This window comes from Virgibacillus dakarensis, assembly GCF_900155625.1.
Classification (GTDB): domain Bacteria; phylum Bacillota; class Bacilli; order Bacillales; family Amphibacillaceae; genus Lentibacillus_C; species Lentibacillus_C populi.
Map to the genome: position 1 here is coordinate 57,672 of NZ_LT732554.1, position 56,882 is coordinate 114,553.

Genomic DNA, 56,882 nt, shown 5'->3' on the forward strand with positions numbered 1-56,882 from the left:
GAATTATTACATAAAACCGCCTATCGAGTAATGGAAAACAAAAAAACACAAGCCTCCTCCCTGTACCTGTGTTTTGCAAATCAGTCGAGTTCATCTTCATATTTATTATGGTTTGGTGTCACGCCATCATAATTGCCTTCGATATCTGCTGAAACAAATCCTTCCACATCCTCAACAGATCCGATGTTTTCATCACTGTTCGGAAATACATCCTCATAATGATCCTGATCATCATAAATGTCCGATGGGGTGTCGGAGTTACCATAGCGGCTTACATCCTGCCAAGCATCCTCAGCGTCGTATCCGGTTTCCACCTCATCACCTGGATCGTTTGGATTTATATTTGGACTAAAAACCTGTTCTTCGATTGGACGATTATGCTTGAATGTGTCATTCGCGGCATGGTCAATGCAAACGTCGGTTGTCGGAATTGCTTCCAGGCGTTCAAATGGGATATCCTTGCCACATTTGCTGCAAATTCCGTACGTACCATCTTCAATCGCGTGCAGTGCTTCATTTATTTCTTCCAGTTCCTCTTCTGCATGTTCATTTAAGGCTACATCTTTTCCTCGTTCAAAAAGTTCTGTCCCATGATCTGCCGGATGATTATCATAGTTCGACAACTCCCCAATCGATTCCTGAGCAAATTCAAAATTTAATCCAAAATGATCTTGTACCTGTTTAATTAGCTCATTCTGCCGTTCGATTAAGGCAGTTTTACATTTATTTAATTGCGCTTGTGTAATCATGTCAATTAGCCTCCAGTCAAAACCTTGTTCAAAATGGATTGCTAATTATACTATGTGTAGAAGCGGCAAGTTGATTCTTCATTTTCCTTCCCAAATCATGTCAATATGTGGTAGGATTAACATGTATTATTTCGATTCATTTTGGTATAATACTCATGAATTTATTGATTAATTTAAATCAAAACATTACTTGTTTTCATCGTTTTTAATCCTTGCTGTGATTTTTTTGTGATTTTTAATGCACCACCAATCGCACTCATTTCAGCCGATTTTGAACTAAAAAACAGCTCTATTGTGTAATGATAATAAAGTTGTTTAACTTCTTGTGCAATTACTGAATATAAACTTATGGAAGTAACAATAAAGTCGTTTAAAAAACAAATCTTTATGCCACAATCGCGCCCTTTTATTGAATACTTCCAAAAAAACTTTAGGTGTACGGTAATATGTAATTGGCACGATATACAGCCATATCAATCGATAATTTGAAATTCAGCTCCCAGTATCTTTGAGTCAATTTTTTTGACAATACGATATCTTCCTTCGGTCAAACGATAATCCAACAAATCCATTGGAACTTGATCTTTGTATATTTCTTCGGGTTTCAACAATTGGGCAATCATAATAAATCCGACATTCGATTTATAGGGGATAACATACCAATTGCCCTTTATATATTTTTCCACAAGGTATTCCATCCCAAATGTTACCGTTGTGGACCCCAGATTTTTAACTTTAAAGGGGATTGTTTCAACCGAATCAGGAAACTCTGATTGAGGCAGATACAACTTGACATACATGTTCTGTTCATGAACCTCATTTGACAATACTCCATATTCCGAGTCTTTTTTTAACTTCTGTTTTTGTTCATCCAATCCGCAACTGGACGCCAAGAAGAGAACTATGACAAGAGACAAACTAATTTTCACAAATTTATCCATAGTATCCCCCTTGACTTTGTTAGGAACTGGTTCACCAAACCATCTCCCTGATTTTTCACAACCAGTCGTCTCCATATAATTATGCCAAATTTCTGTCAACTATACAATATTTTATTCAAGAAAATGCCACATGCAAATGATAGGGCGCCACGTTATTCCGTTTTTGCGGCCATTAACGGAAGATTTGTCCTCAATTATCAATCTGGTTAAATTCGCCCTTTAATACACCCATTATAATTGAGTCGTGATATTCCCCATCATAAAAAAGTTCATCCCTGATTATTCCTTCTTGTTTAAAGCCAAGTTTTTCATAGGATTTAATGCCTCTTTTATTGAATGAGTAGACATCTAACCCGATCCTATGTAAATTTAATATTTCAAATCCATATTTTAAAAGCAAGGACATTGCTTCAGTACCATATCCATTTCCCCAAAATTCATGATCGAATATTGATATCCGCACAACAGAATTTCGATTTTGATGGTCGATATCCAACATGGCAATATCCCCAATAGGTTGATTACTTTCTTGCAAACATATGAAGAGGTCAATCCTGCTATTATCTGATGAAATATTCTCAAACCAATTTTGAACCCCTGATCGATTAAATACTGTCTGGGTTCCTGTTAATCTTCTTCCTTCCTTATCCCAAAGTGCTTTAGTATAGAAAAAATCTAAATCCTCATTCTCCATTGGCCTTAAATAAACCCTTTTGCCATCAAGGAATTTAATTGGCTCATATTGTCCTGTGCTCTGCATGTTTATCCCCTTTTCTTTGTTCAATTAAATGGCCCGTTAATGGAATAAGCGAATCAAAGTTTTTAAACAACTTTATTGTAACTTAAACGACTTTATTTGTAATTAAAGAACTATATTTGTTACTCAACATCTATCCCGGGGCTTTATTTAGCATTTAAATAAAGTTTGATCATTTCTCTGCTTGTGTTGTTCCACAAACGTTTGCACAGGATAGTTTACAAACTTGGCTTACGTGATTGTAAAAGCCATAAAAACTTCCCTTTTGTATATGTATATACTGCTGGCTTGGAAGTATTTTCTGTTGCTACTTCATCTTCCAACTGTATATGATTTACATTTACCTTTCTAATGACAAACATGTTACCTTCGTACTCACCTTGATGAAAGTTATCCAATGCAACAAAATTATAAATTAAGTGGAATGTTTCAGTATCCATTATTTCACTTTCAATAAAACTATCAAATATATCTGGTAAAATAAAATCATCATTACTCATCAATTCACCCACTTTACTTACTCAACAACTGCACCTCGATAGATGATTAAAAACGCACGTTGACTAATCATCTAAATGGTACTCATAAAACGGATTTATACATTTTAGGACAGATACAATTGCATTATTGTATCCCGACAATTTTTCTATTTCTTTTTTATCTTTAAATTCCTCTTTTTCAAATTGTCTAGAAAGGTCATCTGTTCTCCGTAGGTACTTACTCACAAATTCATTTCTTTGACATCTGCCAACAGTTCATTGTAAGCCAACAGTTCACCTTCATCAATCACAAAATCAACTCATTCCAAAAAAATTCTGTTATATTATTGTACAACACAAAATATATTACATAAAATGCCTCTTCGCTATTTAGTATGGAGTCTAAAAAAGCGGGATTGGATGCTTATGATATTGAAACTGGTAAAAAGATAGATACACTGGAAGTAAAAGGGTTAAGCAAAATATTGGGTAATACTGTCAATATATACGGGTATGATCTAATCAAATTAAACTAACAAAAAGACATTCAACGATACCATTGAATAAGGCTGTAAAAAGTTGAGCCCCAAAATGTTAGTTTTTTATTCTAACCTTTTGGGGAAATAACAAATAGAGCGGACGTATAACTAATAAATTAAGGCTAATTTAATTATTTTTTGATTTTCTTTTTTTTCTGGACAGTAAAAAGTTCTAATAGCTAAGAAGCTAGTGAATCGTCCTCAACATCACGTATTTCCTGCTTGGAATGAATTATTTGTGTTATGGATAGATGTGGATTTCGGGCAAACAGGTAAATAATAGAACGCTGCAAATAAGCCTTCACCGTAGCTTCGGAGACAACCGCTTTGGATGGTGTCCGCAAGTAGCGAAAGAATAAGCCTGGGACACGATGGGAGTAGCGTACCGAAATCAGTTGTAATAGCCCCATGGCGATACAGCTGCACATCATGTACCCTTCGATAGCTTTGATGGTCAGTCGGATATTTTCTTGATCTTTTGCTTCCGTAATCTTTTCTAACGGATGTGTTTCTCTCTTTTTTAAATAGCGATTCAGCTTTGGCATCGACTTACTCCAGAAATGATAACCGAATCCATCTATGACCTGCTTCATTTCCCGGAAAGTCGATTCGATTTTGAAGCGGTGTCCGTATAACTGGATGATATCTGTGGCTGTGAGGGATTTGTCCGTACTAACTAAGATGGATGACCGCTCTCCATATTGAACGAGAACAAAACGCAGTTCCTGATATAATCCCTGTCCCCACATCAAATCAAGACAGAGATATTGGACGGTTTCTTCCTTACCATAAATCGTGACCTCAGCAGATTGAAACTAATCTGCATGGGTGGAAAACAGCGTCATTAGTTTGATAGCTTTCCCTTTTTTTCGTGGGCGCCCCCGTCCCTTCTTTTTCGCAGGAGGATGCTCATACGCCACGGCACTCTTCTTGGCTTTGGTAACAAGGTGCATTTGGGTTTCTTCGGACTGATGAAGCTCGTTTAACCGCTTTAAGGCAGGAATAGACAAGAAATAGCGATCCAGCAGCAACAGGGTGTTGCCAAATGTTTTAGCCGTGGCAAATCCCTGGTCAATCATCTGCACCACATGGGATTCCTGCCGAGATGCGTCCTCCTTCTTATTCCAGCGGAAAATCGCCTTGACACCGTCCTGTAGGTTGATGAACAGGGGCAAACAAAACCATTTCTGCGATGTTCCCATCAAAATGCCGACAGCACCAAATAGATGCCCAAAAATATACGCCGCTTTGGAGTTGTTTTCGGATTCCTGATGAAGTTTTTTGACTGCAGGCATCCGCCGGGCTTCTTTGGACTGTTTCACACCATCACCTACAAGCACCACCTTCCCGTTATAGCGAATAAGGGGGGCGACATGTCTGACCACTTGAACCCACGCCAGACGGATGAATTCTAAAGACCATGCATCGGAACGAAAAAAGTGATTACATTTTTCATAGCAACGTGCAGGAAGCGAAAGGGCACGCATCACTGAAGTGGTGGCACCCAAGTGATCTGAACGCACCATCAAACCTAAAATAATGATAACAAACCAATGGAAGGAAGCCTCTCTGGAAAAGCAGGAACGAAATTTACGTAAGGTAGAATCGATATATTTTAACATGGGTATGGTCAATCGCCTGAAAATAGGGTAAACTATTTTATATAACCCTTTCAGCGATCTGATCTCCTTTCCGGTATGGGAACCTTAGGTTATCAGTATTATTCGACTGAAAGGGTTATTTTTCCTGCAAAAATATAGAACTTTTCACTGTCCAGTTTTTTTTATAAAGAAAACGATAAGGACTGTAATAATGAACGCAGGGATTGCATATACTTGCCCTACAAAGAGTTTCCATCCTATGTCATTGTATCCTTCCGAAACGGGTATCAGAACTGCAATTACACAAATAACAATATAAACTAGTAATGCTATAATAAATCCTTTCATATATCCCCATCCCTATTCAAGCGACAATAATATAAATATAAAAAACAATGCCCTATTTCCAAAAGAAAATACAATAATTGGTTAGTTAACAAGTATGGAAAGAAATGTGTCTTCTAAACTCGGTCTTACTTTCAAACCTTCCCTTTTGAAAAAGAGGCCTTGCAATTGCAAAAATAACTAAAGTGGACCCCATTGTCAAGACACAAATTTTATAAAAATAAGGTGAGACCATTATTTTATCTTTATCCCATCTTAATGACCGGAGATTTCTTGTGCCAGAGTCTATCAAGGGCGTTCTTTCCCTTGACACGCTCTAGTACAGGAAGATAATCGCTCAAGATGGGATAATGGGTATTTAAGGAAGGTAAATAGAAGCTGGTGTCTGGTAATCCAATGTTTGGTGTGGACGTTTATAGGGTCCACGAAATAAAAAACAATATCTTCTGTCAAATGAATAGGTTCTCTCTCTTTACATTGTAGTAGTAATCCTTCAGGAAATACATTTGTTTTCACCATTGCAGTGTTGAAATGAAATTTGTTTACCAATTCTGCTAATTATTTATTTTTAGTATGGCTAACTAGACTGGCTATATTTATCCATTTTGCTAAATAATCATCAAATAAACTCTCGAAAGCTCCTAAAAGCATAACTTTATTGTTAAGAGCATTAATCAACTCTCTCCCATCTTTTATGTCTCTTCTCTGTACTAAAAACCTGGATTTTAAAAATAATACGATAAGCATTACCAAAACATTGGCCGGGCAAAAAGAAAGTATGAAAAAATATAAACTAGGCTCGCCCAAAACAGAAAAATCGGAACGTGAGATTGAAATGGAACAACCAATTATGGATATGTTAAGGGAATCGGTGCGGAAGAACGATGAACACAAAATGCGATATCGTACAATAATAGACGATTTTCATGACGCTTATTTTGTATTCGCCAGGGAAAACGGATATCCCTACTTTAGGGGTGATGTAAACAAAAGAATTAAGAGGATTTTGCGAAAGGCGAAAATAGAAGGAAATGTATCCACACACATTTTTCGGCACACAGATATAAGCATGTTAACAGAAGCTGGTGTAGATCTTCCGACAATTATGCAACGGGTTGGTCACGGTGATTCAAAAACAACACTGGAGATTTATACTCATGTCACTAAAAAAATGCCTCCGAAAAAATTAGAGGCGAATTTGGTGATATGCTACAAAAAATAGCAAATGAAAAACAAATGTGACTTTCTTGTGACCTTTTTAATTAAAAATCGAAATTTGTCGCCTATAAATTTCTATCATATCAACGTTTATAGGCATCATCGCCCCAAATCATGTCAATATGCGGAATGTCATCCTCCAGATAAACTTCAGAAACCTGCTTGAATCCAAACGATGCATAAAATTTATGTAAATAGGTTTGTGCTTGAATTTTGATTGTCGTTTCCTGCCATTCCTCGCTGATAAAATCGATTGCTTTTTGCATTACCGCTTTAGCATAACCCTTTCCACGGTATTTTTGCGTAACCAATACTCTGCCAATGGATACTTCCGGAAATTTTATACCCTTTGGAAGGATACGAACATAAGCAGCAATTTCATTATTTATTTTTAAGAAGTAATGAATCGCCTTCTGATCACAATTATCCAATTCTTCGTATGGACAATTCTGTTCCACTACAAAAACATCAACTCTTGCTTTGATTATCTGATACAATTCGATTGCCGGAAATTCTTGAAAAGCCTTTTTATACCAATACACTGCTATCACACCTTATTTTTTTCCTAATATAACATAATGGAAAGGAAATTGGTGAGGGTTTGTCGAAAGTGTAACTTAAATCACACAAAAGGAGCATCGAAAATATGGACACAACAATTGGATTTATCGGTACCGGTGTAATGGGAAAGAGTATGGCAGAAAACTTAATGAATGCAGGATACACTCTTTCTGTTTACACCCGAACAAAAGAAAAGGCTAAACTTTTACTTGACAATGGTGCTGCGTGGAAAAATACAGTTGCTGAACTAGCAAAGGGAGCTGATGTTATTATTTCCATGGTCGGATACCCGCAGGATGTAGAAGCTGTTTATTTTGGTGAAAATGGGATTTTAGAAAATGCCAGAGAAGGCACTGTTGTTATCGATATGACGACATCAAAGCCTGCTTTGGCAAAGAAAATTTATCAAGCAGCTGCTGAAAAAAATATTCACGCACTGGACGCCCCGGTTTCCGGTGGTGATGTGGGCGCAAAAAATGGGACACTGGCAATTATGGCTGGTGGAGATCAGGAAATATTTGACCAGGTGCTACCTATATTTAACGTCATCGGCAGTGAAATCATTTTACAAGGCGAGGCCGGAGCAGGACAGCATACGAAGCTTTGCAATCAAATTACGATTGCCTCCAATATGATCGGTGTTTCTGAAGCAATTGTATATGCCAAAAAAGCAGGGCTTGATCCAACTCGTGTTCTGGACAGCATTACGACTGGGGCTGCCGGGAGCTGGTCACTTTCCAACCTGGCACCACGAATGATTCAAGGTGATTACGCCCCCGGGTTTTACGTCAAGCATTTTATTAAGGATATGACAATCGCACTTGAGTCCGCTGAAGAGATGGGTATGTCTACACCTGGCTTATCCCTCTCATTAAAGCTTTACAAAGAACTTGCCGAAAAAGGGGAGGCAGACAGCGGGACACAAGCCTTAATAAAGCTATTTTACAACTAAATTAGTGAACTGGCTTATCCCACTCGCTTGTCGATTACTTGCTGAATGATAAATGCTAAATCATCATTACCGAACAGCTGAAGTATCTGCAACACAGTCTGATCAGGAATTTCTGCTGACTCCGCTTTTGGAACTGTCAATGCAAGTGCTTCGACAATGCATGGTTTTCTCCTTGAGCGGGATAAGCCCTTTTGTACATTTCTTTTGGATCCAGATCATGATTGATACACCACTGGGCAAAAATAAGAATCATCATTTTTTCATCGTTTTGATAGTTTTCAATCACTTGTTGCTCCATGTCTTGTTTACCCATTATCCTCACCAGTCTTTCGCAGCATGAACACCCACATAAAGGACAATGCTTGTTTTAATTCTATAGGCAGTCCTTCATGATGCTTCCCTTTTACATCTTCCTTATAAACGCCAAAGCCATCGACATATTCCAAATTGTATTCAGATGCAAGCTGCAGAAACTCCCACGGCATCATTGTGTTGCAAATCGCATCTTTGCCATAAACACGCGGATAACTATTTGTGCGCGGACCGGCAGTTGGACCAAGAAGCCCGATGCAAAGTAATCCATCCATTTTTACTACCCTTTTCAATTCTGAAAGTGCCTTTGCCGGAATCTCCGTCCATTCGAGAATATTTATTGCCATAACACCATCAAAGTGTTGATCTTTAAAAGGCAAATTCATAACATTCCCCTGCAAGAAATTAATTTCATTAGCAGGAACACGTACCTTAGCACGTTGAATCATTTCACTGGAAAGATCCATACCTGTAACGTTATATCCCGACTGTAACAGCTTATATGAACCGTAACCGTCTCCACAGCCAATGTCCAATATGCTGCTCATTTCGTTAAGGTGTTTTTGGATAAACGGAATGATGTTTTTTCGGCTTCCGCTATCCCACATGCCGGTACTGTGTTTATTCCAAAAATGTGCTCGGTCATCCCATTGTGTTTCCGCTTCCTTTTCCCAATTAAATGCTGGCATCCCTATCTACCCTCCCAGTCGAACTTTCTTTTTATCATAGAGCAAAATTGGTGATAAGAAAACTGCTTTCAAGTAATTACATGTGGTATATACGCGAGGAAATGAAGGCTGAAGATTTTACGAATGTCGATTTCAGATCCAATTCATCTCATGTTTAACTTTCAAAAGAAAACACAAAAAAGAGCTTACCCTAAAAGATAAGCTCTTTTATTTATTATAGACGAACTACGTTAGCTGCTTGTGGTCCGCGATTACCTTCAACGATTTCAAATTCAACATCTTGACCTTCTTCAAGGGTTTTGAATCCTTCAGCTTGGATAGCTGAGAAATGTACGAATACATCGTCACCGTCTTCACGTTCGATGAAACCGAAGCCTTTTTCAGCGTTAAACCATTTTACTTTACCAGTCATTGAAATGACCTCCTTATCGAAATAGCTTGCAAAGTAATTGAATCATAAATACTTTTACACCGCTTTGATAAAGAGATCGTAAAGTATTATTCAAACTTCAATTTCCTTTTGCTACCTTTTACTTTACTATTTAAGGACAAAAAATGCAAGCATTTAGCGGGTTTTTCATCAAAATTAATTTTTTAGAATCGCTGTGCGGAAAGAAGATTTATATACCTGATCATATGTTATTAATTCCTTACTTCCAGTTGAAAATTTCGCCAAACATTGATAAAATGTTCTCTTGCAAGATTATAAAAGAATAGGCACTACCGACATTTCGTATCTTGCAAATATGAATGGATAGGTGGTAAACAAATGGAAAACAATGCGTATCAGGTTTTATTGTATTACAAATTTGTACCAATGGAGGATCCGGAAACATTTGCGGCAGAACATCTGCAATTTTGTAAAGACCTTGGTCTCAAGGGGCGGATTTTAGTAGCAAAAGAAGGAATCAACGGAACAGTATCTGGTACAGTTGAGCAAACAGAAGAATACATGAGCTTCATGCACCGTGACCCACGTTTTCGTGACATGACGTTCAAAATCGATAAACATGACGGACATGCATTCAAAAAAATGCACGTCAGACACCGTCAAGAACTTGTAACACTTCGTTTGGACGATGCAGTGAGCCCGATGGAAAAAACAGGTACATTTCTTTCGCCAAAAGAATTCTACGAAGCGATGCAATCCGATGATACAGTTATATTGGATACACGAAACGATTATGAATACGAACTTGGACATTTCCGGGGAGCCGTTAACCCTGATATCGAATCTTTCCGGGACTTGCCTGAATGGATTCGGAGAAATAAAGAGCAATTAAAGGGAAAAAAGGTTTTGACCTACTGTACTGGCGGCATTCGCTGCGAAAAATTTACTGGATGGCTCATGGATGAAGGTATTGAAGATGTGAATCAGCTTCACGGTGGCATCGTGACCTACGGGAAAGATCCTGACGTACAGGGTGAACTGTGGGACGGTCAATGCTACGTCTTTGATGAACGAATTTCGATTCCTATTAACCGTAAAGAACATGTTGTAGTTGGCGTTGATTACTTTGACGGCAAACCATGTGAGCGTTACGTCAACTGTGCAAATCCCGAATGTAATAAACAAATACTCTGCTCTGAGGAAAACGAGCATAAATATATGCGAGGATGTACACATGAATGCCGTGTAAGTCCGCAAAACTTATATGTGAAGGAACACAACTTATCAAAAGAAGAAGTTCAGGAAAGATTGGAACTACTTGAGAAAGAAAATTTAAAGCAAGAGGCATAACGTTAAAGGCGGCCGTAATCCGGCCGCCTTTTTCACCCTAAAAATAACATAATCAATCCAAATACGAAAAGGCGGGTAAGAAGATCAATTCTTCTTATCCGCCTTTTCCTTTTTAAGCAGTCTGCCTTTTATTCTTATCTCCTGCTTTACCTCCAAAAAACTGTATTGCAAAAATAGCTCCGAAGATTACCAATCCTACAAGTGAGAATTTTAAGTCTGGATAAACCAGCAGTAAACCGGCGCCAAACATGATTATTCGCTCCAGCCAATTAACGGAGCTGACAAAATAGCCGATCATCGAAGCACTGATACTTGCCATTCCAAGCATAGCTGTGATGACTGCAATCGATACGTTTAGAACATTCGCATCCCCTTGTAATAAAAGGATCGGCTGGGTGACAAACATATACGGAATGATAAATGCCGCAATCGCCAGTTTCACGGCAGTTACCCCAGCCTTCATTGGATTCGCCCCGGCTATTCCTGCACCAGCGTAGGCTGCCAAACATACCGGCGGGGTAATATCCGCTACAATTCCAAAGTAAAACACAAACATGTGAACTGCAATTACCGGTACATCAAATGCAAGTAATGCGGGTGCTGCCATTGTTGCTGTAACAACATAGTTTGCGGTAGTAGGCAATCCCATTCCTAAAATGATACAAGCTACCATGGTAAAGAACATGACAAGGAAGAATTGACCTTGGGCAAGCTCAATTATGCCGCCAGCAATTTTCGGGCCTAAGCCGGTTGTCGTTACGGTACCAGCAATAATACCCGCAGTAGCACAGGCTGCAATTACCGGAAGCGCAGTTCTCGCTCCCTCTTCCAGCAGCTTAATAATTTCCTTAAATGACATTCGTGTATCTTTCCGAAAAAAGCTGATCACAAATGCTGTGACGATTGCAAAGAGCGCAGCATATGTCGGTGTCTTCCCGGCTAAAAGAAAACCAATAATAATGACTAACGGCAAGAATAAATCCAATCGCTTTACCAGATTTTTCAACTTTGGCAATTGGTCTTTAGCAAGTCCCATTATCCCTTGTTTTCTAGCTTCAAAGTGTGTACCCATAAATACACCGGAAAAATAGAGTATCGCAGGAATAATCGCGATAATAATGATTTCATTGTAAGGTATCCCTGTATACGATGCCATAATAAATGCGGCTGCTCCCATAATCGGCGGCATGATCTGTCCACCGGTTGAAGCTGATGCTTCTGTAGCTGCGGCAAAGTGAGGCTTAAATCCAGAGTTTTTCATCATTGGAATAGTGAATGAACCAGAACCTACCGTATTCGCAACCGAACTTCCACTAACCATTCCTTGAAGTCCACTAGCTGCTACTGCGGCTTTCGCTGTACCTCCTGTGTACCTGCCCGTTAATCGTAATGCAATATCATTAAAAAATTGTCCAATATTTGTTTTAACCAGAATTACACCAAAGAATAAGAATAAATATATATAGGTGGATGAAATCTGAATTGGGGTACCAAATATGGAGCTTGAACTATAAAACATTTCCGTTGCAAGCGAAGGCCAATCATAACCAGCGTGTCCAATAACCGGGATATATTGGCCAAAAAGACCATATAGTAAAGCTACGATTGCTATGATAACAATTGGAAGTCCAACAACCCGTCTTGTTGCCTCTAACAATAGAATTACCCCTGCAGTTGCCACGATTTGATCAAATGCCGTAAAGCCAAAAATAATCGCATCTTTAACTAACCGTTCATAATTAAAGAGAATATAAAAGTTTACAAACAGAGCAGCTATGGCTAATAAAGCATCATACCACGGAACTCCCCTTCGTTTAGTCATAGATGTTTTTAACGGGTACAGCAAATAAACTAAACTTAACCCTGCTCCAAGATGGATTGCTCCTTGAATCAATGACACTTTAGCACCGTAAAATGCCGTATAGAGCTGGAAAATGGTCAATGCCCCACCGATGATTAACGTTACCCAGCCCCACGGTCCCAAATTAGTCCGAAAATTACTTTCTTTATCATACTTTGCCATCAATTCACGCTTATCGATTTCTTTTATATCTTGTGTCTCGCTCACTCGTATTCCCTCCATTCACTTCCCTTTTTGAGGTTAAAGAACCGGACAGGCTTTGTCCGGTTCTTAATTTATTCAATACCAGCTTCATCAAAATATTTTTGTGCCCCTGGATGAATTGGCAGGTTGCCCACTCCAGTTAAAATATTGTCTTTTGTAATTAACTTTGCCTGTGCGATCGACATGTCACCTGATTTTTCAACTAGTGTTTTCGTAATATCATAGGCCAGGTCCTCACTTATTTGTGATTTTGAGCCAACCAGTAGTGCCATCGCTGTTACAGTTTGTACGGGTTCGTCTAGCCATTCATATGTTCCAGGTTCAACTGTATAAGCTTCATATTCACTATTGTCGACTACCTCTTGTAATGCATCTCCTTCAATATTAAGGAGCTTTACTTCTTTTGTGGAGGCCTGCAGTTCATCGGTTGAAGAAGACGGAACACCTACAACCTCAATCGAAGCATCGATTGTACCGTTTTGCAGTTTGCCTTTTGCATCGCCAAAGCCTTCTTCATAGGCCTCATAGTCACCATCTTCAATACCATACGCCTTCAAGACTAGCTCGGCTGCTTCACGGGTTGCGCCGCCTGGAGGTCCGACTGCAATTTTCTTTCCTTTTAAATCAGCAATTGATTCGATACCGGTTGACTCCGTAGTAGCAACTTGTACCGCTTCAGGATAAAGTGAGGCAAGAACAACTACATCATCCATCTCTTTTCCCTCGAAATCACCTGTTTGATTAACAGCACTGATTAACGTAGTATTTTGCGCAATACCAAGCTGATAATCTCCCGCTTGAATCTTAGCAATGTTATCCACAGAGCCGCCAGCTTCTACTGAACTAACGTCGAAACCATCGACATCAATGTTATTCTTCCAAAGTGTTGCCATTTCGCCACCGAGTGGATAGTACACACCACCAACACTACCAGTTCCCAGTGTCAGATTGGTTTTAGCTTCTTTTTTGCTGCCACCATCAGAACTGGATCCACCAGAACCTTTGCCGCTCTCACCGCACGCAGTTAGGACCATGCCTACTGCGAGAACAATGATAAATAGGAATAGCGTTCTCTTTTTCAAAATGTTTCCCCCTTGTAAGTATTTTCTAAAGCCCATAACAATGCGCTTTAAAATAAAACAAGTTTTCAATCGAAACTGAAAACGTTTTATTATATATTTTACCCTTTTTTAGGCTGGTATTCAAGTTTTAAGAATATTCAATCTATAATGACAGCGCTTTAATTGACGCTTTTTCAGATAATTGTTATTCTCTTCTCAAAGGGGAGCTGATAACAATTAGTGTATATGATTATTCTGTCAAAACGATTACTGGTGAAGAAAAGTCGCTGGCGGATTATCGAGGAAATGTACTGCTGATCGTAAATACGGCAAGCGAATGCGGGTTCACTCCACAGTTCGCCGGCCTGCAAAAACTTTATGAAACGTATCGTGAACAGGGGCTGGAAATACTCGGTTTCCCGTGTAATCAATTTCACAACCAGGACCCGGGGAATGATGAAGAAATTTCTAACTTCTGTCAACAAAATTATGGCGTAACGTTCCAGATGTTCAGCAAAATTGATGTTAAAGGCGATGATGCCCACCCATTATTTACCTACCTGGTAAAGGAAGCACCTGGAATGGTGACGAAGCAAATCAAGTGGAACTTCACCAAATTTTTGGTTAACCGAGATGGTAAAGTCGTTGATCGTTTTGCACCACAAACCAAGCCGGAAAATGTGAAAAAGGATATTGAGAAAGTATTAAACGAATAACAGGTTGGATCGCCCAGCCTGTTTTGATCTCTCCCTACAATATCTTCGCCAGAAAGTCCTTTGCCCGGTCTGTCTTTGGCTGGCTAAAAAAGGTCCCCGGATCCCCTTCTTCCATCAGTTTTCCATCATCTAAGAATAGAATCCGATCTGCAACCTCCCTAGCAAAGTTCATTTCATGTGTCACGATAACCATTGTCATTCCTGTATCCACCAGATCCTTCATGACGTCCAGCACTTCTTTCACCATCTCCGGATCAAGGGCTGATGTCGGTTCATCAAATAACATGATTTCGGGCTCCATTGCCAGCGCTCTCGCTATCGCCACCCGCTGTTTTTGCCCGCCGGATAAACGACTTGGATAGGTGTTCATTTTATCTGAAAGACCCACCTTTGCGATTAACCCCTTGGCCTTTGCCTCTGCATCGATACTTTTCATTTTTTTCACTTTTTTTGGAGCGTACGTTACATTTTCCAATACGGTCATGTGCGGAAATAAATGAAAGTGCTGAAATACCATACCAATTTGCTTGCGAACCTCCAATTTATTCGTTTTACGGTCAGTAATCGCTTGATCATTTATCCATATTTCACCTGATGTCGGCTGCTCCAACAAATTCAGACACCGTAAAAAGGTTGATTTTCCGGAACCAGATGGGCCGATAACCGCAACAACTTCCCCTCGATTGATCGTAGTTGAGACATTTTTTAATACACTGTTTTTGCCAAAGTTTTTTGTAATACCTGCTGCCTTAATCACTATGACGTAGCCTCCGTTCTATTAATCTGCCAATTTGCGTTAAGATAAAAACCATGACCCAATAAATCAATCCGGCGAATAATAGTGGTTCAAAATTCCGGTACAGCTCTGACCCAACAATCTGCGCTCGTCGCATTAAGTCCATATAACTGATAACCGATACAATTGCGGATTCCTTTGTTAACGTAATAAATTCATTCATTAATGCCGGTAAAATATTTTTTAACGCTTGCGGCAATATGATATTTATCATCATTTGCTTATACGGGACACCTAAAGCTTCAGCCGCTTCGGTTTGTCCACGATCAACTGCCAAAATACCGGCACGAATAATTTCTGACACATAGGCTGCTGAATTTAACCCAAAGGCTAGTACCGCGGATAAAAATGCCGAAATATCGTATCCTGTTAATTGCGGAATGGCAAAATAAATAATCATTAATTGCAAAATAAGCGGCGTGCCCCGAAACATTGACGTATAGGCATCAGCAAAGCCTTTTAACAGGGGCAGCTTCGTTATTTTGCACAATGCCAATAATGTACCTAATATAAATCCGATAATTATGGATATACCTGCAAGTTTTAATGTAGCCCATATTCCTTCCAAAATAAAAGGAATATAAGGCACGAGCTGGCTAAAATCCAAGTTCATGCCTCACACCTCACCCTCTAGCTGTCTATTTCCTGATAGTCCGATAACCATTTTTCTTTTAATTCCTGCAGTTTCCCATTTTCCTCAAGCTTTTCCAATACTTTATTGACGTCATCAACTAAATCACTATCTTTTGGAAAAGCAATTCCCATGCCTGGTGAGCTTGTTGTCGGATCATCAAAACCAGCTAAACCTTGGGCTTCGATATATCCGACAGCTACCGTTTTATCCATATAGGCAACATCAATACGATTTGAATTTAATTCCTGGATCAAAATTTTCGAGTCATCCACTTTTTTAACCTCAAATCCATATTCCTCGCTTAATTTCTTAGCACCTTCCTCTTGAATGGTGCCAAGCTGAACACCAACCGTTTTCCCTTTTAAACTTGCTAAATCGTCTATTTTGTTATCTGGTTGGCTGATAAACATTTCACCGGAACGATTATATGCATTGGAAAAAGCAACATTTTTGCGTCTATCTTTCGTTGCGCTCATTCCCGCCATTACCATATCAACCCGGTCTGCCTGCAGGGAACCAATTAATCCCTCAAACTTCATGTCTTCAATTTTTAATTTGTATCCTAACTCATCAGCAATTAAATTGGCCAAGTCAATATCGAACCCTTCAAATTCACCATTCGGGTTACGAGATTCGAATGGCGGAAAGTCTGCTGATGTGGCCATTTTTAACACCTTTTTGTCTGAACCATCTTTTGCAGCTGCGTCTGTTTTCCCTTGTTCACTAGTTCCACAAGCGGCTAGCAAACTTATTAACAATACAAAAACAAGTAATTTACGAATGGATAATTTCATCGGTTTCTCTCCTTGTAATATAAATAATTTGGTATTTTTATGCATTTAATTGCATAAAAATTGGTTTTGTTTGAATTCATCTTTTACTTTTTGCAGCAGTTCCGAATTTGTCAGCAGGTCATAGCCTGTAGAAGCAAGTGCCAAAGTGCCTTTTGATAAAGCTGATTTCCCATCTCCTGTGATTGTTTTATCAGCGAACTCCTTCGTATGCGCGATCAATCCAGGTTCATTTAGTCCAATATACGGATGGATCGCCGGAACAACCTGACTTACATTGCCCATATCGATGGATCCGTAGTCTTGCTTAGCTGGATGTATGATCTCAACGCCGGCTTCCTCTAAATTCTTGGTAAAAATTTCCGACAGTGTATGATTGGTAATCATATTATCATAGCTTAATTCATAGTTTGTGATTTCAAGCTTGGCACCCGTCATTAGGGCTGCACCTTTTGCAATGTTTTTCACCTTTTCTACAACTTTATTTAAGTATGCTCGTTCTTTTGCGCGAATATAAAATTGAGCAACAGCTTTATCTGGTACAACATTCGCTGCCTGTCCGCCATTGGCAATGATTCCGTGAATACGGACATCCGATGGTAAATGTTCCCGAAGCGCGTTAATGCCATTGAATAATTGGATAACACTATCAAGGGCATTGATTCCTTTTTCCGGTGATGCAGCTGCATGTGCTGATTTTCCGGAATAGCTGTACTGGATCGCATCCATCGCCAGAGATTCTCCGCTCGCATAGGATTGATCAGCAGGATGTAAAATCATTGCCGTATCAATACCATCAAAGGTTCCCGACTCGCTCATTGGTACCTTTGCGCCATTTGTTTCCTCGGCTGGTGTGCCAAATACAGTAACACTTCCGCCCGTTTCGGAAAGCAGTTTGCTGAGGATGATACCTGCACCGGTACTCATTGTGCCTATCAAGTTATGACCGCAGCCATGACCTACTTCCGGCAGTGCATCGTATTCTGCCAAATATGCAATGGCGGGGCCGGGCTTGCTACTTTTATATTCCGCCTTGAATGCAGTAGGGCGGTTTACAATCCCTATTTCGATGTTAAATTGATGTTTTGCTAAATAATCTGTAAACAACTCCATCGATTGAAATTCCTGATCTCCCAGCTCTGGATTACGGTATAACTGATTACTCATCGCCCATAGTTCTTGTTCGATTACTTTAAGTTCCTCTTTTAATCTATTTTTCATGATGATCCCCCCATCTGATGTTAATGTATATTTATAAGTTAATATGTATATTTATAACATAATGTTTATGGGCATGCAATACTTTTTTTCGTCTCCGGTTGATGTTTTTGTGCTCCGGTTGATGTTTTTGTGCTCCGGTTGATGTTTTTGTGCTCCGGTTGATGTTTTTGTGCTCCGGTTGATGTTTTTGTGCTCCGGTTGATGTTTTTGTGCTCCGGTTGATGTTTTTGTGCTCCGGTTGATGTTTTTGTGCTCCGGTTGATGTTTTTGTGCTCCGGTTGATGTTTTTGTGCTCCGGTTGATGTTTTTGTGCTCCGGTTGATGTAAAAAACCGAGCGGCTTGGCAGCGCTCGGTTACACTAAATTAATATGCTTTTGCCCAATAAACAAGTTCTTTGGCTTCTTTGCCGCAGCAGACGCATGTATCGGCAACGGTTTCTTGTTCAAATGGAATACAGCGTGATGTTGCTGTTGTTTCTTCCTTAATTTTTTCTTCACAGGCTGTATCGCCACACCACATTGCTTTAATAAAACCAGGTGTTTGTTCAAGCGTTTGTTTAAATTCCTCCATGTTCGTTGCGACCGACGTTTTCTCAGTACGGTGTGCTAATGCTTTATCATATAATCCTTGCTGAATTTCCTCCAGCAGTACGGATAACCGGCTTTCTACTTCATGTAAAGCAACGAATTCTTTTTCACCGGTATCCCGGCGAACGAGAACAACCTGATCCTTTTCGATATCCTTTGGTCCCATTTCAATTCGAACAGGAATTCCTTTCATCTCGGATTCATTAAATTTCCACCCCGGCGTTTTATCACTTGCATCAATAGCAACTCGTGCTATATTTTTCAGCTGATCCAGCAAATCGTATGCTTTATCCAATACCCCCTCTTTATGCTGGGCGATTGGTACGATCAAAGCTTGTGTCGGCGCAATCCGTGGCGGGATTACTAATCCGCGGTTATCCCCATGAACCATGATTAATGCACCCATAATCCGTGTAGATAAGCCCCATGATGTTTGATGGACAGGCTGCTGCTTCCCTTCTTTATCCAAATAACGAATATCAAATGCCTCGGCAAAGCCAGTTCCCAAATAGTGGGATGTTCCGGATTGTAATGCTTTTCCATCGTGCATAAGGCTTTCAATTGTTAAGGTATAATCAGCTCCAGCAAACTTCTCTTTTTCCGTTTTCCGCCCGCTGATTACTGGAATAGCCAAATAGTTTTCGCAGACATCCGTATAGATACCGAGCATCCTCGCCGTTTCTTCCTGTGCATCTTCCATTGTTGCATGGCATGTATGACCTTCTTGCCATAAAAATTCCGACGTACGCAGGAACGGCCGGGTTGTTTTCTCCCAGCGGACAACATTGCTCCATTGATTGTAAAGCATTGGCAGATCCCGGTAGGAGTGAATATTTTTCGCATAATAGTCGCCAAACAATACCTCTGAGGTTGGGCGTACACAAATACGCTCTGCTAATTCTTCCTCCCCACCATGTGTTACCCAAGCAACTTCCGGAGCAAACCCTTCAATATGATCCTTTTCCTTTTGCAGCATGCTTTCTGGAATAAATAATGGAAAATAAACGTTCGAATGTCCTGTTTCTTTAAACTTCCGGTCCAGTTCATCACGGATATTTTCCCAAATAGCAAAACCATATGGCTTGATAATCATCGTTCCTCTGACTGTTCCGTAATCAACAAGCTCAGCCTGTTTAACCACATCGGTATACCACTGGGCGAAATCATCCTCCATCGCCGTTACCTTTTCAACAAATTGCTTATTTTTACCCAATCCTAACACCTCTTTAAAAATTTTATATACAAAAAACCTCGCATCCCAAATAAGGGACCGAGGTTTGGTGGTACCACCCTTGTTGCAATCAAAAGCACTTCTCCGACCTCTGACATCCGGTATCTTGCCTCTGTCTTGCCACTTTACTTGATAACGGTTATGAACCGCGCGCATCTATTTGGGATAAACCATCAGAATTACGAACTTAAAGGCAGGTTCCAATCGTGTCTTTGGGAATTCACACCACCCATTCCCTCTCTTGCAAAAGACGCTCCGATCGTACTAATCCTTGTCAATGTTTCATCTATGTATTTTTAAATATATATCGATCGAAAAATAAAGTCAAGCCTTTCTGCTCAAAGGTTTTTCGTACCTGGAAAACTTGTCATCCCCTGCACCAATATATCCGACAAAAGTGAACCCTGCTCGTTGATAATAGTCGTTTAAAACCGAATTCGCCGCCACACAGTCCAACCGTAAATAGCCATCATCGATTAATAGGTAGTCATCAATCCAGCGCAAAAGCCGTTTACCGATTTGCTGATTGCGGCAGCCCCGGTCCACCGCGAGCCTGTGCAAATAGTAGCCCTTATCATCTCGCTTGCCCCACATTTCCATGTCCCAGTCATTTTGCTTTGGAGAGAGATTGAAGGTTGCTACAATATTTGCTTGGACATCTTCTACAACATAGGTCGTTCCAGCCAAAATATCCTGTTTAATTTCCTCATCTTCACCTCCACTGCCTAGATAACCCCATTGCGGAATTTCCTTTGCTTTTAACCAATTTGCCGCATCTTTCAATAGTTGCAGTACATTCGCAGTATCCTTTTCACTTGCCAATCTCACGGAAAAGTCATCAAAGCAATTTTGTGTAAAAAATCTTCCCATTGCCAATCCCCTCTCTACTATTTGAAATTAATTTTACCGTAGTTTAATTACATTGGACAACAAGGAAAATCAGACTCTGGTATGAGTTAAATTCATACTAGCAGACGTTAATCAAAACCACCCTGCTCCTTATACTAAAGACAGCAGGAAAAGAAATCGCAAAAATATCTTTACTTTCTAACAACTAGTGTGTATTGTTAAATTAATTTGACCGTACAATTTATTTTAACAATTAGGAGTGAGCGTTTTATGAAACAAATGATGACACTTACAACACGCAATCAATTAAAAGTGATGGGAGAACCACTGCGTGCGGAGATAATGATGCATCTCATTGAAAGGCCTTATACCGGACAACAACTAGCTGAAGCAATGAATATTCCCCGTGGTAAAATGCATTATCATTTAAAAGAACTTGAAAAAAATGACTTGATTGAAATGGTCAAAACCGAAGAAAAGAATGGTATCCTACAAAAGTTTTATCAAGCGGTTGCGGCCGGATTTACCATCTCAGAAAAATTGCTTCCACATCGAAGCGAAATTAACCAGACGACACGCCAGGTGATAAATAGCATTTTGGATCGTGCCAAGCATCGGGTTCAAAATGCACCAGGCTATGCATTCGAGGATAAAAACCAAAGTGAAAATCCTGAAGATTGGGGCTATATCACCACAAATGGTGAATTTAAGGCAACTGAGGAACAATTTATCGAATGGAAGAAAAAGTATTATGCCTTGATGCGGGAACTGCAAAACTTCGAAGAGGAAACATCGGAAGAAACCAATACCTATTATTTTTTGCATCTTGGTTTTCAAATTGAGGAAGAAGCGTTCCAAATTCCAATTGACAAGGGGACCAGTGACGATGAGGATTTTAAAAAATAAAAATTTCTTATTTTTATTGTTAGGAAGAATTGTGTCGAATATGGGTGACAGTATTTATTACGTGGCAGCGATGTGGCTTGTATATACATTAGGCGGAAATGCCTTCTATTCCGGACTTGCCGGGTTTTTAACATTACTTCCACAATCACTGCAATTTATCACCGGTCCATTCGTTGACCGCTGGCCGGTAAGGCGAACATTAATCATTACACAACTTCTCCAGGCAATCTTGATTCTAATCATTCCAATTGCCTACTATTTTGGCGTATTAACCGTACAAATCGTATTAATTGTCATGCCGATCGTTGCTTTTATTGAACAATTTGCTTATCCATCGCAATCAAAAGCATTGCCGTTAATTCTGTCAAAAGAGGAATTGGTGAAAGGTAATTCCTATTTCTCCTTTGCCTATCAAGGAATTGATCTCGTATTTAATGCATTATCAGGTGTTCTGGTTGCATTCGTTGGTGCAGTAACATTATATCTGGTGGATTCCGTAACGTTTGCCGTGGCGGCTATTCTTTTTACCATATTAAAAATCCCATCATCTGCTGAACAAACAGTCTCAAATGAGAAGGGGATTGTTCAGGGGATAAAGAAATATTTTTCTGATTTAAAAGAAGGCTTTTCCATTGTATTCCGTTCCTTAATGGCCACTTTTCTAATTGGCTCCATCGTCGCGAATTTTGCCATTGGCGGGGCGCTTGCCATCTTGCCTGCGTTTGCCGATGAACGGGGCGGCTCAGAAATATACGGATTCTACCTTGCAGCGATGTCGACCGGCGGATTAATTGGTGCCCTGTTCGCAGCATGGATGGGAAAATTTAGAGTAGGAGTGTTTTCCATCATCGCCTTTTTATTTGGTGCTGTTTGTTGGATTTTGTCCGCTACCATACCCTGGACTTATATCGCTATTGTTTTATATGGTATTGCCTGGATTCCTGTTGGCGGAACAAATGTTATCTTCGCTGCTACTGTACAATCTGTTGTACCAAACCGGCTATTGGGCAGAGTAGGTTCCGTATCTGCAAGTATGGGGACCATTGCCATGCCGCTCGGTTCATTAGCTGGCGGTTATTTTGCAACAATTACCAGCAGTACGTTAATTTTTGCTTTAACCGGCTTAGGACTGGCATTTGTGTCAATTGTTTGGATCCTCCATCCAAAATTAAGGGGGCTCCCCAAAGCGGATGAACTGTCACCAGAGAGGTTCGGATTGGATTTTACGGAGGAGCGAGTTAGGAATATGGTAGATTAAATTACCTGTAAGCTTGGAAAAAAATGAAGGGACTTTACAATGAATTTCCGCCACGAAATTCTGGTTGATCTTGACAATGAAGAACAGCCCACCTTCCAACGTGAGCTGTTCTTCGTTTACGTGGTCCCTCTTGTTCACAAATCCACAGCAGTCGCATGGTAAATATCCGTAAGCTCTTGCAGCTGATCCAATTCATGCTGTTCCAATTGTTTATCAATTACGAGCATCATGATGGCATCACCACCTATTTCCGTACGACCGACCTGCATGGTGGCAATGTTGACATCGTTTTTCGCTAGCAGGCTGCCAACCCGGCCAATTGCACCTGGCTGATCCTTGTGATGGATGAGAACCATATGCCCCTCTGGAACAACGTCCATACTGTAATGGTCGACCTTGACAATTCGGGCGCCAAGTCCATTCAGCAATGTTCCTGCCACTTTGCGTTTTCCGGATTTTGATTTTGTTTCTACCGTTAACAGGTTAGTAAAGCCTTTCGTTGAAGAAGTTTTTTGCTCGTGAATGGTGATCCCCTTTTTTTCAGCCAAAAACGCGGCATTTACGGTATTGACATGGTCACCAAGGTGTCGTTTTAATAACCCTTTTACAGTATTTCGTGTTAAAGGAGTAACCTCCATTTCCGCTAGATCCCCTGCATAATAGATCCAAATTTCCTCTACTACTTCATTTCCCAGACGGGCAAGGAACGCTCCCAGCTTTTCTGACAAATAAAAATATGGCTCAATTTTCTTCATAACCTCTTGTGGAACAGACGGTATGTTTACTGGACTCTGTGCCAAACCGCCCCGTAATATCGTAATAACATCATGACTTACATCAATCGCAACATTTTTTTGCGCTTCAATCGTGCTAGCTCCTAAATGTGGGGTTGCAATCACCTCAGGAAGTTCCAGCAATTTATGATGGTGGATTGGTTCCTGCTCAAATACATCTAATGCTGCTCCAGCTACTTTCTTCTCGACAATGGCATTATATAGCGCATCTTCGTCAATAATCCCGCCCCGCGCACAATTGATAATTTGTACACCGTCCTTCATCATGGCAAAGGCTTCCTTGTTAATAATGTGTTTTGTTTCCTTTAACAGCGGGGTATGGACAGTAATAAAATCTGCTTCCTGAAGCACTTCTGCAAACGTGCCATAACCAATCCCCATGTTTTCAGCCTTTTCCTCGGTCAAAAATGGGTCATAAGCAATCACGTTCATCCGCTGTCCCTTTGCCCGTGCAGCGACTTCCGCACCAATCCTGCCAAGCCCGATAATCCCTAATGTTTTGCCTTTCAGCTCCACACCTACATATTTTTTCCGGTCCCAGCGGTTTTGCTTCAATGCATAAAAAGCTTGTGGTATTTTTCGTGCCAAAGATGTTAACATTGCCATCGTATGTTCCGCAGCAGAATTTGTATTCCCATCGGGGGCGTTAACGACGATGACACCATTCTCAGTAGCCGCTTCCAGATCAATATTATCCACTCCGACACCTGCTCGGCCAATTACCTTTAAATTTGCAGCCTGCTCAATAACCTCTCTCGTTACTTGAGTTTGGCTCCTTACTAATAACGCGTCAAAATCGGGTATCCGCTCCAGCAATAATTCCTTTGAAAGATCGGTTTCCAAAACGATCTCAACATCACCCGCTTCCCGTAATGGAAAAATACCGTCTTCGCTTAGCGGATCGCTAATTAACACCTTATATGTCATGGTTTGCTTCTCTCCTTGCATCTAAATAAATTTCCTGTGCGGCTATTACACCTTGCCCTAAAGCTATTCGTTTCCCAAGTCGCTGTATACCTAGCTCTAGCAAACTAATAATCTGCAATACATCCTGTGGTGCGCAGTAGCCCATGTGTCCAATACGAATGATTTTCCCTTTTAAGTGCTGCTGTCCACCCGCTATAGCCAGACCAAATTCCTGTTTCACTTGTTTTCTTAATTGTTCCGGGTCAAAATTTTCCGGATGAATTGCTGTAACAGTAGGGGAAGCTGCTTCCGTTTTTGTAAGTAAAGGAATCCCCAATGCTGTTATTGCACCACGCAACATTGCCATCATTGTCATATGTCTCTCGTAAACCTTTTGCAACCCTTCCTGCTCCATTAGCGCCAAAGCCTGTTCCAGTCCAAATAACAACGACAAAGCAGGAGTGAAAGGTGTGGAATTATCCGCTAAATTATCCCGATACTTTCTTAAATCTAGATAAAATCTTGGCTGCTGATTTGCCTCTATCACTTGCCAGGCTTGCTTACTAGCTGCTACAAAGGCTAATCCGGCAGGCAGCATCATCGCCTTTTGCGAACCGGTAACAAGCATATCAATCTCCCATTCATCCATCTTTGCTTCGACCCCGCCAACACATGAAACACCATCCACAACAACTAGAGCATCGGAGTTTTCATGGACTGCTTTACTAATTGCTGCTACCGGGTTTAACACGCCCGTTGATGTTTCGCAAAATGTAGCAAAAACAACCTTTATCTGCGGATTTTTTTGTAAAAACTCCCTGACTTGTTCCGGATCAACCGCTTCTCCCCATGTTACCTCAAGACGATGGACAACTAATTGATACGCTTCACAAATCTTTGCAAAGCGATCCCCAAAGGAACCTGTCACAATCACCAGCACTTCATCCCTGGCTTTCGTTGTATTCACAACAGCCGTTTCCAAACCAGAAGTACCGCTTCCGGTCATAATCAATACATCCTGTTCTGTACCAAAAACCGGCTTTAATTTCGGTTTAATTCGCCCTAAAAGTTCCTTTGTTTCGATACCTCGATGGCCGATCATTGGCTGGTCCATTGCACGTTGGACGCTTGGCGGTATTGGTGTTGGACCAGGTATTCGAAGTAAACTTGTGTCTTGTAGCATGACTATGTCTCCTCTCCTATTTCCGTTTACTGATTATGGTTTAATCCAAAGAACAAAGGCGCAAGCGCCCGGTTAGCGGCGTATGTGCTGGACTGAGCTGTAGGAGATAAAGGAAACATGCCCCTGCAAAAGGGGTATGCCGACGTTGGGCGCAAAGCCCGCTTTTAGTCGGCCTTCCTTCCTACCCGAACCGATGTTGACTTATCGTACGGAGGCGGGTGTTGCACACTAGCCGCTGGGCGCTGGAGCCGGACGTGGCCAACTCTGATGTAAGCAGAATAGAGCCTAAATTTATATACTTATCATTTAAAAAAACTCCCCACCCCCTAGTAGCTAAGCTAAGGGGCGAAGAGTTTGATCTCACGCGGTACCACCCTTTTTCACTGCATGACATGGCAAGCAGTCTTCATTGGTCCGATGCATAACGGGCATCTGCCGAACAGGTCTACTCACATTTCAACCTGCCTATTCCGAAGTGCTGTCCATTGCCTGATCCACTGGTTTACACCACCCACCAGCTCTCTTAAGAACCCGATTCAATGCACCTGTCTTCTTCACTATATTTACGCAACTGTGAAAACTTGATTTTTCTAATCATAGCAAATTTAATTAGATTGTCAATAGCAATTTTGACAATTTTGAATTGATGATTTTATTGTAAGCGTTTAACCGTAGAAAGGACCTGCTTAAATTTTTTTTAAAAAAAGGGCTTATAAAAATTCCTTTTTTATAAGCCTCACCTCGAATTTTTTAAATCACCTTTGCACCAAGTGTATTAGCAAAATGCCCCAATGCCCATTCATGCCCAGCTGCATTAAAACTGGCAACCGCATCCTGATAAACCACTATTTTAAATCCTTTATTGTACGCATCTACAGCAGTATGTAACACACAAATGTCCGTACATACCCCAACGAGATGTACCTCGTCAATTCCGCGTTCGCGTAATTTGCTTTCCAAATCCGTTCCTGCGAATGCACTATAACGGGTTTTATCAAAATAATAGACATGTTTAGCATCTCGATTTGCTTCGTAGACCGCAGCTAGTTCGCCATAAAGATCCCGGCCTTTTGTTCCAATCACATTGTGGGCGGGAAATAGTGCTGACTCCGGATGATATTGATCCCTCTCTTCATGTGCATCAATTGCGAATACAACATAATCTCCCGCTTCAATAAATTCTTGCGTCAGTTCCACAATTTTGCCCTCAATTGCCTGACCAGGTGCACCACTTGTGAGCTTTCCATCTTCAGCCACAAAATCGTACGTGTAGTCAATATTAATTAGTGCTCGTTTCCCCATTGTTAGCCCTCCATTTGTTAGTTTATTTCAGCGAGTGGATCAAACCCGTCACCAACCATTTTGAACGAAGCTTTTCCCTCATTTAATTCATTAACAAACACATCCCAGTTAGCCGCATTAACGGCAACCAAAAACAATCGATCCAGTACATCGAGATCGTCAATAGCCATTATTTGTTCGACAATAGCCTTTGGCACATTGCCAAAACGCATATGGATTAATCCTAACAAATCCTCTTTTTCCGTTATATTTACTGGCGCATCATGATCATGTTCCATTCCATATACCTCCACATGTAGCCTAATTTTGGATTGCCCTGCCATCCCCCAACAACAAGGCATCTACTGTAACTATAGCAAATTTCCGAAGCAAAAAGGGTGGAACAATCAAACAAATTATTGAACAATTATTTGGTGTGACTCGCCTTTAACCCGCAATGCGGCATGATAGGTTGGTCCCACTTTATCCGTATACGAAAATCCGTACGCAATTGCAGTAGTAACAAATCTTTTCGCAAGCTCTACCGCTTCAGCCATCGTCTTCCCTTTAGCCAACTGTGCGGTAATCGCAGCTGAATACGTGCAGCCGGCCCCACTTGTATGGACGGTATCAATTCGTGGTGCCTCATATGTAATGAACGATTTCCCGTCGTATAAAACATCAATAGCGGGCCCCTTTAAGCGTCCGCCTTTTACTAAAACATATTTCGGTCCGAGCTTGTGCAGATCAATAGCAGCCTGTTTTAGATCATCAACGTTATTTAACTTGCGGTCATCCAGCAAAAAGGATGCTTCAGGCATATTCGGTGTAATAATCGATGCCAATGGAAACAGTTCGGATTTCATTGCTTCAATTGCATCATCCTCAAGCAATTTGGAGTCCAGCTTCCCTACCATCACCGGATCAATCACAATATGGTCGGTCACGGAACTTTCTATGATTTTACTTGTTTTCAAAATTACTTCCTTGGAAAACAGCATCCCTGTCTTCAAGGCATCAATCCCAACCTGTTTAACTGCCGTCGCATATTGTGCTTCAATTGCCTCCATTGTTTGCGGATGAACATTTTTATTTGTTTCCGGATGACGGGCAACGATCGCCGTAATCACACTCATTCCGTATACGTCAAGCTCCTGAAATGTTTTCAGATCCGCCTGAATTCCTGCACTTCCACCCGCAGCTGATCCGGCGATTGTTAAAACGCGAGGTGGCTTATTCATATCATCATTCCTTTCTTGATTATGTAGTGCCGTTTGTTGATATTGTTGTTTACTATTGATGTTACGTGTTTCACTGTCAATGTTACAACTTTTACTATTGATATCCGGTCTTTCACTGTCGATGTTGCAACTTTTACTGTTGATGTCCGAACTTTCTCTGTTGAAGTTACAACTTCTACTATCGATGTCCGAACTTTCTCTGTTGATGCTAAACGTTTTAGTGTATCCGGCACTACATCTTTTTTTCGACTGCCCTTGAATCGCTTTCCTACACCACCACAATTATAAACCACACAATCATAATTAGCTGAATAATGACTTTTGCCACTGCCCCGCCTAAAAATCCGATTAACGAACCGAATGATGCACGAATCGCTTCATTGGCGGTTCGTTGCTGCATCATTTCAATGACAAATACAACGATAAATGGCAAAACAATAATGCCAAATGGCGGGATCACAAACGATCCGATTATTACGGCAATTGCTGCCCCCCGCTCCCCCCATTTACTGCCTCCGTACTTTTTGACAAAATAACTGTTTGCAATGATGTCAGATCCGATGAGAACAATTGTCAAAATAGCCATTGCCAGCCAAAAGGTTGTCGTTAGCTCACTTGCGTCAATTACGAAATGATATAACAAAAACCCAACCCAAATCACTAGTGGTGATGGAATAATCGGAAAAATAATCCCGGCAAAGCTCAAGATAAATAGTGCAATGATAACGATCCATATTAGAATATCAATCATGTATCCCTCCAGTTAGTCTGTGTTTTTTTGGAAAAAACTAGATATCCTCGCTTCTTCCCTCGCTAAAATACGTTTGTAATTCTCTAAGTGCTTCATAATCGATAATACCGATAACAATACAACAACCATTGTCGGCTCAATACCGAAGAAATAATACGTCGTTACTAAAAATGATAAATACATAAACAATACCCCGATAACCAAATAATCCGTCGCAAATGTTAAAATCAGCAATATACCAATCCCTATACAAGCAATTTTCCAATCAATTGCCAGTAGCACTCCTACGAGTGAAGCTGTCCCTTTTCCGCCACTAAAGTTCATTGTAACAGGATAAACATGGCCAGTAATGATAAATAGTGCATTAATATAAATCATTAGTGTTTGTGCTTCACCTGTAATTCCATTTTCGTTTAAAATATATAGCAGTAAGATAATCGATAATGTCGCTTTAAAAATATCAATAAGTGCAACCAAAATTCCGTATTTCCAGCCAAGTAAAAGAGTTGTATTTGATGCACCGGCATTTTTTACTCCGGCGTTTTTTATATCGACCTTTTTATATTTGCCAACAATTTGCGAGCCATGCACACAGCCAAATGCATAGCCAATCAGGCAACTTAAAAAATAAAGCATTGTCTCCCCCCTTTTAGGATTATTATATATATACGTCGACACCGCAAGCCAGTCAGGGTACATTATAGTACGAATTATGCTTGGAAAAGTTTCAAAAGTGATGCCTCTTAAATGGTGCTGATGTACGATTATTTATTAAAGGAGAACTAGCGGATTGAAAAAAATAAACAAAGATCTTCTGACATGGATTATCATCATCCTGTTTTTTACAGCAGTAATCGTTCTTTATAATAAAATAAATAACAATCAATATATTGACCAGGGCGAAAATACTCCGCTCCCAAACGAATTGCACCCAACGGTTGAGAAAAAGAAAAATACACTCCTGAAAAAAGCAACTGCTATTGGTATTGATGTTGTCATTACGGAAGAAGTACGCACGGTCGAGGAACAAAATGATTTGTATGCGCAAGGCAGATCAAAAAAAGGGGAAATTATTACCCATTCCAAAGGCGGTGAATCGTATCACAATTATGGACTTGCCTTTGATTATGCATTACAGAACGGGGATGGGGAAATTATTTGGGACTTGCATTACGATGGCAACCAAAATGGGGAATCTGATTGGTTCGAAGTCGCGGATATCGCAAAAAGTCTCGGATTCACCTGGGGCGGCGACTGGAAACACTTCACAGACTACCCACATCTGCAAATGGATTTCGGCTTAAGTATTAACCAGCTGCAAAAAGGGCTGCGGCCGGAAGTAAAAGATGATGAACAATTGAAATAAATTGTAGCGAGGGGAGGACTACACTCAATCAGGAAACAATCAACTGATTTCCGGGATCGTTCATTTATAAAAAAAGCATGCAATTTTCTTTGTTTCCCATAAAAAATTGCATGCTCCCTTTTTTTCACTCATTAACGATCTGATTTCTATTATCAAGATCCTCTTCCGGCAATGGATCAATTGTATGTTTATACGCATACCCTTTTGAAATTGAAACCAATGTCAGTACGAGGATAATCAGGATAATCGCAATTCCTACCAAAATATAAAACAGCATCTAATTTTCTCCCTCTAAATATTTTATATAAACCTGGTTCTTCTGTTTCCAGCCGTTACGCTTAAAGAAATCATGTACAGCCAAATTCGTTGTTGATATGGTTGCCGTTATTTGTACAGCATCCTTCTTTAACGCCAATCGCTCCAGCTTTTGATATAGATGCTCATCAAGACCTTTTCCCGCATACCCGCTCTTAATAGAAAGCTTATCAATATGGAATTCGCCCGCAGTCTGATCCATACGAAACAAAATGAACGCCACTATTACACCTGACTTTTCCACAACAAGCAATCGTACATTGTCCTGCTTCAGGCAATCAACAAAAAATTCCTTCACCAGTTTACCCGGTTCAGCGGCTAAATGGATATTTTCACACGTATCATTTAGTTTAGCCAGCTCGGCAAAATCCCCCAGCCTTGCTTCTCTAATCTTATACATCCATTACCTCCTTAGGCATTATCAAACGGTTTTATCAGTCCGTAAACCGTTTCCGTATACGGCATTTCAACTCCAGCAGCTTTCGCTAAACGCAGTGCTCCACCCTGCAAGTGGTCCACCTCTAATGGTAAACCTTTACGGCGATCCTGATGCATGGAGGAGGTTGCATCTTCCGGTAAATGCAATAATTTGGCTTTGGCCATTTCCACGTCAACACCTGGTATTTCCACATTATAGGCCTTCGCTAGCGTTCGCATTTCCTGCAAGATCATTTCAGCAATCCGAAATGTGCTGTCGTGATCCCGAATCTCGCCAATTGGCAGATTTGCTGCAGTTGTAATGCCGGAAAATGCCGTGATAAACGTATACTTTTTCCAGAGTTCAAGTAAAATGGTATCACTATTAATACCGTTTACATTTGCTTTATGACAAAGATTCTCCAGTTGATTGCAAATCGTTGTTTGCGTTGGCTCCAGCTGCCCGAAAACCAAATCATGAAAATCGCTTGAATGAATAACATGGCCATTTTCATCTAATGTTGCAATGATAAAAGAAAGGCCACCAATGACTGCATCTTTGCCAAGCTGATCCTGCAAATAGCTGATATGCTCGATCCCATTTAAAACAGGCAAAACATGAGCACCTTTTTTGGTTAATGTCTTCAAATCTGCTAACGTACCTGGTAAGTGATAACCCTTGACACTTACCAATACAAGATCTGCCGTCTCAATTTCCGCTGCATCAGTTGCTATTTTTGGGTTTGTAACCGTGTAATCCCCTGATGGGCTATTGAGCTTTATGTGGTTTTTTTCAATCTGTTTCGCACGCCTTTCCCGAACTAAAAAAGTGACGTTTGCTCCACCTTCCAAAAAACGGGCTCCAAAATAAGACCCTAGTGCACCTGCACCGATTACAACGATATCCATTCTGTCCCCTCCATATAAATCAACCTGATGTTATCGTACCGTGATTCTTATACTTTGTCTATATCCAACGCTTCAGAAAGTTTCCACACGGTAATTTCAGCAGTTTTTGAGTATACACGAGCATTATGCCATATATACAAGCATATGTTGATATAAAACAGCTTGATGGAGCTTACCATTTTATATGCCATTTAAATCGCAATTATCTAAATATACTGCGTTTGAGAAACTGCAAGAATGTCTTTACTATTAAAGAGTGTCCGCTAAAAGCAACTTCAGCCCAATTTTCTCCGAAAAACAAATAGTATTTTTCACCTAAATCACAGGTAGTTCAATAGTGTTACTCATACTCCTGATACTAATCACGATCATTCAGGTTTTTTAAATCGGAATCTATAACCGATTTAAATTTTTTATTGTCAAACCAATTATCGAAACATTGATTGGAAAAATGTTTTTTCGGTTAATGTTTTAAAATAAAAGGGGAGGTCTTCTTAAAAAATGAAGAAAACTTTACTTATATCTGTATGTTGCCTTGTGCTCATTATGCTGGCGGCATGCGGATCAGATGACGCAAGTGGAGATGGCGGAAAAAGTGGTAATCTGCTGGATGAACTAAAAGAAAAAGGTACCGTAACTGTCGGTTTTGCCAATGAAGAGCCATATGCGTATCAGACCGATGATGGCGAACTTAAAGGTGCTGCAGTGGACATTGCAACAGCCGTTTTTAAAGAACTTGGTGTTGATAACGTAAAAGGTCAGCTTGCCGATTTCAAACAATTAATCCCAGGCCTTAATGCCGGGAAATTCGATGTCGTGACAGCCGGAATGGCGATTACCCCTGACCGCTGTGAAAACGCCGATTTTGGTGAACCGGAAATGATGTATGGGGAAGGGTTAATTGTCCAGAAAGGAAACCCGCTTGACTTGCACAGCTATAAGGATCTAGCTGAAAAGAATGCTACTGTGTCAATCATGTCCTCAGCAACGGAAAATGAATTTGTTAAAAAGGAAGGGGTTAGCGAAGAGCAAATTCAATCTGCACCAGACATTCCGGCAACATTTTCAGCTGTCGAGTCAGGACGTGCTGATGCAACAACAGGAACTGAAATGACGGTAAAAATGGCTTTGGAATCTTCCGGGAATGACAAGTTGGAATTTGTTGAGGATTTTGAGCAGCCGGAAGATATTGAAGGAGTTCCAAGTTATGGGGCAGCTGCTTTTCACAAAGACAACGATAAATTGCGTGAAGCATATAATGAAAAATTGGCTGAATTAAAAGAGAGCGGCAAAATTGCTGAACTATTGGAAGCTAACGGATTTAATGGGGAAACAAACAGTGTCCCTGATGGTATTACAGCCGAAAGCGTTTGTAGCGGCGAAAACTATTAGAGGTTGTTCATAAAATCACCAAATGACAGGAACATCGGCTGGAGAGCAAAAACATCGGCTGGAGAGCGAGTACATCCGCCGGAGAGCGAGTACATCGGCTGGAGAGCGAGTACATCCGCCGGAGAGTGAGAACATCGGCCGGAGAACGAGTACATCGGCTGGAGAGTGAGAATATCGGCCGGAGAGCGAGTACATCCGCCGGAGAGCGAGTACATCGGCTGGAGAGCAAAAACATCGACCGGAGAGCGAGTACATCCGCCGGAGAGCGAGTACATCGGCTGGAGAGCAAAAACATCGACCGGAGAGCGAGTACATCGGCTGGAGAGCATATTTTCATAGAATACCAATTATCCGAAACGAACTCCATAGGGTCAGACTCCCTTACCCAGGGGGGCTGACCCTATACTTTATAGAGGATGTTCAAAAAGTCACCAAACGATAAGCGGCGACTTTTATATACACACTTATTGCATATTCATCATGTAAAACGAAGGAGTGATTACTATTAATGCGATAGCAGACATTTTCCCTGTCCTGATGAAGGGTGTCGAGATAACTGTTACTGTTCTTTTGGCCTCGATTGTATTAGGATATTTCATTGCTTTTATCGCTGGGTTTGGTCGTCTTTCCAATAACGTTATCCTTCGCAAGTTCACCGGCTTTTATGTGGAAGTTTTTCGCGGGACATCGTTGATTGTTCAATTATTCTGGTTTTATTATGCATTACCAATTCTCTTTGGTATCGAGATCGGCAGTGACTTTTGGGCAGGAGTCTTGGCAATATCGTTAAACTATGGGGCCTATATGTCGGAAATTGTACGCGGTTCAATCCAATCAGTTGCCAAAGGACAGAGCGAAGCAGCGACGGCATTAAATATGTCTCGTTTCCAGCGGATGAGGCTGGTTATTTTCCCCCAGGCAGTTCGGATGATGTTGCCAGAGTTCGGTAACTATCTTATCTTAATGTTAAAATCTACATCACTTGTATCACTAATTGGTATGACAGATATTTTATACTATGGTGATATTTTACGGAGTTCCAACCTATCACAGGCACCAACGGTTTATCTGCTGGTACTTGTATTCTACTTCATTCTTGCGCTTCCATTAATTTGGTTAACGAAGAAGATGGAGAGCATATCCAAGAAAGGAGTGGCTAGTCAATGAATAACAATTGGAGCTGGGATATATTCTTTGATGCCTTCCCTAAGGTGCTGGAAGGGCTTGGTATTACATTAGGTTTAACCATTGCATGCTATTTATTTGCGCTTATCTTTGGTTTTATCTGGACATTTGTCAAACGAATTCCCATAACGCCCATCAGATGGGTATTATTATGGATTATGGAATTCATTCGCTCTACACCACCACTTGTCCAGCTATTTTTCCTCTATTATGCATGGCCGATGGTGCCTTATATTGGTGTTACCTTAGATCCATTCACAAGTGCCGTACTTGGGCTGGGGATTCATTATAGCACGTATATCGGCGAAGTGTATCGATCAGGGATTGACAGTGTTGACAGAGGGCAATGGGAAGCAGCCAGAGCATTAAACTTCTCCACTGGACAAAAGTGGGCCAAAGTCATCCTGCCACAAGCTATACCACCAACCATTCCGATGCTGGGAAACTATTTGATTATTATGTTCAAGGAAGTCCCGCTTGCATCAACTGTTGGGGTATCTGGTATTCTATTTATGGCTGATGAATTTGGTTCTCAGCATTGGAAATACTTGGAGCCAATCACGATTGTAGCCATTCTTTTCCTTGTACTAAGTTATCCATCTGCTATTCTGATTAATAAACTGGAGAAAAAAATGAACCGCCGTTTTGATAAAAAAACAACAAGCAAGCAAATTCAGGAAAATAAAGGAGCTGTATCATAATGACAGAACCAATCGTTATGTACAAAGATGTTCATAAATCCTTTGGTAATGTGAAAGTTTTAAGGGGTGTCGATTTAGACATTAAACCAGCAGAAAAGGTAGCAGTAATCGGCCCGAGTGGTTCTGGCAAAACAACGATTATCCGCATGCTCATGACATTGGAGGAGCCTACCTCTGGAGATATCATCGTTGATGGCAAAAACCTGTGGCACATGGAAAAAGGCGGCAAGCTTGTTCCTGCTAACGAAAAACATTTGCGCGAAGTTCGTGGTGATATTGGGATGGTGTTTCAGCATTTCAACCTTTTCCCGCATATGACGATTTTAGAAAACTGTATGACTGCACCTGTCAACGTTCAGAAGGAAAATAAAGCCTCTGCTAAAGAACGTTCGATTGAAATGCTTGAGAAGGTTGGGTTAGGCGACAAGCTTGATAACTACCCAAGCCAGCTTTCCGGCGGGCAAAAGCAACGTGTTGCGATGGCTCGTGCACTTGTCATGCGACCAAAGATTATGTTGTTTGATGAGGTTACGTCAGCACTTGACCCTGAGCTTGTCGGTGAGGTGCTTGAGGTCATTCGCGATATCGCCAAAGAAGGCGAAATGGCGATGGTACTTGTTACCCACGAAATGGAATTTGCCCGCGATGTCGCCGACCGAATTGTATTTTTGGATAATGGTGTCATTGCCGAACAGGGCCCGCCAGCAGAAGTACTGGAGAATTCAACAAATGAACGGTTGCAGAGCTTTTTGCACCGGTTTAGAAGATAAAATAGCCTAATTATCCTTTCTTCATAGTTGTGCAGTTTTACCAAAAAATTAAAATGAAAAATTTATAAGAGCCTGTTCTGGTCTATCATATGTCAAGGCAGGCTCTTAAAAATCACCGATGTATCAATTTCTATATAAGAACCGCCACCATTTTACGTCCAAAAATTTATGATTTAACTTCATTAACTTAGTACCCATTTCTATTTATGATATCCGATACCTTTAACACTATTTTTGAGAAAACATCGTGACTTGATTAATTAAAAGGAAGGGACTTACCACCAACTGCCTGATAAGCCCCTTTTCACTATCCCGTTTCACTTAAATTCAGCCGGGATCTCCAATAAATCGATTCCCCATACAACTGGCAAATAGAAGTATACTGCTACTACGATTAGGGAAAGGGAAATGATATTTAACCAAAATCCGTTTTTAACCATTTCTGTTATTTTCAATTTCCCTGTACCATAAATAATCGCGTTTGGTGGCGTACCTACTGGCAGCATAAATGCACAGTTTGCTGCCATTGCACATGGCACCATCAGCGCAAACGGATGGACATTCAATGCTAGCCCAAGCGTAGCAACTACTGGTATAATCATGGTTCCTGTTGCCGTGTTTGAGGTGATTTCGGTCAAAAATAGAATTACACCAGTAGCAACAAGCATAATAATAAAAATGTTCATTCCTTCAAGTCCTGCCAGCTGATTGCCAATCCAGTCAGAAAGACCTGTTTCTGTAAACCCTGCAGCGATGGCAAGTCCACCTCCGAACAGAATTAGAATACCCCATGGAATATCCTTAGAATCCTTCCATTCCATTATCTTGCTTCCATCTTCCTGCTTTGAAGGGATCAGGAAAAGCAGAATGGTTGCTGCCATCGCGATAATACCGTCACTAATACCAGGAACGTGTACAATATTTTCCCAAATAAATGTACGAGTAATCCACATAAAAGCAGCGAAAGTAAAGACAGCTGCAACAGCCTTTTCTTCATAAGAGATTCCCCCCAGCGATCTTCTTTCCTTATTGATCTGTTCCTTCCCGCCTGGAAGCTCACGGAAGTTTACCTTATAGACAATCTTGGTAAGGTATAGCCATAAGATAGGAATTAACAAGATCGCAACCGGTACACCGACCTTCATCCAGTCTGCAAACGATATTTCAGTATCAAACATTTTCCCTACTGTTGCTGCAAGAATACTAAGTGGAGGGGTTCCAATCAATGTTCCCAGACCACCAATGGTTGCAGCATATCCTATTCCGAAAATAACTGCTTTTTCAAATTTCGGTATTTCCTTTGCATATTCACCTTTTTCCAACGAACTTGTTGCCTGATTGATAATCGCCAGTCCCATTGGTATCAACATCATCGTAGCTGCTGTATTGGAAACCCACATTGACAGAAAAGCAGTAGCAACCATGAACCCTAATACAATTCGCTGGGGGCTTGTGCCGATGACAGAGATAATTGATAAGGCAATCCGTTTATGCAAATTCCACTTTTCCATCGCAGTTGCAATAAAAAAACCACCTAAAAACAAGAAAATAATATCGTTTCCATAGGACGAAACAACCGTATCCCCATCCATCGCCCCGGTAATCGGTAGCAAGATAATCGGGAAGAGTGAAGTTACCGCAATCGGAATCGGCTCAGTTATCCACCAAGTAGCGACCCATAACGTTACGGCAAGGACAGCCCTTGCCTCAGGGCTTAAACCTTCCGGCTGAAACAGTAATAGGGTTAATAAAAATAGCAACGGTCCCAGGATTAGACCTACCTTTTGAGCAGGTTTATAAGCTGGTTTTTTATTATCATTAGTTCCGCCTTCTGAAGAATTAGAGCTGCTTTCTTTACCGCTTTCAGAAGCATCTGAGTCCCTTTCTTTTATAACCCGTGAAAAGGTAAATCGTTCATTTGTTTCGCCATAAGGCTGCCGGATCCCCCATAAAACTGCTTTAAATCCTTGCCCCATATTTCCATCCACCTTTCAAAATCATATGTTAGCGCTTACAAATATTTTAGGGGATTACTTTCCGGCTGTGTACCTTTTGAAACTATTTCAACCCTTTTGTAACTAAAAAAAATAATAGAAAATATTTATTTTATTTCTCCTATGAGCGAATGAAGCATGTTGATACGCTCCGGTTGCAACAAATAACGATGCAAAGGGCGCCCTGTCTCCTGATATATCACCTCCACTTTGAGCACGTCCTGCCCTGTTAAGTACTTTAAATACTTGCTTATCGATACACGGGATATTCCGGTTTTATCGGCTATTTCGGCTGTGGAAAAAGGGCGGTTTTCCCATTCTGCTATCTGCCTTGCAATTCGGGCAAATGTTGGTACGGTAAGCCCTTTCGGAAGGTCGATTGGATTTATATTATGGATGGATTTTTTCAATAGAAAGGCGTCCAAATCTTTCTGTTGTACATCCTGTCCCTCTTTCATCCGTTCAAACTTTTCCCGATATTTGAGTAATGCATCCTTCAATCGTTCGAAATCAAATGGTTTAATTAAATAATCAAACGCTCCATTCCGTAACGCCCTTTGTATTGATGAGCGATCATTTGCAGCCGTTATAACAATAACGTCAACATTTATATCAGCATTCCTTATCTCTACAAGTAAATCAAGTCCATTGTTATTAGCCATATAAATATCCAGCAGGACAAGGTTCACATCATTGTTATTTAAAAAAAGCTGCCCTGCGGAAATATCATGAACCACACCGATTACAGTAAATCCCGTTACTTTTTCAAGGTATATACGATTGAATTTCGCAACCATTGGGTCATCTTCTACAATTAACACGTTAATCATACATTACCACCTTCATATGGAATAATTACATCAAAAACAGTTCCTTCCCCTTTTTCAGAAGATACCTCAAGTGTACCATCCAGTACTTTTAGAGCTTGCATTGTCAGAAATAATCCGTAACCTCGGGTTTTCCCTTTTGTGGAACGTCCCTTTTCAAAAATGGCTTCCTTTTCGGATGGTGTTAAACCGGGTCCATTATCCTGAATCGTAAAATGAAATTGTCCGTTTATATAATTTATTGTAATAAGAACACGTCGATCCGCTTGTTGAGCTACTGCTTCATTCGCATTATCACTCAAATTCCCGATCATTGTTATGATCGCTTCCATCTTTTTTGTATTTTTTAATAACGGTAATTGCCGGTCCCCGTTGAGTTCTACAACTACTCCGTTTTCCCTGAATTGACTCAGCTTATTATGTAAGTATCCTGCCAATACTGGATCCTTCACAAGACGTGAAACCGCACCAATTTCCTTATGATAATTATCGGAAATGTAGCCAATATACTCCTCCAATTCCTTGTAAGATTCCGTGTGGACCATTGCTGACATAACATGCAGCTTATTCATAAATTCATGGGTTTGTGCCCGCAAGGTGTCGGCATAAGTTCTTGTATCTGTTAGCTGTTTTACTAAAGAGGTAAGTTCCGATCTGTCCCGAAACGTGGCAATTATACCTGCTATATGATCATTGACTATAACTGGCTTCGTATTTACAATGATATCAATCCCATTGAGTTTTTGCTCCTGATCGAATTCGATATTTTGATCCAGTAATACTTGTGTTAAATCAGAGGGAGGTAAATAGGCATCCACTTGCTTGCCGATAGGATTTTCCGCAAGGCCTGCCCGGCGGAACAGATCCATAGCGGCATGATTAGCCACGACAATCTCAGCATGTTTATTAATGGCAATAATACCTTCTCTTACTGACGCGAGCATGGCATCCCTTTCCTGTAACAATTGTACAATATCACTTGGTTCAAGCCCATGTAGTATACGTTTTACACGCCTTGCCAAAAGGACAGCTCCAATTGCTCCGGCAACCAGCCCAGCAGCAATCCCAATATAGACGATAATTTGACTGGCAAAAACCGTGTCCTCTACGTTGTTAAGTAATATTCCAACCGCTACCACACCGATTTGTTCACCCTCGTTCCACACTGGGGTAAATGCACGCATGGATTTACCAAGCGTTCCTTCTGCCACAGACGTGTAGCGTTCTCCTTGGAAAGCCCGATCTTCATCATTTCCAACAAAGTATTGTCCGATTCTTTCCTCAACAGGATGCGATCGGCGAATATGTTGATTATCCATAACGACAATGTAATCAACATCCGTATCTTCCTGTACAGCTTTTGTATAGGACTGTATTTCTCCTGAACTATCCAGGTTCACTAACCCGTCGATAACAGACTGGGTCTGACTAACCGCACTAGCAATATTCATCGCCTTTTCTCTCTGGCTTTCCCTGGTTTTCTGTGCTGTTTCATTGCCAATAAGAAAGCCTGTTATCGTTAATGCAATAATTAACACCGAAACTATTAGCAGCATAATCCATGTTTGCAGCCGAATTGGTTTTCGATTCCGAAAAAACTTTCTCATTATTTGATCTCCTCTAAACCGTAAAATCAGGACCCAAATTTCATTTACTTTTACTACTAAGAAGGACTGTGAACAATTACTTTTGCTCACAGTCCTCTGTTATTCCACTAAATCTTCCCCAATAATTTTAACCTCACGTTCCAGTTTCACACCAAATTTCTCTTTTACTGTCTTCTGGATGAAATGGATCAGATCGATATATTGTTTGGCTGATGCATGATCCTTGTTGACAATGAAACCAGCATGCTTCAAGGATACTTGCGCCCCACCAATTTGTTTTCCTTGCAGGTTACTGTCCTGGATGAGTTTGCCGGCGAAGTATCCCGACGGCCTTTTGAATACACTGCCACATGATGGATATTCCAACGGTTGTTTTGATTCGCGTTTAAACGTTAAATCATCCATGACTGCTTTGATTTCGTCATAATTTCCGTTCTGCAACGAAAAGGTTGCTTCCAAAACGATGTAGCCATTGTCAGGAATATTACTTGACCTGTATTCCAAGTCCAATTGATTGGCAGCCAATGTGAGAAGATCTCCATCTCTATTGACAACTACCGCACTTTCCAACACATCTTTGATTTCGCCGCCATATGCCCCGGCGTTCATAAATAAAGCACCACCGACCGATCCAGGGATCCCGCAGGCAAATTCAAGTCCGGTAAGTTTTTTCGCTAAGGCATGGCGAGAAACATCAATGATTCGGGCGCCACTTTGGGCAATGACGGTTGTTCCATCAGAAGTAATTGATGCCAACTTTTGTAAATTTAGTACGATACCACGAATTCCTCCGTCTTTTACAATTAAATTAGATCCGTTTCCGAGCATTGTAAAGGGGATATTATCTTTATTTGCAAGCTTGACGATTTGCTGTACTTGTTCATATGTTTCCGGTGTCACGTAAAAATCAGCTTTCCCGCCTAAACGGGTATACGTATGATTTTTTAAGTGTTCATCAACCATCACATTCTTCATTGTTGTAATTTTCGTCAATTTTTCGTACGTATGATGATCATTCACCACTTAAATCATTCCTTTTTACATTAATCTATAGACCGCGTCCAGCTCCAGCGCCCAGCGGCTAGTGGACTTCCCTCACCTCTGTACGATAAGTCAACATCGGTTCGCTTCCAGCTCACCGTGTTTCCTTTATCTCCTACGGCTCAGTCCAGTCCATACGCCGCTAAACGGGGGCTTCCGCTTTTGTTATATTGTAAGTTATTCCTTTCGTTCTTGCCACAAAAACGAATGGATCAACTTGTCAACCTGTCTATTTTCGTGCAGTTCACTGTGCCCCAAATTGTCATTTTCGATCATGATTTCGGTTAATTGATTCGCTGGGACAATTTCTTTTAATGTATGCACACTTTTCGGCACTGCCACCATATCCCCTGTACTGCCAATGCTAAGCACAGCTAAATGATCCGGAATCGCTTGTCGGTTTGCTCTTAACAGCTGCAATGCAGGGGAATCGGGTTTCAAGTCTGTTGCTGCAGGGTCACGATTAATTTGAAAATAATACTGGCTATAGATCCCATCAAATGGGCTGCCAATCGTAATTAACTTATTGGTCGCAGGATATTCGGCTGGATCCTGATACTCTTCAATATATTTCAAGGAAACCAAACCACCCATCGAATGGCCGATAAGGTTTACCGAATCAATGTGATATGTATTTTTCAAATGACGCATGACCTCGGATAACCATGTGGCACTGTCATCAAAACTTGCCCGGTTATTTTCAAAAATGACCTGGATGAATATTGGTTCCCTACTCCCTTTGTTTAAAGGATACATTTTTACATCCCCATGGCGGGTAACATAATAAATTAGTGCCTTATTTCCCCAATTGTTTCGTTCAAACCGATTCAACATGCCACCGAAGGAATTGGTCGTTCCTTTATACCCATGGACAAAAACGTTTATCGGTGTAATAGAATGCTGTGAACTTGCATGCCTTGGCATATATGTAATGATTGTGGCTGTCACGATAAGAATACCAATTGCTGTAAGCTGCAAAATACGTTTCTTCTTCAATTGTCTTGCCTCTCCTGCCTAAAAAACAGCTTTCACACCCGGAAATTCCCCGCTGACAGGTACATTCACATGTTGCCAACCGAGTGCTTCTGCTTTTTTAATGTTTTTTGCTTTAAAATAAACCAAGTAAAATACGCGGCTATTAGTAGTAATAATACTTTAATCGCGAATAATGGAATTACAAAAATAACGGTGTACCCCATGGAAATCCATAGCAGTGAGACACCGATTACTTTTGCCCTTAATGGAATGCCTTTTCCCGCCCGGTAATTTTCAATATACGGCCCAAAATATTTATTGTTTAAAAGCCATTGATATAATTTTCTTGAGCTGCGGACATAGCAAGCTGCCGCCAGCAAAAGAAATGGCGTTGTTGGTAAAAGCGGCAAAACAATCCCCAATAGTCCGAGTACGAGAGAAATTGTCCCGCAAATGATCAGGAGTCCCTTCTTTACCTGCTCCATAATTAACATCAGCTATAAGAGGTTGTTCAAAAAGTCATCAAATGATTAAGTAGCGAATTTTGAACACACACTACAATTATTCTTTCCCTTATTCTTTATTGTATCATCTTGCCTTGTTTTTTTCCGTACTGTATGGCGAACTTTTTATGACAATTTTAATGGGGATAGTCCCTCGATTGGATGCTGCTTTGCTTTTCCTTTTTCAAATGTTGTAATATAACGAAATCCAAGTGTTTGAAGCAGTGCCAACGCATCGTTAAATTGAAAAGCAATTGTCCTTGAAGTGTGTGAGTCGGATCCAAGTGTGATGATTTCGCCGCCAAGCTCCTTATACACTTTTAAAATATCGGCACTCGGCATACCGCTCTCTAACCCATACCGAACGCCAGATGTATTCAACTCAATCCCTTTACCTTCTGGAATAATGACCTTAAAAATTTCCGCTATTACCTCCCTGAAGCCTTTCGTTGCCCTTTCCCTTGTATACCGTTTTACCAAATCAAGGTGTCCCAAAACCTGGTACTGTTTATAATGCTTTACACAATAAAGCAGCTCATTGTAATAGGCAGTGTACGCTTCATCAACTGACTTATCGGTAAAAAATTCACCAGAATGCAGATCCTGTTTATTGGTGGTGTGCATCGAGCAGATAACAAAGTCAAATGTTTCACTTGCCGTTAATTGGGAATACCGGCTCAGGAGATGTGGCTGGACACCAATTTCAACTCCCTTTTTAATCGTTATTTGCTTAGCATACTTCTCTTGTAATTTGGTTAGCTTACGATTATATTGCGCCAAATCTAAATCAAATATAATGGAACGATCTGGATAGTCATAATCAATGTGATCGGTAAAACAAATTTCTTTAAGTCCTATTTCGATTGCCTTTTTGATGCTCTCTTCCATTGGTGTATCACAGTCTGCCGAAAATGTACTGTGAACGTGATAGTCAAACATCGGAAAATTCCTCCCTTTTGCTATTGGTAAAGATAGTATAAAAATTGGGCGTTATTTTTTCCATTTTCAGCGCCAGCCACGTCCAGCTCCAGCGCCCAGCGGCTAGTGTGCAACACCCGCCTCCGTACGATAAGTCAACATCGGCTCGCTTCCAGCTCACCGTGTTTCCTTTATCTCCTACGGTTCAGTCCAGCACATACGCCGCTGAACGGGCGCTTCCACTTTTGTACTTGACTTTCATACTATTAATTATTAGAATACTATATAACTTTAATTAAATAAAGCAATAGAGTGATAAAGTTATAGAATAGGAGATCTTTTATGCTGCAGGACGTTTTTCACACTAGCAATACACTTAGTCTTGATGATTACCAGAAAAAAGAATATCTCTTGGCAAAAATGAAGGATCGCTTTGCTACTTATGGCTACAGGCAAATTCAAACACCGGCATTTGAGCCATACGACTTGTACCAAACCAATACTGGCATGATTCATCCAGAAAAGATGGTAAAGGTCATTGATCCAGCCGGGAAAGTATTCGTGCTCAGGCCGGACGTCACGATACCAATTACAAGAAGGGCTGCGGCAGGAAACCAATTGGATTGGGATGATGAGCGACTCTTTTACATCTCTACCGTCTTTCGCAACGCAAGTTTTGATCAGGGCGAACAGATGCAGGCTGGCATAGAAAATTTCGGGTTAAAAACTGACGAATTAGACGCAGAAGTGATTGCTTTAGCGATTCATACATTACAGGATCTGGGCTTTGAACAGTTTAAGCTTGAGATTGGTCATGCCGGATTTTTTAAGGAACTGTTAAAGCAAATAGAACTTTCCAAGCAAGAAATTGAACAGCTTCAGGCAATTATTCAGGCCAAGAATGTCTCCGAAATAGAAGCATTCCTGGAAAACCTGCCGATTCAACCGGAAAGTAAAAAATCCTTACTGCAAATTCCATTATTGTATGGGGATCCAGAAAAGGTTATCAAACATGCGGAATCCGTTGCGCTAAACAACCAGATGCAAGAGAAAGTTACAGATCTTCACAGCTTGCTGGAAGGGCTAAAATTATACGATGCGGAACAATTTATTTCTTTTGATTTAGGGTTGATTAACCACATGAATTATTATTCCGACATTATATTCCAAGGGTTTGTTGAAAATTACGGAAAGCCCGTATTGATGGGAGGCAGATACGATCAATTAGCCGAACAGTTCGAGAGGGCCCTTCCTGCGATTGGGTTTGCCTTTGATATTGCTGCGGTATTACAGGTGATGAGCCAGCAATCCCTCTTTCCGGTTATGGATCCGGCGGTGGATATTCAAATCCTTTATACAGAGTCAAAGCGAAGGGAAGCACTATCTAGCGGGCAAGTACTGCGGAATCAAGGTGTGCGTGTACGTATCGATCCAATTGGTGGAGAAGCAAACAATCAAACTGCTGCCAATGTTATCTATTACAAGGAATCACAAAATCTTATCGCTAACGAAAAGACTTCTCGTGCTTTTTTCAGTCAAGCAGAATTATTAGACCTGTTTAAGGAGGGATTTTGACTTGAGTTATCTTACGTTGGCCATGGCAAAGGGACGAACCGCTGACCAAACAATCAAGCTCCTGGAGACAGCGGAAATTCACTTTCCTGCCTTTAACAAGAAATCCAGGAAACTAATTTTTTATGATGAAACAGATAGTTTTAAATTAGTATATGTGAAAGCAATCGACGTGCCGACATATGTTGAAAAAGGTGCTGCCGATATCGGGATTGTCGGCAAAGATAATATTGCCGAAGCGCAGGCTGATGTATACGAAATGATGGATCTCCGGTTTGGAACGTGTCAATTTGTCCTTGCTGGTTTGCCTAATACCGCAGTAGACAGCGGGAAAAAGCTTACAGTTGCTTCCAAATATCCAGCCGTTACAAAGGCATATTTTCAAAAAAAAGGCATCCCGATGGAAACAATTAAATTAAATGGTTCCGTTGAATTGGCACCACTCATCGGGCTCTCCGACGTCATTGTTGATATTGTAGAAACCGGAACAACTTTAAGGGAAAACGGATTAAAGGTAATCGATACGATAGAAGCAATCAGTACAAGATTAATCGTTAATAAGGCCAGTTTTGCCACGAAATCAGAGCGTATCCACTTGTTTTTGGAGAAACTGAATCGAGTATTGGAGGTACGTATGTAAATGCAAATACTAACTCAAGCGAGCTACCTCACTGCGCTGGAAAATCGGTCGGGAGTTTTTCAAGACGCAACACTTGATCAAAATGTACTGGAGATTATTTCTCAAGTTAGAAATCAAGGTGATAAGGCACTTTTCCGCTATACCGAGCAATTTGATCAAGTAAAACTGGATAGCCTTGTCGTAACGGAAGCCGAAATAAATGAGGCACGACAACAAGTGAGCAATGGATTTATCCAGGCACTAAAACAAGCAAAGGAAAATATCAGCAGGTTCCATAAAGCCCAAGTTGAACAGTCCTGGTTCATCAACGACGAGAACGGAAATATGCTGGGACAGAAGATCACACCACTTGAAAAGGTTGGCGTTTATGTTCCTGGCGGTAAAGCGGCATATCCCTCAACGGTCTTAATGAATGTACTTCCGGCAAAATTGGCAGGGGTTAGCTCCATCGCGGTCGTAACGCCACCACAATCCGATGGAACGGTGAACCCGTATGTTTTAGCTGCGGCATATGAGGCAGGGGTTGATCATATTTACAAAGTTGGTGGTGCCCAAGCAATTGCTGCCCTTGCATATGGTACATCCACAATTGAAAAGGTAGCGAAAATCGTTGGCCCCGGAAATGCCTATGTCGCCCGAGCGAAAAAATGGGTGTTTGGCGATGTCGCGATTGATATGATCGCTGGACCTAGTGAAATTTGTATTATTGCTGATGAAACGGCTAACCCACGTTACGCTGCAGCAGATTTGTTATCCCAGGCTGAGCACGATGAGCGGGCAAAAGCGGTTTGTATAACGACAAGTAAACAACTCGCTGAAGCTATCCAGGTGGAAATCGAGAAACAGCTAGCTTCACTTGAGCGAAACACAATAATCAAAAAATCATTAAGCGATCATGGAAAAATCATTATAGCAGATAGTTTAGAGGAAGCATTTGCCCTGGCAAATACAATCGCTCCGGAGCATTTACAGCTTATGGTTAAAAACCCGGCAGAAAACGTGCATTTTGTCAAGAATGCTGGTGCAATTTTTCTTGGGCCATATTCACCTGAGCCTTTAGGAGATTATTTTGCCGGACCGAATCACACGCTCCCAACAAACGGATCAGCAATTTTTTCATCTCCACTCGGTGTTTATGACTTTGTTAAAAAATCGAGCATTATTCATTATACAAAATCCTCCCTGCTGCAAGCTTCCGAACAAATTGTGACGTTGGCTGAAGCAGAAGGATTAACGGCACACGCAAATGCAATTAACGTAAGAAAGGATGCTAACGATGCGTAACAGTACGATTCAGCGGATGACAGCAGAAACAGCGATTAACATGGACTTTACCATTGACGGAACTGGAACCGCCAAGATCCAATCAGGCGTAGGATTTCTTGATCATATGCTGATATTGACGACGAAGCATGGATTATTCGATATGGAACTTACATGTACAGGTGATTTAGAAGTTGACCAGCATCATACGGTTGAAGATATTGGAATCGTACTTGGGCAGGCATTTGAGGAAGCAATTGGGAAGAAGCAAGGAATTAACCGCTATGCGACAGTCACCATCCCAATGGATGAGGCATTATCAACACTCGCGCTGGATATTAGTGGCCGTCCCCATCTCGTTTATCGAGTTAATGGGCTAAAGGATAAAATTGGGGATTTTGATACAGAGCTTGTCGAGGAATTTTTCCAAGGGTTCGTCAACCATGCAAAAGTAACATTGCATATTAATCTTGCATATGGCAGCAATAGCCATCATATCGTCGAATCCATTTTCAAAGGATTTGGACGTGTACTTGATGAAGCAACGAGGGAGAATCCGCGTATTAAAGGCGTTCCTTCGACTAAGGGATCGTTGTAATCCGGAGGTCAGATATCAGAGGCCAGAGGTCAGAATTGATCGGCCCCCACTTGAGAGGAAGATAGAGAAATGATTGCGATTATCGATTATGGTGCGGGGAATATTAAGAGCCTTCAATCTGCATTAACAAAACTGGATATAGCGTCTTGTTTAACTACTGATGAGCAAACGATCAGAGCGAGTAAAGCTATTATTCTGCCAGGGGTTGGGGCATTTAAAGATGCGATGGATGCACTTGATGAGCTTGGATTAGCAGCGCTATTACGGAAGGAAGCAGCTGTCGGAAAACCAATCCTTGGCATCTGTCTGGGCATGCAGTTACTGTATGACGAGAGTTTTGAAGATGGTGACTGGGAAGGGTTAGGGATTCTAAAAGGATCGGTAAACCGAATTACGGGTAATGTGAAGGTGCCGCATATGGGCTGGAACACTTTATCACACCACCGCACCCATCCAATCTTAATGGATATTGCTGAACAGTCATACGTTTATTTCGTTCACTCCTACTATATTGATGGAAACCTTGCGGATGAACTATTAAGCAGCTGTGACTATGGCGTAAAAATCCCGGCGATTGTACAAAAAGACAACATATACGGGATACAGTTCCATCCGGAAAGAAGCGGTGCAACAGGACTTAACCTACTAAAAAACTTCGGGGAGTTGATCACGTGATACTGTTTCCAGCAATTGATATACGGAACGGAAAATGTGTACGTTTAGTGCAAGGTGACTATAGCAAAGAAAATGTATATAGTGATTCCCCGGTGGATATCGCCATTCAGTGGGAAAAGCAGGGTGCCGAATACCTGCATATTGTCGATCTTGACGGTGCAAAAACAGGCGATTCCCCTAATAAAGAAATGATCCAAACCATTGCCGAGAATAGCCCCATTCCCGTTCAAGTTGGCGGCGGGATCCGTTCACTGGCGAACATCGAAGCATATATTTCGGCTGGTGCCCGTCGGGTGATCATTGGAACTGCAGCCATCACCGATAAAGAATTTTTACAAAAAGCGGTCGATCAGTATGGAGATCAAATCGCGGTTTCCATTGATGCCAGAGGCGGATTGGTAGCAACAAACGGATGGATGGAAACAAGTAACGTAAAAGCAATGGAGCTTGCGGGAGACCTGGAGCAAATTGGTGTGAAAACAATTATTTATACCGACATTATAAAAGACGGCATGCTTGGGGGACCAAACTTCGCTGAACTGCAAGCAATAAATGAAGCAACCTCCATTAAGGTTATTGCGTCAGGTGGAATAGCAAGCATTCAGGATATTGATAAATTGGCGGCATTAGATCTTTATGGAGCGATTATTGGCAAGGCATTATACGACGGTACCTTATCTTTGCCATCATTAATGGAGGCTAGTAACGATGCTCGCTAAACGAATTATTCCGTGTCTGGATGTTGATAAAGGCAGAGTCGTCAAAGGGAAGAAATTTAAGCAAATTCGTGATGTAGCAGATCCAGTTGAACTTGCTAAACACTATAGTTCTGATGGTGCCGATGAACTTGTTTTTTATGATATTACAGCATCAAATGAGGACCGGAATATTTTTGTAGCTATTGTCGAACGGGTTGCGACAGAAATTAATATTCCGTTTACCGTTGGCGGGGGACTAAGATCGGTTGCTGATATTAATCGTGTTCTTCGGGCAGGTGCTGATAAAGTATCCCTAAACAGTGCGGCGCTCAAAAACCCATCGCTTATAACAGAGGCGGCAGCTAAGTTTGGCAGTCAATGCATTGTTTTATCGATCGATGCGAAACGTACATCATCTGGCTGGTCCGTTTTTATGAACGGCGGCAGAGTCGACATGCAAATCGATGCAATCGCATGGGCAAAACGTGGCGCAGAGCTTGGGGCTGGTGAAATCGTTGTAAATGCGATGGATGTCGATGGTGTCAAAAACGGGTTTAACGTGGCATTAACAAAGCAGGTAGCCGATGCGGTAACGATTCCAGTTGTCGCAAGTGGTGGTGCCGGTGAAAAAGCACACTTTGCGGAAATCTTAAACGAGGGGCAAGCTGATGCTGCACTCGCCGCCTCTGTCTTTCATTACAGTGAAATATCGATACCTGATTTGAAAAATTATTTAGCTGCGAACGGCATAACAATGAGGAGGGAACCATCGTGGACGAAATAATGGAACGAGTAACATTTGATGAATCTGGTCTAGTTCCCGCGATCATTCAGGATATTGACACGGGAAAGGTCCTTACGCTTGCATATATGAATGAAACAGCTTTACAAAAAACGATTGAGACAAGAGAGACTTGGCTTTTCAGCCGCAGCAGACAAGAACTTTGGAATAAAGGGGAAACATCCGGAAACAAACAAATGGTTAAACGTTTGTCCTATGATTGCGACGGGGACGCTATATTAGTACAAGTACAGCCGCTTGGACCAGCCTGTCATACGGGAAGTGAGTCCTGTTTTTACAAGCAGCTGTACCAAGAAGATAATGGTGCAGATTTTACTATACTTAATCAGCTTGTCAACACAATAAAATCAAGGCGTGATAACCCCGTTGATGGATCTTACACAACCTATTTATTTAACGAAGGGATTGATAAAGTACTTAAAAAGGTTGGGGAAGAAACAAGTGAAGTCATTATTGGGGCGAAAAATGCTGATAATGCGGAACTGATCTGGGAAATTTCCGACCTCATTTATCACACGCTCATATTAATGCAAATCCGCAATGTGACGCTTTCGGACATTAGAAAGGAACTTTATCAACGTCATATGCAAAAAGAAGGGATCCGTAGTGAGTGAACTCTGGAGCAAAATGGCATTAAGAGCTGACCCGTATGTACCGGGTGAACAAATGGATGGGAAAGGGATTATAAAATTGAATACGAACGAAAATCCCTATCCTCCTTCACCACATGTAGCGGAGGCCATTACCCAGGAATTGGACCGGAAACTAAATCTATATCCCTCCCCTACTGCAGATTCATTACGGGAAACAATTGCTGCCCATCATCAGCTGGTTTCAGAAAATATATTTGTCGGCAATGGTTCTGACGAGGTACTGGCATTCGCTTTTATGGCTTTTTTTGATCCAGGAAAAGCCATACGCTTTCCCGCGATTACGTACAGTTTTTACCCTGTGTATGCCCGGTTATTCGATATTCCTTATGAAACAGTTCCACTGGACCGGGATTTTTCCATTACAACAAGTTCCTTCTTTCAATCAGATGGAGGTGTCATTTTTCCTAATCCAAATGCACCTACAGGCATTTATTTAGAGCTTGAGCATGTAGCGGATATTGCTAAGAATAACGCAGGCAGGGTTGCGATCATTGATGAAGCTTATATTGATTTTGCCGGGGAATCCGCGGTCTCGCTTATCAATACGTATGACAATTTACTCGTTGTGCAAACCATGTCCAAATCACGATCCCTTGCTGGGCTTAGAATCGGCTATGCATTAGGGAACGCAAAACTTATCGAGGCATTAACACGGATTAAAAATTCCTTTAATTCGTACACATTGGATCGTTTGGCGATTGTTGGTGCAGAGGCAGCAATCAGAGATCAGCAGTATTTTGTACAACAGGTGGAGCGAATCGTCCAAACTCGTGAATGGGTTACAAAACGGCTGAAGCAAAATGGGTTTACCGTCCTCCCTTCCCAGGCTAATTTTATCTTTGCCAGCCACTATAAACTGTCGGCAAAACTACTGTATGAAAAACTAAAGCGGAATGGTGTGCTTGTTCGTTACTTTGACAAACCGGAAATTGACAATTATTTGCGCATTACAATTGGAACAGATACAGCTATGACTGTCTTTTTTGAAAAACTGGGGGCAGTGATAGCGGAACTTGTGAAGGATGGCGTACACGCCCGAGTCTGATGACACGGACTGGCTGCTCTCGCGTTGATATTCCGGCTCCGGGGTTGATGTCTCAGCTTTCAGGTGGATATTTATAAACAATTTACCCCCTCCAAATCTGGAGAGGGCTTCCATTTAAATCATATTCTTAATTTCAGCGTCTTTTTTGAGTTCATTTATTTTTGCTTGCAGTTTTTCATTTTCTTTTTGTTTCGTCAGCTCATCTTTAATTTGTTCCTTAACTTTTTTCAATTCCGGGATATCTTTACTTTGTTCTTTTAGCTCATCATAATAAGACTTGATTTCCTTATCTGTAACATCGGTTCCGGTGATCTCCTTGTTAATATACTCATCTACAGTCAGTTCGAACGCTAGCTGATCCTTGTAAGCTTGTTCGCTAAGCTGATATTGTTCGAGTACCGCCGCAAACTGATCCTCATTTTCTGCTTTGATTTTTTCAAATTCACTTTGTACCTTTTCGCCTGAAATGTCTATTCCTTGCTTTTTAGCATCCTGTTTTAACAATTCCTGCTGAACAAGTACATTAATTGCTTGTTCTTTTAACTTGTCTTTGTCACTAACATCCTCGCCGAATTGATTCATTGCCACTTTGGTTTGGGCATAAATATTATTGTATTGATCACCTTTTATTTTGGTATCATTCACTTGCACGACAACATCATCTTTATTAACCTTTTCATCGTCGGAAATCTTAACATCCTTGTCTTGAGCCTGCTTTGCCTGTTGTTCCGTTTTATTTTGATCGCCACTTTTCTTTCCTGCATCGGAACTGGAACCAGAGTCAGAATTATTTCCACAGGCGGCCAACATCGTTACTATACTTAGTGCTACTACTAGCATGACTAATTTTTTCATCGGACTCTTCCCTCATTTCATTTATTGTCTTCCCATTCAAACATATATGCCATACAAATAGCAAGTCAAGCTTTTGTAGCTACCCCTCGGGAAGACGATCATGGCAGGCATTGACGTGTTAACTTAACAATTTCATGACACACCAGCCTATTTTTTGCCACAATTATGGGGACAGTCCCCCATCGCAACAACACGTTAGCGTGGCGGGGACTGTCCCCAAAAATTAATCTAAACTATCTTGAACTTCTTTAATCATTTCTTGTACGGATACAAGTCCGCCACCGGAGAGATACCAGAATTCTGGGTTGAGATACGTAATATCGTCATTTTTATAGGCTTTGGTATCCTTCATCAGTTTATTTTCTACAATTTTCTTCGCGGCCGGTTCATCACCTATAGCAGCACTTCGGTCCACGACATATAATAAATCCGGGTCCTGTTCTTTTACATACTCAAAGGAAACGTTCTGTCCGTGTGTAGAAGCTTCAATGTCTTCATCAGATGCTGGAACACCGAACACATCATGAATGAGACCGAATCTCGAATCTGGACCATAGGCACTTATTTTATCATCATTTGCTAAAATGATCAGCCCTTTTTTATCCACTTCTTCCGCTTTTTTCTTTAACGAAGCAATGGAATCATCAATTTTGGTAAGTTCTTGGTCAACTTCATCTTTTTTATCAAATATTTTACCGACTGTTTCCATGTTCTCTTTGAACGAATCCATATAACGGGTGGTATCTACACCAAGATAAATCGTCGGTGCTATTTCCTGCAATTGATCATACACATCGGATTGGCGTCCAGAGATAATTATTAAATCCGGATCAACTTCAGCAATTTTTTCAAAGTCCGGTTCTTTTAAACTACCTACATTTTCATAATCATCACTATCATATTTCTCCAAATAGGATGGGATGCTCCCTTGTGGAACCGCGGCAACCTGAATACCAAGTTCATCTAATGTGTCTAAGATGCCATAGTCAAACACAACTACTTTCTTCGGATTTTTCTCTACTTTTGTTTCACCAAGTTCATGCTTAACCGTGATGGTAGAATCTTTGCTATCTCCAGACTTATCTTCTGTTTTGTCTGCTGAATCTTTTGAGCCGCAAGCTGTAATCATGACAGCTAGAAAACCAACTATTAAAATTAGTGCAAATTTCTTCATATGAATAAACTCCTTTTTTATATTTTTTATTTTACATAGCTAACGCTGCATGAAGTGAAAGAAATATATAGTAATATGTTCTGCGTATTGAGCGCTCAATACGCAAATTTCATTCAAATGTATTGCAATAAAGCATATTCATTTACCAAATGAAGAAAACAAGGTAAGATGAATGGTAGTCGGGTTCCTTTATATTGGTTTGGGGCATGGCCGTACCGCTTCCATATAAGGGGACTTTTTTTACTTCCATTCTCCATGCAGCACTAGCCACTAAAAATAAACACAAATGCGCTGGTTATCAATTTCTTTAATATCAATGTCCATATCGTAAATGTCTTTTAATACACACTTGTCAATGACATCACAAGTTGGACCTTGTTTGACAATCTTTCCGTCTTTTAGTGCCACAATATTATCGGAATAGCAAGAAGCAAAATTGATGTCATGAATCACAATCATAATGGTCTTGCCCATTTCATTGACAAGTCGGCGTAATGTTTTCATGATCGATACAGAATGACGCATATCCAGATTATTTAGTGGTTCGTCAAGCAAAATGTATTCCGTATCCTGCGCAATAACCATGGCAATATGTGCACGTTGACGCTGCCCACCACTGAGCTCATCTAAAAATTTATCCTGCATATCACGGAGTTCCATATAATCGATGGCTTCCTCGACTTTTTCCCAATCCTCTTTATTCAATTTACCTTGCGAATAAGGGAAGCGGCCAAAGGACACTAATTCCTTTACCGTTAGCTTCAGATTGATAGCATTCGACTGCTTCAGAATGGAAATCTTCTTCGCCAATTCTTTATTTTTTGCTTGCAAGATATCTTGCCCATCAATCGTTATTTCACCATCATCTTTTGCGATCAGACGACTAATCATTGAAATCAACGTACTTTTCCCAGCACCATTGGGGCCAATAAATGATGTAATGGTTCCCTTTTCGATTTTGAGAGACACATCATCTACTACCTTTTTTTGGTTATACTTTTTAAATACATGTTTGATATCTACCATGATTTATTCTCCTTTAACAAAAGATATATGAAATACACACCGCCAACAAAATTGATAACGACACTGACGGTTGTTTGAAATGCAAAAACCTTCTCTATCATAAATTGCCCGCCAATTAAGGCAATGATACTAATTAGCATCGATCCGATAATGATATAAAAGTGCCGGAACGTTTTTAAAAACTCATACGCCAGGTTGACAACAAGCAATCCTAAGAATGTAATCGGTCCGACTAATGCGGTTGAAATCGAGATTAACACGGCGACAATGATCAATAAGCGTTTGACCACGTAATCATAAGGAACACCTAGATTAATTGCATCATCTTTCCCTAGTGCCAGTACGTCCAAATACTTATAAAAACGCATGAAATACAATGTAATTAACACTATCATTCCAATCGACAGATAAACAAGATCGGTATTGACATTATTAATACTGGCAAACATTTTATCCTGCGCAACCATGAATTCATTCGGATCGATTAGCACCTGCATAAATGAGGTAAAACTGCCAAAAAAGGTACCTAAAATCATACCAACCAGTAACAGGAAGTAAACATTATTCTTTTCTCCCCGAAACAACAGGCGGTAAAGAACTAAAGCAAACAGAACCATAATACCGAGCGAGAATACGTAATTTAGTTTACTGCTCATCATCACTAATGACCGTGAACCAAATAGAAAGATCATAACCGTTTGGATCAATAAATAAAGAGAATCCAGTCCAAGGACACTTGGTGTCAGAATCCGATTATTGGTAATGGTCATAAAGATCGTTGTGGAGTATGCAATCGCCCCTCCTGTCAGGATAATAGCAACAACCTTGATGATTCTTCTCGGCAGGATGTACCCAATATTGCCACTTAGGTCGTAGAACACAAATAAGAGTGTAAGTAACGTTGCGATAACGGCTAGAATAATTGTCTTTTTTTTATAATCCATATTTCTTTCTCCTTAATAATAGATAGATAAATATTCCGCTACCTATCACCCCAACGGTTAAGCTAATTGGAATTTCATAAGGATAAATAATAATTCTGCCGATGATATCGCACATTAATACGAATATAGCACCTAACAATGCGGTATGTAACAAACTTTTCTTCAAGTGGTCCCCCTGATAAATGGTAACGATATTAGGGATGATTAAGCCCAAGAACGGGATCATGCCAACCGATAACACAACGGATGCCGTTATCAGGGCCACAATGATTAGTCCAAGGTTCACCACCTGCCGATAATTTAAACCCAAGTTTTTGGAAAAGTCCTCCCCCATTCCTGCAATGGTAAATTTATTGGCATAAAAAGCTGCTAACAACAGAATAGGAATACTTACAAACATCAATTCGTAATTCCCACTCATGATCATCGAAAAATCGCCTTGCATCCAGGATGACATGTTTTGAATCAGATCATTTTGATAAGCGAAAAAGGTAGATACTGAGCTAATAATATTTCCAAACATTAAACCAATTAATGGAATGAATATGGCATCTTTAAACTTAACCTTTTCTAAAATCTTCATGAAAATAAGTGTGCCAAGCAGCGCAAAGGCAAACGATACAAGCATCTTCTCCAAAGGACTTGCGGATGTAAACACCATCATAGAAACCAGAATTCCTAATCTTGCGGAATCAAGGGTACCTGCAGTGGAAGGTGATACAAACTTATTTTTACTTAGCTGCTGCATAATCAGACCACATATACTCATACTCATCCCTGCAATTAAGATACTTAATAGCCGGGGAATCCTGCTGACGAACAAAATCTTTTTCTGATCTTCTGTTAAGCTGAACAAGTCAA

General features: G+C 40.8%; 63 protein-coding genes, 1 pseudogene and 2 other annotated features (1 of these 66 only partly in view). Of the genes and pseudogenes, 21 read left to right on the top strand and 43 right to left on the bottom strand.

The genetic code is table 11. From position 1 onward, the window contains the following. Positions 1 to 80: 80 nt before the first annotated feature. The 8 genes from CZ382_RS09820 to CZ382_RS09850 form a co-directional block, all read right to left on the bottom strand. The gene (locus tag CZ382_RS09820; protein ID WP_088051083.1) at positions 81 to 749 is read right to left on the bottom strand and encodes a TraR/DksA C4-type zinc finger protein; all 669 of its coding nucleotides are present in this window, start codon (positions 747 to 749) and stop codon (positions 81 to 83) included. A 473-nt stretch (positions 750 to 1,222) separates the two neighbouring features. Then, entirely contained in the window at positions 1,223 to 1,690 is a 468-nt protein-coding gene (locus CZ382_RS09825) for an immunoglobulin-like domain-containing protein (RefSeq protein ID WP_088051084.1), read from the bottom strand. A gap of 190 nt (positions 1,691 to 1,880) precedes the next feature. After that, on the bottom strand, positions 1,881 to 2,474 hold the full coding sequence (locus CZ382_RS09830; protein WP_235000413.1) for a GNAT family N-acetyltransferase: 594 nt from the start codon (positions 2,472 to 2,474) through the stop codon (positions 1,881 to 1,883). A 191-nt stretch (positions 2,475 to 2,665) separates the two neighbouring features. After that, positions 2,666 to 2,947, bottom strand: coding sequence for a hypothetical protein (locus tag CZ382_RS09835; RefSeq protein ID WP_088051086.1), 282 nt, complete (start codon positions 2,945 to 2,947; stop codon positions 2,666 to 2,668). A gap of 63 nt (positions 2,948 to 3,010) precedes the next feature. After that, positions 3,011 to 3,172 (bottom strand): hypothetical protein, encoded by a 162-nt coding sequence (locus tag CZ382_RS23705; RefSeq protein WP_159457785.1) that lies wholly within the window; start codon positions 3,170 to 3,172, stop codon positions 3,011 to 3,013. A gap of 472 nt (positions 3,173 to 3,644) precedes the next feature. Next, on the bottom strand, positions 3,645 to 4,010 hold the full coding sequence (locus CZ382_RS24160) for a hypothetical protein (RefSeq protein WP_235000414.1): 366 nt from the start codon (positions 4,008 to 4,010) through the stop codon (positions 3,645 to 3,647). A 270-nt stretch (positions 4,011 to 4,280) separates the two neighbouring features. Then, positions 4,281 to 5,087, bottom strand: coding sequence for a transposase (locus CZ382_RS24165; protein ID WP_235000415.1), 807 nt, complete (start codon positions 5,085 to 5,087; stop codon positions 4,281 to 4,283). 144 nt (positions 5,088 to 5,231) lie between these two features. Then, positions 5,232 to 5,414 (bottom strand): DUF4017 family protein, encoded by a 183-nt coding sequence (locus CZ382_RS09850; protein ID WP_088051087.1) that lies wholly within the window; start codon positions 5,412 to 5,414, stop codon positions 5,232 to 5,234. A gap of 691 nt (positions 5,415 to 6,105) precedes the next feature. On the opposite strand from CZ382_RS09850, the gene CZ382_RS09855 reads away from it, so the two are divergent. After that, entirely contained in the window at positions 6,106 to 6,633 is a 528-nt protein-coding gene (locus tag CZ382_RS09855) for a site-specific integrase (RefSeq protein ID WP_088051088.1), read from the top strand. A gap of 79 nt (positions 6,634 to 6,712) precedes the next feature. Here CZ382_RS09855 and CZ382_RS09860 read toward each other — a convergent pair whose 3' ends face one another. Next, complete coding sequence (locus CZ382_RS09860) at positions 6,713 to 7,171, bottom strand: GNAT family N-acetyltransferase (RefSeq protein WP_088051089.1); 459 nt, start codon at positions 7,169 to 7,171, stop codon at positions 6,713 to 6,715. A gap of 95 nt (positions 7,172 to 7,266) precedes the next feature. Here CZ382_RS09860 and CZ382_RS09865 point away from each other — a divergent pair, with 95 nt between their 5' ends. After that, entirely contained in the window at positions 7,267 to 8,142 is an 876-nt protein-coding gene (locus CZ382_RS09865) for an NAD(P)-dependent oxidoreductase (protein WP_159457866.1), read from the top strand. A 14-nt stretch (positions 8,143 to 8,156) separates the two neighbouring features. Here the strand turns inward: CZ382_RS09865 and CZ382_RS09870 are convergent. From CZ382_RS09870 to CZ382_RS09880, 3 genes and pseudogenes are all read right to left on the bottom strand, one after another. Further along, positions 8,157 to 8,455 (bottom strand): annotated as a pseudogene (locus CZ382_RS09870) (hypothetical protein). Continuing rightward, on the bottom strand, positions 8,448 to 9,143 hold the full coding sequence (locus CZ382_RS09875; protein WP_088051091.1) for a class I SAM-dependent methyltransferase: 696 nt from the start codon (positions 9,141 to 9,143) through the stop codon (positions 8,448 to 8,450). Before CZ382_RS09875 ends, CZ382_RS09870 begins: the two are co-directional and overlap by 8 nt. 214 nt (positions 9,144 to 9,357) lie before the next feature. Beyond that, positions 9,358 to 9,555 carry a cold shock domain-containing protein gene (locus CZ382_RS09880; protein ID WP_017795660.1) on the bottom strand — a complete coding sequence of 66 codons (198 nt, stop codon included), beginning with the start codon at positions 9,553 to 9,555 and terminating at the stop codon, positions 9,358 to 9,360. 357 nt (positions 9,556 to 9,912) lie between these two features. On the opposite strand from CZ382_RS09880, the gene trhO reads away from it, so the two are divergent. Next, positions 9,913 to 10,884 carry an oxygen-dependent tRNA uridine(34) hydroxylase TrhO gene (gene trhO / locus CZ382_RS09885; protein WP_088051092.1) on the top strand — a complete coding sequence of 324 codons (972 nt, stop codon included), beginning with the start codon at positions 9,913 to 9,915 and terminating at the stop codon, positions 10,882 to 10,884. A 112-nt stretch (positions 10,885 to 10,996) separates the two neighbouring features. On the opposite strand, the gene CZ382_RS09890 is transcribed toward trhO, so the two are convergent. Both CZ382_RS09890 and CZ382_RS09895 read right to left on the bottom strand, forming a co-directional pair. Next, positions 10,997 to 12,907 (bottom strand): TRAP transporter permease, encoded by a 1,911-nt coding sequence (locus CZ382_RS09890; RefSeq protein WP_230856069.1) that lies wholly within the window; start codon positions 12,905 to 12,907, stop codon positions 10,997 to 10,999. Positions 12,908 to 13,020: 113 nt separating this feature from the next. Beyond that, a complete protein-coding gene (locus tag CZ382_RS09895) occupies positions 13,021 to 14,031 on the bottom strand; it encodes a TAXI family TRAP transporter solute-binding subunit (protein ID WP_088051094.1) in 1,011 nt (336 codons plus the stop codon). A 215-nt stretch (positions 14,032 to 14,246) separates the two neighbouring features. Between CZ382_RS09895 and CZ382_RS09900 the strand changes: the two genes are divergently transcribed. Next, positions 14,247 to 14,726 carry a glutathione peroxidase gene (locus CZ382_RS09900; RefSeq protein ID WP_088051095.1) on the top strand — a complete coding sequence of 160 codons (480 nt, stop codon included), beginning with the start codon at positions 14,247 to 14,249 and terminating at the stop codon, positions 14,724 to 14,726. Between the two features lie 34 nt (positions 14,727 to 14,760). Here CZ382_RS09900 and CZ382_RS09905 read toward each other — a convergent pair whose 3' ends face one another. The 6 genes from CZ382_RS09905 to CZ382_RS09930 all read right to left on the bottom strand — a co-directional run bounded on the left by CZ382_RS09905 (position 14,761) and on the right by CZ382_RS09930 (position 20,857). Then, the gene (locus CZ382_RS09905; RefSeq protein ID WP_088051096.1) at positions 14,761 to 15,483 is read right to left on the bottom strand and encodes an amino acid ABC transporter ATP-binding protein; all 723 of its coding nucleotides are present in this window, start codon (positions 15,481 to 15,483) and stop codon (positions 14,761 to 14,763) included. Beyond that, the gene (locus CZ382_RS09910; protein ID WP_088051097.1) at positions 15,476 to 16,135 is read right to left on the bottom strand and encodes an amino acid ABC transporter permease; all 660 of its coding nucleotides are present in this window, start codon (positions 16,133 to 16,135) and stop codon (positions 15,476 to 15,478) included. Before CZ382_RS09910 ends, CZ382_RS09905 begins: the two co-directional genes overlap by 8 nt. 17 nt (positions 16,136 to 16,152) lie before the next feature. Continuing rightward, positions 16,153 to 16,950, bottom strand: coding sequence for an ABC transporter substrate-binding protein (locus tag CZ382_RS09915; protein WP_088051098.1), 798 nt, complete (start codon positions 16,948 to 16,950; stop codon positions 16,153 to 16,155). A gap of 45 nt (positions 16,951 to 16,995) precedes the next feature. Further along, on the bottom strand, positions 16,996 to 18,168 hold the full coding sequence (locus CZ382_RS09920; protein ID WP_088051099.1) for a M20 family metallopeptidase: 1,173 nt from the start codon (positions 18,166 to 18,168) through the stop codon (positions 16,996 to 16,998). A gap of 364 nt (positions 18,169 to 18,532) precedes the next feature. Next, positions 18,533 to 19,930 carry a proline--tRNA ligase gene (gene proS, locus CZ382_RS09925; RefSeq protein ID WP_407701319.1) on the bottom strand — a complete coding sequence of 466 codons (1,398 nt, stop codon included), beginning with the start codon at positions 19,928 to 19,930 and terminating at the stop codon, positions 18,533 to 18,535. A gap of 88 nt (positions 19,931 to 20,018) precedes the next feature. Further along, positions 20,019 to 20,274, bottom strand: a binding site (T-box leader). 37 nt (positions 20,275 to 20,311) lie between these two features. Next, on the bottom strand, positions 20,312 to 20,857 hold the full coding sequence (locus CZ382_RS09930; protein ID WP_088051101.1) for a GNAT family N-acetyltransferase: 546 nt from the start codon (positions 20,855 to 20,857) through the stop codon (positions 20,312 to 20,314). Positions 20,858 to 21,106: 249 nt separating this feature from the next. On the opposite strand from CZ382_RS09930, the gene CZ382_RS09935 reads away from it, so the two are divergent. Next, positions 21,107 to 21,742: a winged helix-turn-helix domain-containing protein gene (locus CZ382_RS09935; protein WP_088051102.1), complete on the top strand. Its 636-nt coding sequence runs from the start codon at positions 21,107 to 21,109 to the stop codon at positions 21,740 to 21,742. Further along, positions 21,723 to 23,000: an MFS transporter gene (locus CZ382_RS09940; protein WP_088051103.1), complete on the top strand. Its 1,278-nt coding sequence runs from the start codon at positions 21,723 to 21,725 to the stop codon at positions 22,998 to 23,000. The genes CZ382_RS09935 and CZ382_RS09940 overlap by 20 nt, the downstream gene beginning before the upstream one ends. Before the next feature lie 134 nt (positions 23,001 to 23,134). Here the strand turns inward: CZ382_RS09940 and serA are convergent, their stop codons facing one another. The 8 genes from serA to CZ382_RS09975 form a co-directional block, all read right to left on the bottom strand. Continuing rightward, positions 23,135 to 24,721 carry a phosphoglycerate dehydrogenase gene (gene serA, locus CZ382_RS09945; RefSeq protein WP_088051104.1) on the bottom strand — a complete coding sequence of 529 codons (1,587 nt, stop codon included), beginning with the start codon at positions 24,719 to 24,721 and terminating at the stop codon, positions 23,135 to 23,137. Continuing rightward, the gene (locus tag CZ382_RS09950; RefSeq protein ID WP_088051105.1) at positions 24,711 to 25,883 is read right to left on the bottom strand and encodes a pyridoxal-phosphate-dependent aminotransferase family protein; all 1,173 of its coding nucleotides are present in this window, start codon (positions 25,881 to 25,883) and stop codon (positions 24,711 to 24,713) included. Before CZ382_RS09950 ends, serA begins: the two co-directional genes overlap by 11 nt. Before the next feature lie 338 nt (positions 25,884 to 26,221). Beyond that, positions 26,222 to 26,450, bottom strand: a binding site (T-box leader). Positions 26,451 to 26,633: 183 nt separating this feature from the next. Further along, positions 26,634 to 27,185 (bottom strand): cysteine hydrolase family protein, encoded by a 552-nt coding sequence (locus tag CZ382_RS09955; RefSeq protein ID WP_088051106.1) that lies wholly within the window; start codon positions 27,183 to 27,185, stop codon positions 26,634 to 26,636. Positions 27,186 to 27,202: 17 nt separating this feature from the next. Continuing rightward, the gene (locus tag CZ382_RS09960; RefSeq protein WP_088051107.1) at positions 27,203 to 27,463 is read right to left on the bottom strand and encodes a hypothetical protein; all 261 of its coding nucleotides are present in this window, start codon (positions 27,461 to 27,463) and stop codon (positions 27,203 to 27,205) included. Positions 27,464 to 27,580: 117 nt separating this feature from the next. After that, complete coding sequence (thiD, locus tag CZ382_RS09965; RefSeq protein WP_088051108.1) at positions 27,581 to 28,405, bottom strand: bifunctional hydroxymethylpyrimidine kinase/phosphomethylpyrimidine kinase; 825 nt, start codon at positions 28,403 to 28,405, stop codon at positions 27,581 to 27,583. Beyond that, positions 28,402 to 28,638 carry a hypothetical protein gene (locus CZ382_RS23385; RefSeq protein WP_140392726.1) on the bottom strand — a complete coding sequence of 79 codons (237 nt, stop codon included), beginning with the start codon at positions 28,636 to 28,638 and terminating at the stop codon, positions 28,402 to 28,404. The genes thiD and CZ382_RS23385 overlap by 4 nt, the downstream gene beginning before the upstream one ends. Before the next feature lie 35 nt (positions 28,639 to 28,673). After that, positions 28,674 to 29,156: a DUF456 domain-containing protein gene (locus CZ382_RS09970; RefSeq protein ID WP_088051109.1), complete on the bottom strand. Its 483-nt coding sequence runs from the start codon at positions 29,154 to 29,156 to the stop codon at positions 28,674 to 28,676. A gap of 12 nt (positions 29,157 to 29,168) precedes the next feature. After that, on the bottom strand, positions 29,169 to 29,792 hold the full coding sequence (locus CZ382_RS09975) for a glycerol-3-phosphate acyltransferase (RefSeq protein ID WP_088051110.1): 624 nt from the start codon (positions 29,790 to 29,792) through the stop codon (positions 29,169 to 29,171). A gap of 154 nt (positions 29,793 to 29,946) precedes the next feature. Here CZ382_RS09975 and CZ382_RS09980 point away from each other — a divergent pair, with 154 nt between their 5' ends. Then, the gene (locus tag CZ382_RS09980; protein ID WP_088051111.1) at positions 29,947 to 30,522 is read left to right on the top strand and encodes a M15 family metallopeptidase; all 576 of its coding nucleotides are present in this window, start codon (positions 29,947 to 29,949) and stop codon (positions 30,520 to 30,522) included. Between the two features lie 124 nt (positions 30,523 to 30,646). On the opposite strand, the gene ytzI is transcribed toward CZ382_RS09980, so the two are convergent. The 3 genes from ytzI to CZ382_RS09995 are packed head-to-tail and all read right to left on the bottom strand — an operon-like array spanning position 30,647 to position 32,163. Further along, positions 30,647 to 30,799, bottom strand: coding sequence for a YtzI protein (gene ytzI, locus CZ382_RS09985; protein ID WP_088051112.1), 153 nt, complete (start codon positions 30,797 to 30,799; stop codon positions 30,647 to 30,649). After that, positions 30,800 to 31,237 carry a GNAT family N-acetyltransferase gene (locus tag CZ382_RS09990; RefSeq protein ID WP_088051113.1) on the bottom strand — a complete coding sequence of 146 codons (438 nt, stop codon included), beginning with the start codon at positions 31,235 to 31,237 and terminating at the stop codon, positions 30,800 to 30,802. It abuts the gene before it with no gap. 11 nt (positions 31,238 to 31,248) lie between these two features. Next, positions 31,249 to 32,163, bottom strand: a complete 915-nt coding sequence (locus CZ382_RS09995; protein ID WP_088051114.1) for a ketopantoate reductase family protein — start codon at positions 32,161 to 32,163, stop codon at positions 31,249 to 31,251. 501 nt (positions 32,164 to 32,664) lie between these two features. Between CZ382_RS09995 and ehuB the strand changes: the two genes are divergently transcribed. From ehuB to ehuA, 5 genes are all read left to right on the top strand, one after another. Continuing rightward, entirely contained in the window at positions 32,665 to 33,555 is an 891-nt protein-coding gene (gene ehuB / locus CZ382_RS10000) for an ectoine/hydroxyectoine ABC transporter substrate-binding protein EhuB (protein WP_088051115.1), read from the top strand. Positions 33,556 to 33,680: 125 nt separating this feature from the next. Next, a complete protein-coding gene (locus CZ382_RS23390) occupies positions 33,681 to 33,953 on the top strand; it encodes a hypothetical protein (RefSeq protein ID WP_140392727.1) in 273 nt (90 codons plus the stop codon). Between the two features lie 106 nt (positions 33,954 to 34,059). Further along, positions 34,060 to 34,722 carry an ectoine/hydroxyectoine ABC transporter permease subunit EhuC gene (gene ehuC, locus CZ382_RS10005; RefSeq protein ID WP_088053436.1) on the top strand — a complete coding sequence of 221 codons (663 nt, stop codon included), beginning with the start codon at positions 34,060 to 34,062 and terminating at the stop codon, positions 34,720 to 34,722. Further along, the gene (gene ehuD, locus CZ382_RS10010; RefSeq protein ID WP_088051116.1) at positions 34,719 to 35,441 is read left to right on the top strand and encodes an ectoine/hydroxyectoine ABC transporter permease subunit EhuD; all 723 of its coding nucleotides are present in this window, start codon (positions 34,719 to 34,721) and stop codon (positions 35,439 to 35,441) included. Before ehuC ends, ehuD begins: the two co-directional genes overlap by 4 nt. Next, on the top strand, positions 35,441 to 36,211 hold the full coding sequence (gene ehuA / locus CZ382_RS10015) for an ectoine/hydroxyectoine ABC transporter ATP-binding protein EhuA (protein ID WP_088051117.1): 771 nt from the start codon (positions 35,441 to 35,443) through the stop codon (positions 36,209 to 36,211). Before ehuD ends, ehuA begins: the two co-directional genes overlap by 1 nt. Positions 36,212 to 36,528: 317 nt before the next feature. Here ehuA and CZ382_RS10020 read toward each other — a convergent pair whose 3' ends face one another. From CZ382_RS10020 to CZ382_RS10050, 7 genes are all read right to left on the bottom strand, one after another. Further along, on the bottom strand, positions 36,529 to 38,187 hold the full coding sequence (locus CZ382_RS10020; protein ID WP_088051118.1) for an SLC13 family permease: 1,659 nt from the start codon (positions 38,185 to 38,187) through the stop codon (positions 36,529 to 36,531). Positions 38,188 to 38,312: 125 nt separating this feature from the next. Next, positions 38,313 to 39,035 carry a response regulator gene (locus CZ382_RS10025; protein ID WP_088051119.1) on the bottom strand — a complete coding sequence of 241 codons (723 nt, stop codon included), beginning with the start codon at positions 39,033 to 39,035 and terminating at the stop codon, positions 38,313 to 38,315. Next, the gene (dcuS, locus tag CZ382_RS10030) at positions 39,032 to 40,639 is read right to left on the bottom strand and encodes a DcuS/MalK family sensor histidine kinase (protein ID WP_088051120.1); all 1,608 of its coding nucleotides are present in this window, start codon (positions 40,637 to 40,639) and stop codon (positions 39,032 to 39,034) included. Before dcuS ends, CZ382_RS10025 begins: the two co-directional genes overlap by 4 nt. A 99-nt stretch (positions 40,640 to 40,738) precedes the next feature. Beyond that, entirely contained in the window at positions 40,739 to 41,614 is an 876-nt protein-coding gene (murB, locus tag CZ382_RS10035) for a UDP-N-acetylmuramate dehydrogenase (protein WP_407701320.1), read from the bottom strand. 243 nt (positions 41,615 to 41,857) lie between these two features. Continuing rightward, complete coding sequence (locus CZ382_RS10040; RefSeq protein WP_230856004.1) at positions 41,858 to 42,676, bottom strand: alpha/beta fold hydrolase; 819 nt, start codon at positions 42,674 to 42,676, stop codon at positions 41,858 to 41,860. A gap of 65 nt (positions 42,677 to 42,741) precedes the next feature. After that, positions 42,742 to 43,140 (bottom strand): YbaN family protein, encoded by a 399-nt coding sequence (locus CZ382_RS10045; protein WP_088051122.1) that lies wholly within the window; start codon positions 43,138 to 43,140, stop codon positions 42,742 to 42,744. A gap of 144 nt (positions 43,141 to 43,284) precedes the next feature. Next, positions 43,285 to 44,097, bottom strand: a complete 813-nt coding sequence (locus tag CZ382_RS10050; protein WP_088051123.1) for a histidinol-phosphatase HisJ family protein — start codon at positions 44,095 to 44,097, stop codon at positions 43,285 to 43,287. A 321-nt stretch (positions 44,098 to 44,418) separates the two neighbouring features. On the opposite strand from CZ382_RS10050, the gene hisZ reads away from it, so the two are divergent. The 9 genes from hisZ (at position 44,419) to hisC (ending at position 52,022) form a co-directional block, all read left to right on the top strand. Next, positions 44,419 to 45,651: an ATP phosphoribosyltransferase regulatory subunit gene (gene hisZ / locus CZ382_RS10055; RefSeq protein WP_088051124.1), complete on the top strand. Its 1,233-nt coding sequence runs from the start codon at positions 44,419 to 44,421 to the stop codon at positions 45,649 to 45,651. Between the two features lies 1 nt (position 45,652). Further along, on the top strand, positions 45,653 to 46,288 hold the full coding sequence (gene hisG, locus CZ382_RS10060) for an ATP phosphoribosyltransferase (protein ID WP_088051125.1): 636 nt from the start codon (positions 45,653 to 45,655) through the stop codon (positions 46,286 to 46,288). Next, positions 46,289 to 47,572, top strand: a complete 1,284-nt coding sequence (gene hisD, locus CZ382_RS10065) for a histidinol dehydrogenase (protein WP_088051126.1) — start codon at positions 46,289 to 46,291, stop codon at positions 47,570 to 47,572. It begins immediately after the preceding gene. Beyond that, positions 47,565 to 48,149, top strand: coding sequence for an imidazoleglycerol-phosphate dehydratase HisB (gene hisB / locus CZ382_RS10070; RefSeq protein WP_088051127.1), 585 nt, complete (start codon positions 47,565 to 47,567; stop codon positions 48,147 to 48,149). Before hisD ends, hisB begins: the two co-directional genes overlap by 8 nt. 69 nt (positions 48,150 to 48,218) lie before the next feature. Continuing rightward, positions 48,219 to 48,824, top strand: a complete 606-nt coding sequence (hisH, locus tag CZ382_RS10075; RefSeq protein ID WP_088051128.1) for an imidazole glycerol phosphate synthase subunit HisH — start codon at positions 48,219 to 48,221, stop codon at positions 48,822 to 48,824. After that, the gene (gene hisA / locus CZ382_RS10080) at positions 48,821 to 49,543 is read left to right on the top strand and encodes a 1-(5-phosphoribosyl)-5-[(5-phosphoribosylamino)methylideneamino]imidazole-4-carboxamide isomerase (protein ID WP_088051129.1); all 723 of its coding nucleotides are present in this window, start codon (positions 48,821 to 48,823) and stop codon (positions 49,541 to 49,543) included. Before hisH ends, hisA begins: the two co-directional genes overlap by 4 nt. Beyond that, the gene (gene hisF, locus CZ382_RS10085) at positions 49,533 to 50,306 is read left to right on the top strand and encodes an imidazole glycerol phosphate synthase subunit HisF (protein ID WP_088051130.1); all 774 of its coding nucleotides are present in this window, start codon (positions 49,533 to 49,535) and stop codon (positions 50,304 to 50,306) included. Before hisA ends, hisF begins: the two co-directional genes overlap by 11 nt. Continuing rightward, the gene (hisIE, locus tag CZ382_RS10090; RefSeq protein WP_250889619.1) at positions 50,306 to 50,938 is read left to right on the top strand and encodes a bifunctional phosphoribosyl-AMP cyclohydrolase/phosphoribosyl-ATP diphosphatase HisIE; all 633 of its coding nucleotides are present in this window, start codon (positions 50,306 to 50,308) and stop codon (positions 50,936 to 50,938) included. The genes hisF and hisIE overlap by 1 nt, the downstream gene beginning before the upstream one ends. Beyond that, positions 50,931 to 52,022 (top strand): histidinol-phosphate transaminase, encoded by a 1,092-nt coding sequence (hisC, locus tag CZ382_RS10095; RefSeq protein ID WP_088051132.1) that lies wholly within the window; start codon positions 50,931 to 50,933, stop codon positions 52,020 to 52,022. Before hisIE ends, hisC begins: the two co-directional genes overlap by 8 nt. Positions 52,023 to 52,136: 114 nt before the next feature. Here hisC and CZ382_RS10100 read toward each other — a convergent pair whose 3' ends face one another. The 5 genes from CZ382_RS10100 to CZ382_RS10120 form a co-directional block, all read right to left on the bottom strand. Beyond that, on the bottom strand, positions 52,137 to 52,877 hold the full coding sequence (locus CZ382_RS10100; RefSeq protein ID WP_088051133.1) for a SurA N-terminal domain-containing protein: 741 nt from the start codon (positions 52,875 to 52,877) through the stop codon (positions 52,137 to 52,139). Positions 52,878 to 53,100: 223 nt separating this feature from the next. Further along, positions 53,101 to 54,051, bottom strand: a complete 951-nt coding sequence (locus CZ382_RS10105) for a siderophore ABC transporter substrate-binding protein (protein ID WP_088051134.1) — start codon at positions 54,049 to 54,051, stop codon at positions 53,101 to 53,103. A gap of 270 nt (positions 54,052 to 54,321) precedes the next feature. Beyond that, on the bottom strand, positions 54,322 to 55,077 hold the full coding sequence (locus tag CZ382_RS10110) for an iron ABC transporter ATP-binding protein (RefSeq protein WP_088051135.1): 756 nt from the start codon (positions 55,075 to 55,077) through the stop codon (positions 54,322 to 54,324). Beyond that, on the bottom strand, positions 55,071 to 56,021 hold the full coding sequence (locus CZ382_RS10115; protein WP_088051136.1) for an iron chelate uptake ABC transporter family permease subunit: 951 nt from the start codon (positions 56,019 to 56,021) through the stop codon (positions 55,071 to 55,073). The genes CZ382_RS10110 and CZ382_RS10115 overlap by 7 nt, the downstream gene beginning before the upstream one ends. After that, positions 56,011 to 56,882: the 3' portion of an ABC transporter permease gene (locus CZ382_RS10120; RefSeq protein ID WP_088051137.1), read on the bottom strand. It continues 82 nt past the right edge of the window; 872 of the gene's 954 nt are visible here — the last part of the coding sequence; the start codon falls outside the window, past its right edge — the gene reads right to left on this strand; its stop codon occupies positions 56,011 to 56,013. The genes CZ382_RS10115 and CZ382_RS10120 overlap by 11 nt, the downstream gene beginning before the upstream one ends.

What these genes read in the sequence shown, in the direction of transcription:
- dcuS (WP_088051120.1), bottom strand. Translation starts at nt 40,639, where the DNA reads ATGAGAAAGTTTTTTCGGAATCGAAAACCAATTCGGCTGCAAACATGG.
- ehuB (WP_088051115.1), top strand. Translation starts at nt 32,665, where the DNA reads ATGAAGAAAACTTTACTTATATCTGTATGTTGCCTTGTGCTCATTATG.
- CZ382_RS09940 (WP_088051103.1), top strand. Translation starts at nt 21,723, where the DNA reads ATGAGGATTTTAAAAAATAAAAATTTCTTATTTTTATTGTTAGGAAGA.
- CZ382_RS24160 (WP_235000414.1), bottom strand. Translation starts at nt 4,010, where the DNA reads ATGCCAAAGCTGAATCGCTATTTAAAAAAGAGAGAAACACATCCGTTA.
- CZ382_RS09820 (WP_088051083.1), bottom strand. Translation starts at nt 749, where the DNA reads ATGATTACACAAGCGCAATTAAATAAATGTAAAACTGCCTTAATCGAA.
- CZ382_RS10045 (WP_088051122.1), bottom strand. Translation starts at nt 43,140, where the DNA reads ATGGAGCAGGTAAAGAAGGGACTCCTGATCATTTGCGGGACAATTTCT.
- CZ382_RS09975 (WP_088051110.1), bottom strand. Translation starts at nt 29,792, where the DNA reads ATGCTTTATTTTTTAAGTTGCCTGATTGGCTATGCATTTGGCTGTGTG.
- thiD (WP_088051108.1), bottom strand. Translation starts at nt 28,405, where the DNA reads ATGAATAAGCCACCTCGCGTTTTAACAATCGCCGGATCAGCTGCGGGT.
- CZ382_RS09990 (WP_088051113.1), bottom strand. Translation starts at nt 31,237, where the DNA reads ATGTATAAGATTAGAGAAGCAAGGCTGGGGGATTTTGCCGAGCTGGCT.
- CZ382_RS10105 (WP_088051134.1), bottom strand. Translation starts at nt 54,051, where the DNA reads ATGAAGAAATTTGCACTAATTTTAATAGTTGGTTTTCTAGCTGTCATG.
- CZ382_RS09920 (WP_088051099.1), bottom strand. Translation starts at nt 18,168, where the DNA reads ATGAAAAATAGATTAAAAGAGGAACTTAAAGTAATCGAACAAGAACTA.
- CZ382_RS10110 (WP_088051135.1), bottom strand. Translation starts at nt 55,077, where the DNA reads ATGGTAGATATCAAACATGTATTTAAAAAGTATAACCAAAAAAAGGTA.
- hisIE (WP_250889619.1), top strand. Translation starts at nt 50,306, where the DNA reads ATGGAACGAGTAACATTTGATGAATCTGGTCTAGTTCCCGCGATCATT.
- CZ382_RS09855 (WP_088051088.1), top strand. Translation starts at nt 6,106, where the DNA reads ATGTCTCTTCTCTGTACTAAAAACCTGGATTTTAAAAATAATACGATA.
- CZ382_RS09970 (WP_088051109.1), bottom strand. Translation starts at nt 29,156, where the DNA reads ATGATTGATATTCTAATATGGATCGTTATCATTGCACTATTTATCTTG.
- CZ382_RS09890 (WP_230856069.1), bottom strand. Translation starts at nt 12,907, where the DNA reads ATGGCAAAGTATGATAAAGAAAGTAATTTTCGGACTAATTTGGGACCG.
- ehuA (WP_088051117.1), top strand. Translation starts at nt 35,441, where the DNA reads ATGACAGAACCAATCGTTATGTACAAAGATGTTCATAAATCCTTTGGT.
- trhO (WP_088051092.1), top strand. Translation starts at nt 9,913, where the DNA reads ATGGAAAACAATGCGTATCAGGTTTTATTGTATTACAAATTTGTACCA.
- serA (WP_088051104.1), bottom strand. Translation starts at nt 24,721, where the DNA reads ATGACATATAAGGTGTTAATTAGCGATCCGCTAAGCGAAGACGGTATT.
- CZ382_RS09835 (WP_088051086.1), bottom strand. Translation starts at nt 2,947, where the DNA reads ATGAGTAATGATGATTTTATTTTACCAGATATATTTGATAGTTTTATT.
- ehuD (WP_088051116.1), top strand. Translation starts at nt 34,719, where the DNA reads ATGAATAACAATTGGAGCTGGGATATATTCTTTGATGCCTTCCCTAAG.
- CZ382_RS10020 (WP_088051118.1), bottom strand. Translation starts at nt 38,187, where the DNA reads ATGGGGCAAGGATTTAAAGCAGTTTTATGGGGGATCCGGCAGCCTTAT.
- CZ382_RS10100 (WP_088051133.1), bottom strand. Translation starts at nt 52,877, where the DNA reads ATGAAAAAATTAGTCATGCTAGTAGTAGCACTAAGTATAGTAACGATG.
- CZ382_RS09915 (WP_088051098.1), bottom strand. Translation starts at nt 16,950, where the DNA reads ATGAAATTATCCATTCGTAAATTACTTGTTTTTGTATTGTTAATAAGT.
- CZ382_RS09910 (WP_088051097.1), bottom strand. Translation starts at nt 16,135, where the DNA reads ATGAACTTGGATTTTAGCCAGCTCGTGCCTTATATTCCTTTTATTTTG.
- CZ382_RS24165 (WP_235000415.1), bottom strand. Translation starts at nt 5,087, where the DNA reads ATGTTAAAATATATCGATTCTACCTTACGTAAATTTCGTTCCTGCTTT.
- CZ382_RS09850 (WP_088051087.1), bottom strand. Translation starts at nt 5,414, where the DNA reads ATGAAAGGATTTATTATAGCATTACTAGTTTATATTGTTATTTGTGTA.
- hisZ (WP_088051124.1), top strand. Translation starts at nt 44,419, where the DNA reads ATGCTGCAGGACGTTTTTCACACTAGCAATACACTTAGTCTTGATGAT.
- CZ382_RS09960 (WP_088051107.1), bottom strand. Translation starts at nt 27,463, where the DNA reads ATGGAACATGATCATGATGCGCCAGTAAATATAACGGAAAAAGAGGAT.
- CZ382_RS10050 (WP_088051123.1), bottom strand. Translation starts at nt 44,097, where the DNA reads ATGTTTGACTATCACGTTCACAGTACATTTTCGGCAGACTGTGATACA.
- CZ382_RS09825 (WP_088051084.1), bottom strand. Translation starts at nt 1,690, where the DNA reads ATGGATAAATTTGTGAAAATTAGTTTGTCTCTTGTCATAGTTCTCTTC.
- CZ382_RS09950 (WP_088051105.1), bottom strand. Translation starts at nt 25,883, where the DNA reads ATGCTACAAGACACAAGTTTACTTCGAATACCTGGTCCAACACCAATA.
- CZ382_RS10115 (WP_088051136.1), bottom strand. Translation starts at nt 56,021, where the DNA reads ATGGATTATAAAAAAAAGACAATTATTCTAGCCGTTATCGCAACGTTA.
- CZ382_RS09995 (WP_088051114.1), bottom strand. Translation starts at nt 32,163, where the DNA reads ATGGATATCGTTGTAATCGGTGCAGGTGCACTAGGGTCTTATTTTGGA.
- ytzI (WP_088051112.1), bottom strand. Translation starts at nt 30,799, where the DNA reads ATGCTGTTTTATATTTTGGTAGGAATTGCGATTATCCTGATTATCCTC.
- hisH (WP_088051128.1), top strand. Translation starts at nt 48,219, where the DNA reads ATGATTGCGATTATCGATTATGGTGCGGGGAATATTAAGAGCCTTCAA.
- CZ382_RS09955 (WP_088051106.1), bottom strand. Translation starts at nt 27,185, where the DNA reads ATGGGGAAACGAGCACTAATTAATATTGACTACACGTACGATTTTGTG.
- CZ382_RS09935 (WP_088051102.1), top strand. Translation starts at nt 21,107, where the DNA reads ATGAAACAAATGATGACACTTACAACACGCAATCAATTAAAAGTGATG.
- CZ382_RS10025 (WP_088051119.1), bottom strand. Translation starts at nt 39,035, where the DNA reads ATGATTAACGTGTTAATTGTAGAAGATGACCCAATGGTTGCGAAATTC.
- CZ382_RS09875 (WP_088051091.1), bottom strand. Translation starts at nt 9,143, where the DNA reads ATGCCAGCATTTAATTGGGAAAAGGAAGCGGAAACACAATGGGATGAC.
- proS (WP_407701319.1), bottom strand. Translation starts at nt 19,930, where the DNA reads ATGGAGGATGATTTCGCCCAGTGGTATACCGATGTGGTTAAACAGGCT.
- hisB (WP_088051127.1), top strand. Translation starts at nt 47,565, where the DNA reads ATGCGTAACAGTACGATTCAGCGGATGACAGCAGAAACAGCGATTAAC.
- hisD (WP_088051126.1), top strand. Translation starts at nt 46,289, where the DNA reads ATGCAAATACTAACTCAAGCGAGCTACCTCACTGCGCTGGAAAATCGG.
- CZ382_RS09930 (WP_088051101.1), bottom strand. Translation starts at nt 20,857, where the DNA reads ATGGGAAGATTTTTTACACAAAATTGCTTTGATGACTTTTCCGTGAGA.
- murB (WP_407701320.1), bottom strand. Translation starts at nt 41,614, where the DNA reads ATGAAGAATGTGATGGTTGATGAACACTTAAAAAATCATACGTATACC.
- hisF (WP_088051130.1), top strand. Translation starts at nt 49,533, where the DNA reads ATGCTCGCTAAACGAATTATTCCGTGTCTGGATGTTGATAAAGGCAGA.
- CZ382_RS09880 (WP_017795660.1), bottom strand. Translation starts at nt 9,555, where the DNA reads ATGACTGGTAAAGTAAAATGGTTTAACGCTGAAAAAGGCTTCGGTTTC.